Source organism: Bacteroides sp. AF25-38AC (assembly GCF_003602995.1).
In the GTDB taxonomy this organism is placed as follows: domain Bacteria; phylum Bacteroidota; class Bacteroidia; order Bacteroidales; family Bacteroidaceae; genus Bacteroides; species Bacteroides uniformis.
In genome coordinates this window covers 1-57,671 of record NZ_QTMD01000022.1, presented here as the reverse complement: position 1 = coordinate 57,671, position 57,671 = coordinate 1, and the positions used below count along the sequence as shown (strand labels likewise).

The window sequence follows — 57,671 nt, the reverse complement described above, 5'->3', positions numbered from 1 at the left end:
CTTTTTCATGGACCGGAAGGGTTCGTGGGCAAACAGACTTTCGCAGGCAATGGCTGCGTCTTCGTAGAATACCGGCATCTCTTCGGGAGTATATCCTTCTGCAAGGATGGCTACGTCGATGCATTTGGCCGTATTGCCGCTTTGCAGCAGATATTTATGTGGTGTGATGTGGGCAGTACCTTTCTGATGTATCAGGATGTCGTCGGGACTGACCGTATGTTTCATGCTTGCCCGTACATTTCTACGCGGGTCGAGAAGTGTTATTTCTATTTCTGCAGGACGGAGGGGATAGGGAAGGAGAAAGGTGTTTTCGAATCCTTTGGTCACCGCTTTGGCTTCATCCGTTTCCAGCCACTCCTGGAAGAGCGAAGAAAAGGATGTTTTGTAGATTACGCTGCCATTGGCTGCATCTCGCATAATGATTTGTCCGTTTCCTTGCAGGGGCAACTCAGATAAATGATGCTTCCTTCCTGCCCAAGAGGGGAGACAAGACAATCCGTCCAGGCATATCTCTTGTTTGGCTGCATTTCCGGTAAAGATATAGTCGACACGCAGGGTTTTATCTGCAAAATAATCGGCAAAACTTTGGGCATGCAAGGATATTGCTGCCATCAGGCATAATAGGAATAAGGAATACTTTTTCATAACGGTTCATTATTATTGCTACTACAAAGATAATATCTTTAAAGCTCATCTGCAATTTTCCGGTCATGCGAGATGGAATTTTGCATATGCACTTTGAAATGCCTGATATGCGGTATTATTCTTTTTTTTGCAAGAAAAGTTATAAACCGTATTTTTATTGGCGAAAAAATAGCTAACTTTGCATGTTGCCGTATAGATATGCGGGAGATATAGTAATTTATTAATCATTAGAATTTGAAATGGGACATCATCAATTGGATACTTTAGACGAACAGATTTTAAAACTTATAGCCGATAATGCACGCATTCCTTTTCTTGAAGTGGCCAGAGCTTGTAATGTATCGGGAGCAGCCATTCATCAGCGCATTCAAAAGCTGACAAACTTAGGTATATTGAAAGGTTCTGAATATGTGATTGATCCGGAGAAGATAGGATATGAAACATGCGCCTATATCGGTATCTATCTAAAGGATCCTGCTTCTTTTGATGCTGTAACGAGAGCATTGGAAGCTATTCCCGAGATTGTGGAATGCCATTTTACAACGGGCAAGTATGATATGTTCATAAAGCTTTATGCCCGCAACAACCATCATTTGCTGAGCATCATACATGATAAGTTGCAGCCGCTGGGACTGGCGCGTACGGAAACCTTGATTTCTTTCCACGAAGCCATCAAGCGGCAGATGCCTATAACGGTAGAAGAAGAGGAAGATTAATTTTACCGGTGGATATAATCGACGAATGCATAAGGGCAGGGATGCTTCTCATCTGCGGGATGGGACTCCCTGCTTTTTTCTTGCCATACAGTCGGAGCGACTTCGGGAAAGTAGGCGTCCACCTGAGGGGCTTCTGCATCCACTTCGGTCAGGCAGAGGGTATCTGCAAAGGGGAGTGCCTGGCGATAAACGCTTGCACCGCCGATGATGTAGACGTGTTCGTCGGGCTGGCAACTGCTTAGTGCTTCTTCCAATGAGGGAAAAACTTCTGTACCGGGACAGAGCAAATCTTTTTGAGTGGACAGAACAACGTTGCGGCGGTTGGGAAGCGCGCCTTTGGGGAGAGATTCAAAGGTCTTTCGGCCCATGATGATGGTATTTCCCGTGGTGAGGGCTTTGAAACGCTTCAAATCATTGGGAAGCCAGAATAACAACCGGTTCTGATAACCGATACCTCTCTTTCTATCTACTGCGGCGATAATACTAATCATATGTGTGTAAAATTCTTTTCTCTTTCTATCTTTTTATTGTAGGATTTATACCGACACTTTTCCTGCAATATGCGGATGCGGGTTATAGTTGACCAACTCAAAATCCTCGAACTTGAAATCGAAGATGTTTTTCACATCCGGATTGATTCTCATCTGCGGCAAATCCCGCGGTTCACGAGATAGTTGGAGCTTTACCTGCTCCAGATGGTTCAGATAGATGTGGGCGTCTCCTAAGGTATGGATGAAATCTCCGGCTTTCAGTCCGGTAACTTGCGCCATCATCTGCAGGAGCAGGGCATAGGAAGCAATGTTGAAGGGCACTCCTAAAAAAATGTCCGCACTACGCTGGTACAGTTGCAGGCTCAGCCGTCCGTTGGCGACATAGAACTGGAAGAAAGCGTGGCAGGGAGGGAGGTTCATGTTGTCCAAATCGCCTACATTCCATGCGCTGACTATAATCCGGCGTGAGTCGGGATTGTGCTTGATGGTTTCTACAGCTTCGCTGATTTGGTCGATGAATCCACCTTTATAGTTCGGCCAGGAGCGCCATTGATACCCGTAGATATGTCCCAGGTCACCGTTTTCGTCCGCCCATTCGTTCCAGATGCGTACACCGTTGTCCTGAAGATATTTCACATTGGTGTCTCCTTGGAGGAACCATAGCAGTTCGTATATGATTGATTTCAGATGCAACTTCTTGGTAGTAAGGCAGGGGAAGCCTTCATCCATGTTGAAACGCATCTGGTGGCCGAATACGCTGATGGTGCCGGTACCCGTACGGTCGCTTTTCTCTACGCCTTCGGTCAGTACGCGGTTCAGCAGGTCTAAATATTGTTTCATGATGTAGCTCTGTTTTTATCCGAACGCAAAGGTAGGGGAATTAATTAATAATTAATAATTAATAATTAAAAATTAGAGGAAGGGGGTCATCAAGTTCCCCACCCAGCCTACGAATTTCTTCCATCCGGAACGCTTTTTCCAGACTTCGGGAGTGAGCAGTGTACTGTTTTGCACGTCCCGTTCGAACATGGCATTCAGCTCATTGGTGATCTTGGGGTCGAAGATGAAAGCGTTTGTCTCGTAGTCATAGCGCAGGCTGCGGCTGTTGAGATTGGCAGTACCCACCGTGCAGAAAGTGCTGTCTACCATCATTATCTTGGAATGGTGGAAGCCGCCGTTGAAGAGATATATCTTGGCTCCTTTCTTCATCAGCTTGTGTGCTATGTAGAATGAGGCATCCGGAGTAAAGGCTATGTCCGACACGGCAGGTATCATGATTTCCACTTCAGTACCTTTTTTCAGTGCGTTCTTGATTGCCTTGCGGATTGATTTGGTCGGAACGAAATAAGGATTCACGATTCGGATGCTCTTCTGTGCGGCTTGTATGGAAGCTGCATAGGCATGGCTGATGGAGCGTGGTGTTTCGCGTGGCGTGCGGTCCACGATGGCTATTTCTTCGGCAATACTGTCGGGCAGTTGCTGAGTATCCGGGAAGTAGGCAGGTCCACCTACGTGTTGTCCCGTTTCCCGGTTCCACATGGTCAGGAAGATGCCCTGCAGATAGCGCACGGCATCTCCTTCAAGATGTATGTGCATATCGTGCCATTTACCGATTTTAGGCAATCCGTTGATGTAGTAGTCGGCAATGTTCATGCCGCCGGTATAACCTATCTTTCCGTCAATCACTACTATTTTCCGATGGTCGCGGTGTATGGCATGATTCACCCAGGGAAAAGTGATAGGATCGAACTTAACGATTTCGATGCCTTGGGCGCGGATGGATTTCAGATGGCGTTCTTTCAATGGTTGGTTGTTGGACCAGTTGCCGAAGGCATCGAACATGGCGCGGACTTCAACTCCCTCCTTGACTTTCTCTGCCAGAAGGCTGAACAAGGCATTGGCTATGGAGTCGTTGCGGAAGTTGAAGTATTCCAAATGGATATGATGCCGGGCATGGCGGATATTCTCGAAGAGATCGACGAACTTGTCATGGCCGGTCATCAGCAATTTCACTTCATTGTTATAAGTGACGGGGGCGCCCATTTCCTTCAAGTAATTCATGACAATGGAATCGCTTGTTGCTTGCGCCCCGGCATTCCCAATAGAAAAAACGAATAATATGATGAATAGAATCTTTCTCAAAACTTTCTCCTCTTAGTTAGTTTTATGAGGGGACAAAGATACGATTTATCATTGAAAAACAACTATGCCATAGATGAAATCTTGCGGTAACCGAAATAGAGCAATACCACTCCGGCAATGATTAACGACTTGGGGTCAAGCTCCGAAGCTCCGCTCCGGATGGCAGTATCGAAGGTTTCGCGCAAGGTGTCCAGTATCAGCTGCACTCCGTCGAGGGAGACGAACAGTACGAGGGCCAGAGTAAAGCAGAATGCTGTCCATATCTGCGCCAAGTGGCGGCTACGGTCGGGCAGATGTCGCAGTACGCGGCGGCTGAACCCGTTATCGGCTATTTCCTGCCGGTGTTCGGCAAAGAATGAAGTCAGGAGTTTATCATCATTTTCCATCATAACCATTTTGTTTTAAGTAGGAAGCCATTTTGTCTTTCGCCCGCGAGAGGTGGCTTTTTACCGTTCCCGCCGGACATCCGGTGATACCTGTAATCTTTTCGATGCTTTGGTCTTCCATGTAGAAGAGCGTGATGCAGGTGCGTTCCATTTCCTTCAGTGTGGCCAGGGCACGGTAAATGTCCATGTGCTGTCCCACGTCCTGCTGCAGTGTGCTGCATTGAGCGTCCACTCGGTACGTATCCAAATCGTCCGTTTCTTTCCGGCTGCGAATATAATCATAAAAAACGTTATAGGCAATACGGTAGAGCCAGGTTGAGAAGCTGGACAGATTCTTGAACGAAGCGATGTTTGTATAGGCCTTGATAAACGTATCTTGTGCCAGGTCGTCACTCAACTCGCTGTCGCCGCAGGTCTGGTGCAGGAAGAACCGCCGCACGGGCGACTGGTACTTCTTTACCAACTGGTCGAAGGCCCTGGTGTTGTGAAACACCACGACCTGTGCGACTAACGATATGTCACCCATCTGACTCATTTTTCTTCGTTCTTCTTCTGTTGGCTGTAGAAAATCACCAATTGTCCGAAGCCGGTGAACATGACGAGCAAGCCGATACATCCGAGACCGAATTCTCCGGTAATGGCCCAAAGGAAGATGAACAGGCCGATGCCGACGAATATGTTGTTGATGCCTTTGCTGCGGATATCCGTTGCTGCGGCTTCTTTGAAGAAGTTTTCAGGCAGTTGCTGTCCGCTGGCCAGGGCCTGTTCCGCCAGGCGGTACTTGGCTTTCCGGTTTTTATAGCGGAAGAAGAATACTACGAATATGATGAGTAGCGGCAGTCCGAATACAAAGACGATGGCTGTTACGGCAATCACGGTTTCCGAGGTCTTGCTCCCGAGGTCGAACCCGTTCCAGTCCATACCGCTGCTATGGTGGGTTCTCCATTTTTCCGGAGCATTGCTACTGCCGGCACCGTTTTCATAAGTCATGACACTAAGTGTGTCTGTTACGGTTTCTCCATTGATGACAGTGTCCCTCAATTCGATGACTCTTTTCTTGTTCCCCTGACCGTCGTTCTCTGTTACGGTTCTGTTTGCGCCTTGCATCAGTGTGCAGAACATCATGGCAAGCATTAATCCAAAAATGATACGTTTCATAATCTATGGTCTTTTAATTTGTTTCTTTGTTGGTTAGACGTGTCGTCACCTTTATAAAGTTGCAAAGAGAAGATATTTTTTTTAGAAAACCGGAAATAAGGCGATATTTTTCCGTGAAAATGTCTTATTGTCTTTTTTCCGGAATAACAAGAAGTAGGTATTTGCGACTGTAAATAGAGGTAAATATACAAACCGGGTTGTTTCTTATTGTAAATACTGTTATCTTTGCGCATCTGTTTTTATTGGGAAGTCTTGATGAAGTTGAGGAATATAATGAAGTGTTTCCTCCCTCTGCTGTTCATTGCCTATCTGGGAGGAATTACGCTGTTTACCCACTCGCATGTGGTGAATGGTGTTATCATTGTGCATTCCCATCCATTCAAGGGCCAGCATGAGCATACAGAGGTGCAGTTGGAAACCATTTTCTATCTAGCCTCTTTCGTCTCTTCTTCCCTTCCGTTGCTTCCGGTTGCCGCGACGGTTTTCCTTGTTTTGTTGTGTGTACTGAGCATTCTTACCACGGAATGCATCAAGTGTGTAAAGCTTCGTGGCGGTATTTGCCTGCGTGCTCCCCCTTCTTTTTTTCAAATCCGATAGATTAAGGCAATTCCGTTGTGGGATTGCGTCAACCTCATTGATTAACATATTATTTTAGAAGTACATGAAAAAATATATATTTTTTGTGGTGGGAGCAGTATGTCTGTTACTCTCATCAACCGTTTATGCCGAAGATTTGAAGAGTACCGATGCCAATATTGTCGGTCATGTAATAGAAAAAAGTACAAGGGAACATTTGCCTTATATGACAGTTTCGCTGAAAGGCACCACCATCGGGACCATGACCGATGCCACCGGTCACTATTTCCTAAAGAATCTGCCTGAAGGTGAGTTCACGTTGTCCGTCAGTGCCGTAGGTTATAAGTCGCAGGAGCGCAAAGTCGTTCTGAAACGTGGTAAGACCTTGGAAGAGAACTTTGAGTTGGAAGAAGACATGGTGGCACTGGACGGGGTGGTAGTCACAGCCAACCGCAATGAGACTGCCCGGCGCTTGGCACCCACTTTGGTCAAAGTGGTCACTCCTAAACTGTTTGAGCAGACAAACTCGCATACTTTGTCGCAAGGACTGGCCTTTCAGCCAGGTGTGCGGGTGGAGACCGATTGCCAGAATTGCGGTTATTCACAAGTGCGCATCAACGGGCTGGATGGGAAATATACCCAAATATTGATAGACTCACGTCCCATCTTTTCCTCTCTGGCCGGTGTGTATGGGTTGGAACAGATTCCCGCCAACATGATAGAGCGTGTGGAAGTGGTGCGTGGAGGTGGTTCAGCCTTGTTCGGTTCTTCGGCCATTGCCGGGACGGTGAATATCATTACGAAGGAACCGATTCGCAATTCCGGTTCTTTCTCGCATACCATTTCCAATTTCGACGGTTCCGGCTCGTTCGACAACAACACGACCCTGAATCTTTCCTTGGTTTCTTCGGACAGTAAGATGGGGGCTTATGTGTACGGCCAGAGCAGGCATCGTTCGGCATGGGACTCCAACGGAGACGGTTTTTCCGAATTACCGAAGCTGAAGAACCAGACTGTCGGTCTGAATGCTTACTACCGGACAAGTGCCTATTCCAAGCTGAGCCTTGAATACCATCATATGGAGGAATTCCGCCGTGGTGGAAGTGGCTTCAGCCTTCCCCCTCATATAGCCGAGGATGCCGGATTGAACGGTACCGGGGCGCCCGGACTGGTGGAACAGCTGAAACATTCCATCAACACGGGTGGGCTCAAGTTCACGGCTTTCTCCAAAAACCAGAAACATACGTTCAGTACCTATGCTTCGGCTCAGCACATCGTGCGCAATAGTTATTACAGCGCTTATGGAATGACTACGGACTTTACCGGTGTGCTGGGTGCCCAGTATATTTATCATTTTGACAAGTGTCTGTTTATGCCTGCCGATTTGACCGGAGGCATTGAGTTCAATCACGACAATCTGCATGACAAGGCAACGGACGTACAGAAGTATCGTGATGCTGCTTTGGCCGAAGATCCTACGGCAACGGGTGACCGCTTGCAACAACTGATTGAGAAATATACCCCCGCCCCGTTGAACCAAGTGGTGAATATAGCAAGCGTCTATGCCCAGAATGAGTGGAAGAACGAACAGTGGAGTTTCCTGATTGGCGGGCGCGTAGATAAAAACAGCATCATGGACAAGGCTGTTTTCAGTCCCCGTGCCAATATCCGTTACAATCCTACTCAGGATGTGAATATCCGTTTCAGTTATGCTGAGGGATTCCGTGCTCCACAAGCGTTTGATGAAGATCTGCATATCAGTAATGTGGGTGGAGAGTTGGTTTCCATTGTCCGCGCCAAAGGATTGAAGGAAGAGCGTTCGCGCAGCTTCAATGCTTCGGTAGATTGGTACCACTATTTCGGAGATTTCCAGGCAAACCTACTGGTGGAAGGCTTCTACACGAAACTTTCCGACCCGTTTGTCCTGACGCCTCCGGTGAAAGACCCGGATGGTAGCGCTTATCTGATACAGACCCGTATCAATGGTTCGGGAGCTAAAGTGTATGGCGGCACATTGGAAGGAAAGGTTGCCTATAAGGATAAGGTTCAGTTGCAGGCAGGGCTGACGCTTCAACGAAGTATCTATGACTCTCCCGAAGAATGGAGTGCGGATGAGGAGCACTTGTCGGAGAAAGAACGTTACAGCGACAAGATACTGCGTACTCCCGACGTCTACGGCTACTTTACAGCTACCTATATGCCGGTTAAAGCCTTCTCAATAGCTTTGAACGGCAATTATACCGGGCGGATGTACGTTCCCCATTTGCTTTCGGAGGTGAACGGTGAGGCGGATGTATTGGTAAAGAGTCCGGACTTCTTTGAGCTTGGAACAAAGATAGCTTACGACTTTGATTTTCAAGGGTTCTGTTTGCAGCTCAATGCCGGTGTACAGAATATATTCAATTCTTATCAGAAAGATTTTGATAAAGGAGCGAGCCGCGATTCCGGTTATATCTACGGACCGGGTGCACCGCGTTCCTATTTTGCAGGGGTGAAACTCAGTTTTTAAAAAGAGTATTGAACCGTGCTTTTTGTTTAGCCCCGTAGATTGGTGAAACGTATTTTGCACTATCTTTGCTGCCATAAAACAGTTCAAAGCATGAAGCTACCCTCATCTTTCACCGATTATACACGCGCCCTCTTGGGTGTGGAAGAATATGAAAAGCTGGCTGCCGCCCTGGAAGGGGAGCAGCCGGTCAGTATCCGACTGAATGAAGATAAATTACCGGAATCTTCATTCAGTCTTTTTCGTTCCTCTTTTAGGCATGTCCCTTGGTCTACTGCCGGATACTATCTGGACAAGCGGCTGACATTCACTTTTGACCCGCTGTTTCATGCAGGCTGCTACTATGTGCAGGAGGCTTCGTCTATGTTTGTGGAGCAGGCTTTGAGGCGGTATGTGGGCGAAGGACCGGTGGTGATGCTTGACCTCTGTGCGGCTCCCGGCGGGAAATCCACGCATGCCCGTAGCGTGTTGCCCGCAGGCAGTCTGCTGGTGGCCAATGAGGTAATCCGCAACCGCTCGCAGGTATTGGCGGAGAATCTTACGAAGTGGGGGCATTCCGGTGTGGTGGTCACTAATAATGACCCGGCAGATTTTTCTTCCTTGACGGACTTCTTCGACGTCATATTGACGGATGTCCCCTGCTCTGGCGAGGGGATGTTCCGTAAAGACCCCGTTGCGGTAAGTGAGTGGAGTGGGGAGAATGTGGAAATCTGCTGGCAGCGCCAGCGTCGCATCGTTACGGATATCTGGCCTTGCTTGAAGTCCGGAGGCATTCTCATCTACAGTACTTGTACCTATAATACAAAGGAAAACGAAGAGAACATCCGTTGGATACGGGATGAATTCGGGGCGGAGGTATTGCCGTTGGAAATTTCTACTGACTGGAATATTACGGGTAATCTATTGTCGGGAGAGGACTTTCCCGCCTATCGTTTCCTGCCCCATCGGACGAAGGGGGAAGGATTCTTTTTGGCAGTTCTCCGCAAACCGGGCGTGAGCGATGGGAATACCTGGGCCGGGCAGGTGAAATCCTGGGAAAAAGGAAGAAAACCTCAAGGAAAAGGAGCGAAAACTCCGGGTGTTTCCAAAGAACAGCTTTCGGCACTGCATGAGTGGTTTGCGGTTCCGGATAATTACGAATTTATCGTCAATGGCAACAACGTCAGCGCTTTCCCTAAAGCGTATCTCTCCGAACTGTCGGCTTTGCGTTCGTCACTCCGTATCGTGCAGGCTGGGGTAGATGTTGCCGAGTTGAAAGGAAAAGACTGGATGCCTGCTCATGGGCTCGCCATGAGTATAGCACTGAATCCGGATGCCTTTGCCCATGAAGAGATAGGCCGCGAGCAGGCCATCAGCTATCTGCGCAAGGAGGCTGTTGTCCTTTCGGAGACTGCTCCGCGCGGCATTGTCTTGCTCACCTACAAACAGATACCTCTAGGATTTGTCAAGAATATAGGTAACCGTGCCAATAATCTTTATCCCCAGGAATGGCGCATACGCAGCGGATATTTGCCGGAAGGGGTGCTGGAATTGGCAACAATAACCGGGTGAAATCAATCACGTTACTGCAAAGCTGCTGTATATATTTTGCAGTAGCACTGCAGAGCTGTTGCAGTGACACTGCAAATATATATGCAGCGCGACTGCAACACATATGCAGTGGTGCTGCAACACATATGCAGTGCGACTGCAAAAAATATGCAGAACTTTGCAGTATAATAATAGAGTAGGAATGTACTATTTTTTATTGTTTCTTCAATGCAGTATTTTGTTTGTTCAAGCATTTTCTATATAGATAACTGTTTTAAAACTAATACTATTTGCTTATGCTTAAAAAAACGATTACTGCCTTAAGCCTACTTTGTATCCTTGCAGCCTGCCAGAGTGACGACAACTCTTCACCACAACCCAAGCCTCGCAAAGACATTGCCTTGACCCGTGCCGAGCAGGAGATGATGGATTTAGGAACGGATTTCGCTTTCCGTTTCTTTAATCAGGTTTGTAAAACTGAGGTGGAAAAGCCCAATCTGTTCATCTCTCCTTTGAGCGCTTCGCTCTGTCTGTCTATGATTGCCAATGGAGCGTTGGGAAACACACTATCTGAGATGACAGATGTCCTGGGCTTTTCGGGCTATTCGTTGGAAGAAATGAACAACTATAATAAGAAGCTGGTGGAGGCGTTGCTCGATTTGGACAATACCACACAGTTGGGAATTGCCAATTCCATCTGGATAAAGAAAGGGTTCGGTGTTCATGACGACTTTGTAAGCGTAAACAAAAAGATGTATGACGCGCAAGTGCAGGAGCTGGATTTTGCCTCTCCCAAGGCTCCGGACATTATAAACGGCTGGTGTGCCGGGAAAACGAATAATTGCATCCCCAAAGTCTTGAATGAGATTCCGGAGACGGCGCGTCTTTATCTGTTGAATGCGCTTTATTTCAAGGGGATTTGGAAGAATCAATTCAAAAAATCGGATACGGCAGAAGAGGCTTTTACGAATGCTGACGGAAGCAAATCGACTGTACACATGATGAATCTTCGTGACGAGAGATTCAACTATGCCGAGAATGAGTATTTCTCAATGGCAGAGTTGCCTTACGGCAATGAGGCTTTCAGTATGGTGGTGCTCTTGCCGGCAGAGGGAAAATCGTTGGATGAGTGCCTGCCGCAGCTGAATGACGAGCGCTGGGGGGAATGGAACAGTAGTTTATCAAGCTCTGCCTTGAACCTTAAGTTACCCCGGTTTGAAATGGAATATGATAAAGAACTCATTGACGATATGATGGTAATGGGAATGCAAGAGGCTTTTACTCCATCGGCCGATTTTTCCGGAATGGCGGATGAGGATTTGTTTATCAGTTTGCTGCAACAGTTCACTTATGTGAAAGTGAATGAAGAGGGGACGGAAGCTGCGGCTGTAACTGTCGGAGGAATGGACGTGGCCGCTCCCGGACCAAGTATGGTAATTCCGTTCTATGTGGACCGTCCTTTCATCTTCCTGATAAAGGAGAAGAGTACGGGAGTTATTCTGTTTATGGGTAAAGTCACAAAACTATAACTACAATATATTGAAATAGAAAGAGCTGTCTGCCAACCGCAGACAGCTCTTTCTATTTATAACCGGCTCTTGTATATCTGTGCCATTGCCTTCTGATACTGGTTTTCCAGTTGCAGGAGGTTTGTCTTGCTTTGATAGACAACCGATATTTCAACGAAGTATTCAATCATACTGATTTGTCCTCCCATAAGTGCTTGTTTCAGTAAAGAAAGGTCTTGCTGTTGATGGAAGGTGCGCTCGTATTCCTCCATGGAAGCGTGCAGGTTCTTGGCCTCTTCATAGAGTTGCCACAAGGCGGAGCTGGCTTGCAGTGCGGCGTTCTCCTTTTGGTAGTCAATGTTGAGCGCTTGTGTCTTGGCTATCTTGACCTTATTGCGGTTTTCGAAAAGCGGGAAAGAGAAGCCTACTACTACACCGTTCAGCGGATGCCCCGATTCGGTATTTCTACGGTAACCCAGTTCCAGTTTGGGTAGCCAGCCTTGCTTGCTTGCCGAAATCTGTTTCCGGGCGGCAGAACTTTCACCCTGCAAGGATTGCAGGGTGGGGTCTGAAGCCAGCAGTTCGTCGGCCAGCGGGTGGAAGTCGGCCGGCAACGGCACTGCCGGGTATTCTGTCAATCCGAGTGTTTGGGCGTCGGGTGTGGTACCGGGTCTGGGACGTCCCGGTGTGAGCGGCTGGTTTCCGTTGAGGACAAGCAGCTCTTTCAGTTTGTTGTTAAGTGCCGTCTGGTTCATGCGGGCTTCCGTGCGTACATTCAGCAACTCCAGATTAATCTTGTTGGTTTCCAGTGCATTGGCATCTCCCGTTTCCAAACGTCGGGTGTACATGGCCGACAGTTCCTCCGCATTCTTCAACCGTTCGTCGAGCAGGGCTTGCTGGCGTTGCAGCATGATGATGTCCAAGCATACTTCCTTCGCTTGCAGCAATATCTGCTGGCGGAAGGCGGTGGCTTGTGCATCCAGTGCATTTGTCTTGAGTCGGTTCATCTTCCCTCGGGTGGCGTAAAGCGTGGGGAAGTCGAAGCTTTGCGAGATGACCATTTCGCCGACTGTCTCGTCACTGTTCTTGGAGTCCCAAAGGTGGGCGTATGACAGTGTAGGGTCGGGGAGGTTGTTGTTTGTCTTGTTCTCCAGTTTTTGTGAGGAAATGAGGTGGGAGTTAGCCTGCAATTCCTTGTTGTTGGCCTCTATCTGCTGGAGCACGGCATCAATGCCGGACGTTTGTGCGCTCATCCCCGCAAAAGCGAGGATGGCGGCGCTGAATATGAAAAATCTTTTATTCATTGTCTGACGTTTTAGGTTGTTGGTTATGGTGCATCATCAGGTAAACAATCGGAATGATGAAACCGTTCAGGAACGTGGATGTTAAAAGGCCGCCCAAGATAACCTTTGCCATCGGGCTTTGTATCTCGTTGCCCGGCAGGTCGCCACTGAGAGCCAGCGGGATAAGTGCCAGTGCACTGGATAGGGCGGTCATCAGGATTGGATTCAGACGGTCGAGCGAACCGCGGATAACGCTGTCGTAGACGCCATAGCCTTCTTCCTGCTGCAAGTGGTTGTAATGGCTGATGAGCAGCATTCCGTTTCGGGTGGCGATACCGAACAGTGAGATGAAACCGATGATGGCGGGGATACTCACTTCTCCCGTTGTGATGAGCAGGGCGAATACACCACCTATCAATGCCAGCGGCAGATTGATAAGGATGATGGCACTCTCTTTCACACTGCGGAATTCATGGTAGAGGAGCAGGAATATCACCACGATGGACATGAACGAAGTAAGTGCCAGCGTGCGGCTTGCTGCCTGTTCACTTTCGAATTGTCCGCCGTATTCGATGTGGTATCCTTCCGGCAGTTTGATTTGTGCGTCTACCTGGGCTTGTATATCGTTGACTACACTTCGCAGGTCGCGGTCGGCCACGTTGGCGGAGATGACGATCTTACGCTTTACATTCTCGCGGCTGATGGTGTTCGGACCCATGGCCGAGCGGATTTCCGCTACATAGTTCAGTGGAATTTTCTGTCCGTCGCCCGTATCAATCATCAAGTTGCGTATTTTTTCCATTTCGTCGCGTAGGTTGTCTTTCACGCGTACGGTCAGGTCGAAGCTCTTTCCCTTTTCGTAAACTTGGGAAACGGCTTCACCGGCCAGGCAGACATTGACAAACTCCGAAAATTCGGGCAGTGAAATGCCGTATTTGGCAAGCATTTCCCGTTTGGGTGAAATGACAAGTTGCGGACGCTCAATCTGCTGTTCCACGTTCAGGTCGGCAATACCGGGAATCCCCTGGATGGCACTCTTGATTTCATTGCCCAGAGTGAACATGCGGTTCAGGTCGTCGCCGAACAGTTTGATGGCGATGTTCGCCTTTGTACCGGATAGCATGGCGTCTATACGGTGGCTGATAGGCTGGCCTATTTCCACGTTTGCCCCTACAATGGTACCCAGTTTTTCGCGGACTTCTGCCACGAGCTCGCTGCGCGAGCGGTCTTTCAACTCAAACGGTGCCTCGATCTCAGAGATGTTTACTCCCAGAGCGTGTTCGTCCAGCTCTGCACGTCCCGTTTTACGGGCCACGGTCTGTATTTCGGGGATGGAAAGCAGCAGCTCCTCGGCACGGTGCCCCATCTTGTCGCTTTCTTCCAGGGAAATGCCTGGAAGCGAGGAGATATTGATGGTGAACGAACCTTCATTGAAAGGCGGCAGGAACGAGCGGCCCAGGGTGAAGAAACAGCCGAGCGCTACTACAAATAGTCCGATAGTACCTCCCAGTACCCCTTTCTTATGCCCCAATACGAAAGTCAGTGCAGAACCATACCATTGCTTCATCTTGCGTGCTACGGCAGAATCGCTGTTTTCGTTGTTTTGTTTTTTCGTTTTCTCTTTTCCCAATAGATAGGAGCAAAGTACCGGCGTTACGGTCAGTGCCACAACAGTTGAAGCCGCCAATGCCACAATGAACGCAATACCCAGTGGTACCAACATCCTACCTTCCATACCACTAAGGAAGAACAGTGGTACGAAGCTGACAATGATAATCAGCGTTGAATTGAGGATAGGCATACGCACTTCTTTCGAAGCATTGAACACCACTTCCAGAATAGGAAGTTGCTCGCCGGCAGGTTTCAGTCGGTTTTCGTGCAAACGCTTGTAGACATTCTCCACGTCCACGATGGCATCATCCACCAGCGAACCGATGGCGATAGCCATACCTCCCAGGCTCATGGTATTTATCGTAAAGCCCATATAGTGCAGGGCAAGGATGGAGGCAATCAGTGACAACGGCAGTGTCACCAGCGAGATGACTGTGGTACGTATGTTGGCAAGGAACAGGAAAAGCACGATGACAACGAAAATACCTCCCTCCAACAACGACTTCTGAACGTTTCCGATGGAACTTTCGATGAAACGGCTTTGACGGAAGATGTCTGTGGAAACCTTTACGTCCGCCGGTAGATTCTTCTGCAGGTCTTGCAGGGAAGCTTCCAGTTTGTCTGTAAGCTCCAGCGTGCTTGTGGCGGGTTGCTTGGTGACTGTCAGCAGTACGGCATGCTTACCGCGTTCCGAGGCGGTACCCAGTTTAGGAAGTTTGGCTCCGACTTGAACGTCGGCAATATCTTCCAGCAGGATAGGGGCGCCGGAGACTCCGTTGCTCCGCACCACGGCCTTGGCTATCTGGTCTACCTTGTCGGTAGAAAGTACGCCGCGTACGATATATTCATTGCCATATTCATAGAGCACTCCACCATTGGCATTCAGGTTCATTTCGCGGGTGATGTTCATCACTTCGCTCAATGTTACGCCGTAATGGCGCATCCGTTCCGAGTCCAGCTGCACTTGATATTCCTTGATGTCGCCACCCAGTACGGCAACTTGTGCCACACCGCCCGTAGAGAGCAGGCGGGGACGTATGGTCCAGTCGGCAATGGTACGCAAATCCAGCATAGAGGTCGAATCTGCTGTCAGACCTACAATCAGCATCTCGCCCAAAATGGACGATTGTGGGCCTAGTGTCGGCTTGCCTACGTTGGCCGGTAAGGATTCGCTGACGACTGCCAGCTTCTCACTGACAATCTGCCGGGCAAGATAGATATCTGTATCCCAGTCGAATTCTACCCAGACTACAGAAAAACCGTTCGTTGAGGAAGAGCGTACACGGCGCACACCCGTTGCACCGTTTACAGCCGTTTCTACGGGAAAAGTGACCAGCTGTTCCACTTCCTCTGCTGCCATACCATTTGCTTCGGTCATGATGACCACGGTCGGCGCATTGAGGTCAGGGAACACATCCACTTCCGTATGCATGGCGGTATAAGTACCGCCAATCAGCAACAGCACCGATGCTACCAGCACCAGGATGCGGTTCTGAAGAGAAAAACCAATTATTTTGTTTAACATCTTTTTATTTACTATTTACAATGTACAATTGGGCTGCGCAATGTCAGCCGCACTTGCTGTTTTATCTAATATTTCTTGTTTATCTGACTTTACACTCCCCATTCGTCACGTAGCCCTTATACTGCATAGCGAAATGGTACTTTGTAAATTGTCAAATTGTACATGAGATTAGTGTTCATGGCTATGTGCCGGAATAGCATTCGTTGCCGATGCCAGCTTCACTTGATAGGCTCCTTGGGTTACGACGCGATCGCCTGCTTTTATGCCGGAAAGGATTTGTACACTTTCGCCATTGTCGGCACCCAGGGTGACAAGCTGTTTTTTGTAGCCCTCTTCATCCAGTTGCAGGTAGACAAAGAAGCTGCCTTGTTCCTCGGTCAGCGCACTGTGAGGAAGAGACAACACGTTCTCCATTGGTGAGGATAATAGGAATACTTCTACAAACGAGCCGGGAATAACGTCTCCCTTATTGTCGAATTCAAAAGTTACGGGTACATAATATCCGTTCTCACCCGAAGCCTTTCCATAAGAAAGCATGCGCCCGCCCAGTTCTTTCAATGTATATACCTTATTATTATAAGGAGTACAGAAGTTGGCAGAACCGATGCTGTTTAGGTAAGGATAGTACTTTTCGGATACATCCGCACGCAGGAAAAGCTTGCGGTTCTGGGTGACGCTTACCAACGGCTGGCCGACGCTGACGTAGTCCCCTTCTTTCACCAACAGATTCTTCACATAACCGCTGATGGGAGAAACAACAGCCTGGCCGCTTGCCGAATGGTTCTTTGCGACTGCCTCGTAACTGATACGGGCATTTTCGTAAATCTGTTCGGCTTGCGCGAATTCCTTTTCAGATACGATTTTGTTGCCTACAAGCGCTTTCATACGCTCGTATTCTTTTTTGGAAACCTCGTAGGCTATCCGGGCTTTCTGCACCGGGTCTCCGTCGGCCATGTTTTTGGATGACAATACCACCAAAGGAGTACCTTTGCTGACACTCATTCCTTCGATAACTTTTCCCTTGAAGGAAACCACGCCTGCTACTGTAGCTACGGCTACGCTCTCGTCTCCCTGGGCTGCCATCACCTGGCCGCTGGTCTTGATGACTTGATGGAAACTACCCGGTTCAACAGTGCTGACTGCTACGCCGGCAGCTTGCGCCTTTGCTGGTGGCAGGATGATTTCATCGCTTCCTCCGGCATGGTTTTCCTGCTCTTCGTGCTCATGGTTGTGTTCCTCATGTTCGTGGTCATGTCCCTCGTGGTCATGTCCGTCATGATTGTGCTCTTCTGTTTCGTGATTATGTCCTTCGTGGCTGTCTCCGGACTTGCTGTTACAGGAGCCTAAAAGGAATAATCCCAAGACTCCCATGAAAATAACTTTTTTCATGATGATATTTGTTCTTACTTTTTGATTTTGAATACAAAGTTAGGGCATAGGGCGTGCAACCAAATTGCATTGTTCCTTATGCCGGATAGAAATCTGTCCCGGTGATGTTCCGGTAACAGTTAAGCAAGAAGAGACGGAGGGGCACGAAGTCCCGTAGCACATATGATAAATGTGCTATGAAGAGATTCCAGATAGATACACTCCTGCCTGCTTATGTCAAACTCGGGTAGGATGAGTAACTTGGAAAAAGGTTCAATGAGTAGGGTAACTGCCCACAAGGCATCCGGATGTGAACACACATCATTGGAAGAGCTGGGCGTCTGTTGTACAAAGTGGGTTGTCATGCATCCCGTGTCGCAACAGCAGTGCTCGTTGCCCGGGCTATGACGGTGTCCGCAGCAATCGGCGGTGATATCATTCTTCATGCATATCATTCCGTCGGCATGATGATGGTGGGGAATGACGGGTATCACCAGCATTATCAAGCTGATGAAAAAAAGAATATAGGTTATGTACTGTTTCTTTTTCATTCCTCTATCTTTGGACGGATGCAAAGATAGAGGTTAAGGACTTAATTACCAAATAGAAAATGCTAAAAAGGTTTGAATAACATATTCAATCCCTCATTCATGCTGGGGTGGGTGAAAATGAAGTCCCGCAGGAAATGGTAACGCTGTCCCGTTTTCATGATTGATGCTACGGTATTGATTACTTCTGGTGCATCGGCACAAAGTAGGGTACAACCCAGAATCCGTCCGGTATGGATGTCTACAATAGCTTTGAGCATACCGTCTATGCTGTGTAGCGTACGGGCACGTGGAATCATGGCAGCAGGGATACGTGCCACATGTATGGAATAACCGTTCTTCATCGCTTCCTCTTCCGTCAGTCCTATATGTGCCAGCGGTGGGTCGGTGAAAATGGCAAAGGGGATTGGATACCGGTCTTTTGTACTCCTTTTTTTGTTTTCAAAGAGTTGATTACGGATGATACGGAAATCATCGATGGACAAGTAGTCGAACTGTTCGTCTCCTTTTACGTCCCCCAGGGCCCATACGTGTGGGGCTGTAGTCCGTAATTGGTTGTCGACAACGATGGCTCCCCGCTTGTCTGTTTGTATACCCGCTTTTTCCAGATTCAGCTCTGCAGTCATAGGCTTGCGGCTGATGGCTACCAGCAAGGCATCTCCTTTCAGGTAGTAGGGAGTGCCGTTTGCACTGTCCGTATAGGTCAGAGTTATTCCTTCGGCTGTGTCGTACACGGATTGGACACGGGCGTTCAACCGGACATTGATACGCTTTCGGTTCAATGCTTCCAGCATGGAGGCGGCAATGTCGCGGTCCACTTTAGGCAGAAAGCGGTTTCCCGCTTCCAGCAGTGTGACATGGCTTCCAAAGCCTGCATACATAGTGGCAAACTCCAATCCGACAGCACCGCCGCCGATGACGAGCAGGTGTGCGGGCAGTTTGTTCGATTGCAGCAAGGTCTCACTGGTATATACGTACTTGCTCTCCTTGAGTCCGTCGATGGCAGGCAGGATAGGGGTGGACCCGGTGTTGATGAATATCTCTTTTCCCTCAAGAATCGTTTCGTCCTTGCCGGAGACTATACGGATTGTATTTTCGGACAAGAAAGAAGCAGTTCCGTCATAGAGGGTTATATTAGGCTTGTTTTTTACATTTTCATAATTTTTCTCACGCAGGAAGGATACAAGCTTGTCTTTCCGCGCCACGGCAAGTGCATACAGTTTGGACTGGTTCTTATAATCGTCATAGTATCTTTTTTCCGCATATTCCGATTCGTGAATCAGAGTTTTGGTAGGGATACATCCTACGTTTACACATGTTCCTCCGTACATCTGAGGGGAACGTTCCACGATGGCTACTTTCCAATTCCGTTCGGCCAGTTCGGCGGCCAATAACTTGCCGCCCTTGCCGAATCCTATTATGATGGCATCATATTGTTTCATTTTAATATCTCTTAGTTAAGTGTTTAGTAAAATGAAAACAATATGTATCGGCCATTTGTTCGGACGCCGGGTTTAGCAGATGCTTATCGTTCCAGTTCGCGGAGGGAGTCCATTTTCTTCTTTTCAAGGAATTCGTAGATGCCGCTCAAGTGCTCTTTCACTTGTTTGTTGCCGAATTCATATACCTTGCTTACCAGTCCGTCCAGGAAGTCACGGTCGTGGCTGACGAGGATAAGGGTACCGTCAAAATCCAGTAACGCTTGCTTCAGGATATCTTTGGTTTTCATGTCCAGATGGTTGGTCGGTTCGTCCAGTATCAGCAGATTCACCGGTTCGAGCAAAAGCTTTATCATGGCGAGGCGTGTGCGCTCTCCACCGGAAAGCACCTTGACCTTCTTCATGGACTCTTCGGGGCCACCGAACATGAAGGCACCCAGCAGGTCGCGTATCTTGTTGCGGATTTCCCCTTTTGCCACATCGTCGATGGTCTGGAATACGGTCAGGTTCTCATCCAACAATGAGGCCTGGTTTTGTGCGAAATATCCAATCTGCACGTTGTGTCCTATCGTGAGGGTGCCTTCATGTTCTATTTCCTTCATGATGCACTTCACTAACGTTGACTTTCCTTCCCCGTTCTTACCAACGAAAGCAACCTTGTCTCCCCGTTCTATGGTGAGGTTGGCATTCTTGAAGACCACATGGTCACCGTAACTTTTCCCTACTCCCTCCATGATGACGGGATAATTGCCTGAGCGGGGAGAAGGAGGGAATTTGAGGCGTAACGCTGAAGTGTCTTCTTCATCCACTTCCAGCAGTTCCAGCTTCTCCAGCATTTTTACGCGGCTTTGCACTTGCAGGGTTTTGGAGTAGGTGCCTTTGAACCGTTCGATGAATTCCTTGGTTTCGGCAATGAACTTCTGCTGGTCGTCGTAGGCTTTCTGTTGCTGTTCGCGGCGTTCCTTGCGGAGTTCCAGGTATTTGGAGTAGTTTACTTTGTAATCGTATATCCGTCCCATGGTCACTTCAATGGTACGGGTGGTGATGTTGTCTACGAATTTACGGTCGTGGCTGATGACGATGACAGCCTTTCCATTGCTGATAAGGAAATCTTCCAGCCATTGTATGGATTCTATGTCCAGATGGTTGGTAGGCTCGTCTAGCAACAGCACGTCAGGCTTTTGCAGCAACAGCTTGGCAAGCTCGATGCGCATGCGCCATCCGCCGCTGAAGTCACTGGTCTGGCGGTTGAAGTCTTCGCGTACAAAGCCCAGCCCGAGCAGTGCTTTTTCTACATCCTCCTCGTAATTGGTGGAGTCGATGGCATAGAACTTTTCGCTTAAGGCGGAGACATTCTCGATAAGTTCCATGTAGCTGTCGCTTTCGTAGTCGGTACGCGTTTCCAGTTCCTTGTTGAGGCGCTCTATTTCAGCTTCCATTTCATGCAGGTGGGCAAAGGCTTGCGCCGCTTCCTGGAATACGGTACGTCCGTCTTCCGTCATAAGGTGCTGTGGAAGGTAAGCTATGACACTGTCTTTGGGGGCTGAGATTTTTCCACGGGTAGGTTGTCTTACACCTGCCAGGATTTTCAACAATGTACTTTTCCCCGCTCCATTTTTACCCATCAGGGCGATACGGTCTTTTTCGTTGATAACGAAAGATATGTCACTGAATAAAGTAGTTCCGCCGAATTCTACGGCCAGTCCGTCTATAGAAATCATTATATATTTTTTTAATGAGCTGCAAAGATAGTGCAAATCTATTATTTTTTATATCTTTGCCCCTATATAAACAAAACGCATAGGTCATGGAAATAGAAAAAGTGTCAGGAGATTACCGTCCGCTTATTCTGGTTGCGGAAGATGATGATAGTAACTTTAAACTGATAAAGGCTATTATCGGCAAGAAATGCGAGATACTATGGGCAAAGAATGGTGAGGATATTGTAAATTTGTTCGAAGAGAATCGCGACAAGGCGGAAGCTATTCTGATGGATATAAAAATGCCTATTATGAACGGGCTGGATGCTACGGTGATTATTCGCAAGAAGGATAAGGAACTTCCCATCATCATGCAGACCGCTTACGCCTTTACTGCCGACCGCGAAAAAGCCTTGGAGTGCGGAGCCTCGGAAGTGTTGGTAAAACCCATCACTCTGTCTGCTTTGCGTACATGTCTGAGCCGTTATTTACCCAAATTGGTTTGGTAAGGCTTTACTGATAATAAAAAGGGAACCGGATGACTAAGTAATGAATATATCATCCGGTTTCCTTCTTTTTATTCTTGTGCATTGTCTTTTCTCTCTTCCATCTTCTTTTTTACAAATTCGATTTTGAGATTGGCTTCTTCCATATTCTTCTTTATTTCCGTCATGGATGACAGCAGTTGTGCCAGTTCGTAGACGCTGGCAAGGGCCTGGCGGTCGGCGGCAGTCATGGTGATGGAATAGGGACGTTCCCCTTGATAGTTGACTTTGATATTCTTGTCCTTGTTCAGATAAAGGAACCCCATGACGTTTCCGTCTTCTCCCAGTTTGAAGTCTGCCTTTTCAATCTTTTCACCGAGGTCAGTGGTTTCGTAGCTGTCTTTGGCGGCGGGTGTTTCGGCAAAGCTACCATCGGGAGCAGTGACTTTGACGGCCACATGGTGGATATTATGGGCTCCGCAATAAATGGAAGTCATGCTCATGACTCCGTTTTCGTCTACCTGGAAGCGAAGGAAAGAGCGATGCAGATTTTTTTCTATCACTTGGGAAGGATGAAGGTAATTGCCGATATTCTGGTATTCGGCATCTTTTTCAAAGGTGTATTTCCCTTTGATTGCATCGAAATCCTTTTGCTTGGCTTGAAGCATACTGTCCAGATAGACCAGGCTCTTTTCCTGCTCTTTCAGTTCCACTTCCTGCATCAGGCCGATGCCTGCACGGCGAGTTTCAAACGCTTTGGGATAGAGCATCTTGATGCTGTCAATCAGAATCTTCGCTTCATTGTAGTTGCCGAGTTCAAACGCTTCGCGGGCAGCTTGTAGTTTTTCACCGGCCTTCTTCTCCACATCTTCGCAAGAGAAGAGTGTACAGCATAGGCATGCAAGGAGTATTACTTTTTTCATATTTGTTGTTCTTGGAGTTAGAGTCCACAAAAATAGAAATAATATCTTTATCTTTGCAGCATTTTAATGTGCAAATGTGCTAATAGACCATTAACACATTTGCGTATTCATTACATTAGCGCATTATTTATGATAGATTTGACGGCAGAAGAACTGAAGCAATATTTTAGTGATGATATATTCAAGCGGATATCCGAAACGGCTGATGAATTGGGATTGGAATGTTACGTAGTCGGTGGATATGTACGTGATATTTTCCTGCAACGTCCTTCCAAGGATATTGATGTGGTGGTGGTAGGCAGTGGCATTGCCATGGCCGAGGCGCTGGGTAAGCGTCTGGGGCGTGGGGCGCATGTTTCCGTCTTCAAGAATTTCGGTACGGCACAATTGAAGTACTATGGTACGGAAGTTGAGTTTGTGGGTGCAAGAAAAGAATCGTATACACACGATTCCCGCAAGCCTATTGTAGAGGACGGTACATTGGAGGATGACCAGAACCGCCGTGATTTTACCATCAATGCACTGGCTGTTTGCCTGAACCGGGTGCGTTATGGCGAGTTGGTCGACCCCTTTGGCGGTATTGGAGACTTGAAGGAAAAGACCATCCGGACTCCCCTCGACCCTGATATAACTTTCAGTGATGACCCTTTGCGCATGATGCGCTGTGTCCGTTTTGCCACCCAGCTGGGATTCTATATTGACGATGAGACATTCGATTCTCTGGAGCGTAATCGCGAACGCATCTCCATCATCTCCAAAGAACGCATTGCAGACGAACTGAACAAAATCATCTTGTCACCTATTCCGTCTAAGGGATTCATTGAGCTGGACCGCTGTGGTCTGCTGGAACTGATATTCCCGGAACTTGTTAGGCTGCAAGGCGTGGAGACGCGCAATGGACGCGCCCATAAGGACAATTTCTACCATACGCTCGAAGTACTCGACAACATCAGCAAGAAGACCGACAACCTTTGGCTACGCTGGGCAGCTCTTCTGCATGATATAGCCAAGCCTGCCACCAAGCGTTGGGAACCCCGTGCGGGCTGGACGTTCCATAACCATAATTTCATTGGCGAGAAGATGATACCCGATATTTTCCGCAAGATGAAGCTCCCTATGAATGAGAAGATGAAATATGTGCAGAAAATGGTGAGCCTGCACATGCGTCCCATTGTGATAGCGGATGATGTAGTGACCGACTCGGCAGTGCGTCGTCTCTTGTTTGAGGCAGGTGATGATATAGACGACCTGATGACACTGTGCGAAGCCGACATTACTTCCAAGAATATGGAGCGTAAGAAACGCTTCCTTAATAATTTTCAGTTGGTACGCCAGAAGCTGAAGGATTTGGAGGAACGCGACCGTATCCGTAATTTCCAGCCTCCGGTCAGTGGTGAAGAAATCATGAAGACTTTCGGCCTTTCTCCTTGCCAGCAGGTAGGTGCCTTGAAGAGTGCCATTAAGGATGCCATTTTGGACGGCATCATTCCCAATGAATACGAAGCCGCCCGTGCATTTATGTTGCAACGGGCGGAGAAGATGGGGCTTAAGGAGTTATGAGTTATAAGTTGCATGTTATGTACCATGCGTTATAACTCATAACTTATAACTCTTCTTTTTCTACTTGGAACTTGCGGCTTACTTTCATCAGGTTGATGGTGTAGGTCACTACGTTCTGGGCTTCTTGTATCATAGTCAGGTATACCATGCTGACTTTGATGCTGCCGCTCTGGCTTTGGATGCGTTGCAGCTCTTCGCGTTTCAGGTGAGACAACTGTCCGTTGAGGTCGTTGGCTTTGCGAATCTCTGTTTCCAGTTCATCATAATTGTTCGTTTCCAGCTTGTGGCGGCATACTTGTAACAGATAGCAGATGTCTTCGGCTACGTCTGTAAATTCTCCTTTCTGAATGGCATCCAGCGGATTGAAGTTATTGTCTATGTGCTCTAAGCAAGGTTCGCAAAGACGGCCTACGCTGTACACCAGTTCGCTGGCAAAGTCGTTGCCTTGATAGTAATAGAGTCCTTTTTCCAGTACGGTATTGTTGTCGAGACGGCACATGGCAAGTGTTCCGGTACGCTTCATCTGCTTGATGAGTTGTTTTTCGAATTTTACTGAGCCCATGGCACGACGCAGTCCGCGTAGATTCTCGTGTAGGAAGGAAGTGACGGTACGTTCAAAATTCTCTTCTGTGAATTCCATAATCTTCACCAGTTCTTCACGGGTATGCTTGCGGAGCAATTCGATGACTTCATTGTTGTCCGTACTCTTCATCAACTGTTTCAGGGTCTCGTTGCCTTTTTCTTTCTCCTTGCGCTTTTTGTACATCACTTGGCTACGAATCAGCATGAAGACTGCCAGACCAATCAGTGCCAGGATGGCAACCGTACCGCCGAAATGGATAATCAGTGCTACGAAGAAACAGATGGTGAACGCTGCTCCGGCAGTGATGAACCAACCGCCGATAACGCTGAGCACACCCGTAATGCGGAATACCGCCGAATCACGTCCCCAGGCACGGTCGGCAAGCGATGTACCCATGGCTACCATAAAGGTGACGTAAGTGGTGGAAAGGGGAAGTTTCAAGGAAGTTCCCAAGGCGATGAGCAGACCAGCCAATACGAGATTGACGGAGGCGCGAACCAAGTCAAAAGCGGCGCCGTCGGCTATGATGGCTTCATCCTTCTGGAAGCGTGTGTTCATCCACCGCTTGCTGCTTTCGGGCATCGTTTTGGATATTCCGTTAGCCAGAGTCATGCTGAAGCGTACCAGCGTACGGGCTATCGGGGTACTTCCGAAGTTCTCTTCACCGTCATCCTGGCGGGCAAGGTCCACGGAAGTCTTGATAACGTTGTGGGCTTTCTTGGATGTGCAGAGTGCATAAACCATAATGGCGCCTGCACCGATAAGGAAATACCACGGGGTTTTGGCTGCACCGAGGAGTGAGGACATCAGGAATCCGTCGGGGCCGGCGGCCGTACCATTGGCTGTATAGTCAATAAATGAGGAATATCCTGCGAGGGGGACACCGATAAAGTTCACCAAGTCATTGCCGGCAAAGGCAAGAGCGAGGGCGAAAGTACCCATCAGAACCACTACTTTGAAGACATTTATCTTGCACCAATGCAGTATCTGCATCAGTATGGTGAAGAATACAAAGAAACCGGTTATCAGCAATGCGGTATTGTCGTGTATCCATTGCTTGTTTTCAGGGGTCATGAATGAGCTGTCTTTCAGCCCCTTTATCAGCATGAAGTAGATGATGCTGGTGGCAGCTATACCACCGAACAGCGCGATGCTGTATTTCATGTTCTTCTTGTAGTTGAAGGTGAACACGATACGTGCCAGCCACTGTACCAGCATACCGAAGAAGAAGGCAATGGCTACGGATACAAAAATGGCCATGATGACAGACAGTGCCTTGTCTGTATTGATGAGGTCGCCCAGTCCCAATGTATCGCTGTTATAGACCTTGATGAGCGCCAGTGCGAACGTACCTCCCAACAGTTCGAACACCATGGATACAGTGGTGGAGGTAGGCATTCCCATAGTGTTGAAGACATCTAATAGCACGACGTCCGTCAACATGACGGCAAGCAGAATGCACATGATTTCGGCAAAGTAGAAGTGCTCCGGTTGATAGATGCCGTGTCGTGCAATGTCCATCATGCCATTGCTGAGTGCCGCACCGATGAAGACGCCAATGCCTGCAATGAACAGTATGGTTTTGAAAGATGCTGCCTTTGCTCCGACAGCCGACTGAAGAAAATTGACCGCATCATTACTGACACCTACCACGAGGTCGAAAATCGCGAGTACGAACAGAAAGATGACGATACCCAGATAAATTGTTTCCATAGACATGTATTTTATTTCCGGCTGCAAAGGAAAGAGTTTGGTGTTGCAGGGAAATGTCATACATGTTACAGAAGTGTTACAAATGTTTCTGAGATGGCTTGTAAGTGACCATATTAGACTGAAATACTCTATTTAACCAGAAAAAGTAATCATTAATTCTAATCATAAAGTTTAATAATAAAGGGTATGGATGAGCAGATATTTTTAGATTTTAAGTTGAATTTTAATTTGTGTAGCTCAAAGCTAGATAGACCAACTCTTGTTTATGCAGTTGTTTATTTTAGGGGTAAACAATATAAGATTAGTACTGGTGTGAAAGTATATCCAAATCAATGGAACAAACGAAAGCAGATTGCAATGGTTAGTACTGGTTTTACAAAGTTGGATAATCGTAATAATAGCATTGTGAATAGTAAACTTCAAGAGATTTTATATCGTTTTGAGCAAAGTAAATTATACCTTTGTGACAATGTAGAACAGATTGGCTGTTTATATTATATATTGAAACGGTATATTAATCCTAATATGAAAGATAGAAGTGTTAAAATGAAAATAGAAGAAGTTGGTACTGTTATACTTTCTAGATATGCTGAAAAAAAAGGGCGAGGGTATGATGGAGCAGTTAGTAATTTGAAGAAGTATCTAAAAGAGAAAGAAAGAAGTGATACTTTGGAGAATATAAATAAAAAATTATTAGAAGATTACCAAGAATATTTGTGTAGTACTCCAACTAAAGGGAATGTGGTAAGAACGTATAATACAATAAAGGATACGTTGATGAAGCTAAGAACTTTGCTTAAAATGGCACATGAGGATACTAATATTACGTTTGACTATTATAAAAATGAGATTGATAAATTTAAGATTATACAAAGTGAATTGAGTAGGAAAGAAAAGAAGAGCAAACAAGTACCGTTAACGGAAGAGCAAGTAGAGATTTTGTATAAATTAAAGTTATCTGGCATAGAAGAAGAGGTTAGAGATGTGTTTGTGTGTCAATGCTTATTGGGGCAACGCATTGGTGATATGCCTAGATTATTTAGGGGGGATTATACTATAATTGACAATAATACAGTTACTATTCCAGTACAGAAAACCAATGAGGATGCTACTATTTATTTATTCCCAATAGCAAAAGAATTATTGAGTAAATATCGTGAAAGGGGCTTTAGACATTTACAAATTCCAGCAACAGAGGAAGAATGCAAAAAAAGTAGAATGGTAGATGTCCTAAATAGTATAATAAAGAAGATTTGTAAAGATGCAGGCTTTGATAGTGGTGTCACTTATAAAGAGCAAAGGGGAACTGAGAAACTAACTTTGACAAAGAAATTGTATGAATTAATTCATACCCATATTGCAAGGCATACTTTTATAACAATAATGTGTAATATGGGCATTCCTAAAGAGACTGTTATTATTGCAACAGCCCACGAAGACACCAAAATGATAGATGAGGTTTATTTACATCAATCTGCCCAAGACAATGCGATGAAATTAGCTGCTGCCATTGAGGAAAAAGCCAGAGGTAGTATTTTTAATACTGGTGAAACATTTCCAATCAATAAAGTAGAGCATACTATGAATGTTCCAATAGGAATTACTTTTGAAACCTTGCTGGACACTCAATTTTTTGCATCCAGCATCAATAAGGCTGTTGAACTACAATCACAAGTAGGTCACTTGAAGGATGGGAAACTATGTAGCTATGACAATGAAATTGCGTCCCTTATAAGCGAGATAGAAAAGTTCTCCCAATCTTCCACTTCTGATTCTGATGTGGCAAAACAATATGTGAAACAGTTATCTGTTGGGAAGCTGTCAGACCTGCATGAGTGTTTTAGGGAAATGATTATCAAGTGCATTAAGATTGGTATCAGTAAGGATGCAATTATGCAGTTTATCAATAAGGCTTTGGAAATAGGCTTGTTGGATAATGAAAGATTCATCAATATAAAAGAAATTACTACAGCCTTATTGGATAAAAGAAATCAAGACTGACAAGTTTTTTATGAAATTAGGATTTCTGGTAAGGCTGAACAGCATATTCTCCCCGAACAGCTACGGTTCTGGGGAGAATTTTTGCTTTAGCCCCCTCAACCCAAATATTCCACAATTTCTACTTGTCGTTTGGTGATGTAGTCGGGACTTTATACCTTTGCACTGTGATTGAAAGTCAGAAATGACCGAGTTCCTCGTCACCCAGATTCACCACTACAAACCTAAATCCACTTCAAATGAAAGAACTGACCTACGCTGACATTCGTAAAATGGCACTGGAGCACGGTATCAAGGACACAAGGCTGCACATTGGGCTTTGGGCTTCTGACCGATACATCAAGAAACGAAAAATGATTCAAGGCAAGATGTACATGGTTTACCTGCCGTATCACAAACCGGAGCAGGAATAGTTTTCAAGTTCCAAACTTACTTCCAAGCTATCAGAAGAGGACATACCCTCACTCCATGAAGCTCCCTACACGAAGTTTTAAGAAAGTTGTCAAAGTGTTTTGGCACCTCACCAAAGTGCAGTATCTTTGCAACATCAACATGAGATAAGGGCGGTATCACTGAAACCACTGAATTACCGACTTGAGGCACATCTGAAATTGAATTGTCTGAATTTACCTGCCATTTCAATCCACCTTATCTTGCCAGATTATCTATTTAATAATTATTTATGGGACTAAGAATGAATGGAGAAACAGAACTTACATTCAAGCAACTACGTGAGCTTGCACTAGCCCACCAGGTAAAGGACAGCAAGACTGTTATTGGAATATGGGCTAAGCTGAACGGCTATTCCAAGAGACGCAAGCAGAAAGATAACAAGGTTTACACCGTTTACATCAAGATGAGCAATGATAAATCCAATAAAACTAACAACTATGAGAACGCATAGACTACCACAATTAATCAAGTACATTGACGTTAGAGGCGTTAACAAATCAATGATTGAATTTAAGGCAAATCTAGACAAACTGAACGACTTCTTTAGTATATTTCCCAAGTGGGGAATTTCTGTAACAATTAAACTGCTTAAAGAGTTAAGGAATGATTCTGAAGCCATGTGTAACAAATATTTCAGTATCATATCAGAAAGAATCTTGAATGAACTTTCTGCACGACCAGACGGTCTGGATGTTGAGAGCTACAAGAAAGAGGCTAGCCAATTAAAGGTGCATTTCAATCGCATTAAACTGTGCATGCGAAATACAGATTTCAGATTCTTCATTCATGAAGGATTGAACGAGGACATGTTTTATGTCTCAAATAATAAAGTTTATGGAAACCTAAACACAATGTACTTCTATATCAACGAAAATTCACGCTATGCAGAATGTGGAGATGAATCTTTTATTTTAAACAAATTGCAGGACATCTGTCACGAACTGAACGAACTCAGACAGTATGACATTTTGAATGCGTTACCAAAATTGATAAAGGATAGTCCCAACGAGGGATATGTAGTTGACTCAAACGCTTTCGACGAATGTATGGATAAGGTATTGTATAAGAGATGACAATAAAATGTATAAGGGAGGACTGTGCAAACGGTTCTCCCTTTTCGTGTTCATACCCACCAGACATATATCCCCAACTGTATATGTAACCAAGTCCAATACCCTGCCGCCATGCGAGCCAAGAACAGAAGTGATAAATACAGATGTACATCTAGTCTGGAATTTACCTATTCCCTATTTTGAGACTCCAATAAGTATTCCCGATTTTAATACCGGTACACTCCCTAAAATGATACCCTAGTAACATACCTATTATATAACATACCTTATATATGAAAAATGAAGTTCCTGCGGAACTACAATTTTCTGGAACGGGAGTTACAGATAATTCCATTAATCAGATGAATGACAACCAATCAATTCTAACGCTAAAGCAGTATGATATGGTATAAACCAGACAACATTATTTTTAAGAACAGGAAGGAAGCCAAGAAGTATTTTGGAACTAATAAATATTACAAGATTGAACGGGAGAAGAAAGATATAATATTTATAGACGACCACAAATCCATAGCTACTGATGGGGGCAATCAGACAGACATTGATAAGTAAGGATATTATCAGTTTCAAGAAGACACTGAACGCTTATATCTACTCCATTATAAAAATGAACAGCAATTATTATAACGGGGTGTCAGAAATCACCTATCCTAAAATAGCTGGACTGTCAGATATATCAGAGGGCATTATAAAGGCACATCTAAGTGAGAAGGATGAGAAGGGGAAGTTTGTTTTTAAGGACAATCCACTATTTCTAGGCTGGGAATATTTCTATGTTAACGGTAAAACCCATATCAGATATAAAATGAATACCAAGCCAGAGAACTATTTCATATTGAGGAATGACTTTATTCTGGATAAGAATCTAACCCCTAAAGAAAAAGACTTCTTGCTAAAGTTCATGGCTATTTGTACTAATAACACACATTACTTAAAAGCAAGCAAACAAGACATTAAAGATAAAATAGGAGTAGGTAAAAACAGCACTGTAATTGACAGCCTCATCAATAAAGGGTATATAGTTCTTATTAATGGATATTATATTGCCAGATGCAAAGACATGCCATTATCCAGAGACTTGGAAAGAGCCAATATCTACCAGATAATAGAGGACTTCTGTATAGGACACGGAGTTATACCACCAGCCTATGACAGAAAGAAAATAAATCTTATTCTTACTAAATACACTACTGTTGGCAAAAGCAACCGTCAAGACTTCAAACAGACACTAATTAAGAAATGCAAGCATATAGAGCAAGGGAATTATCAGTATTTATTAACTGCACTAGGTCTATATAAGAAGGAGATTAAACCATATCCCCAACCAGAAAAATTTGAAATCATATTATAGGGGAAAGCTCCAGACTGGCAGATAAGGTCTGGGGCTTTTTTTGTGTCATTCCCTTAACCTTATTTGGGTGTCAATAAAGTACAAGTTCCCGTCAATGCCATAGAGCACATTGTTTGGGACTGCATCAAACACTTCATAGAGTGCGTTATGGTACTCGTCGTAATAGTCCATCTCAAATCCCAATGCCTGCATACATTCAGCTATCTCAATCTTTCGTGGTTTCCTTTTCTATCTTTAATAGATATATAATATAGCTATTGTGATTACTGCTGAAAGTATATCTGATTTTATGTCTCTATTCATATAATTGTTTGTTATTCGTTTGTATGTTTTAACTTTTTAACAAACAGCTGTCGTCGTAACGCTGAGTTATTAACTCTATACATCATGTTTTTTCATCCATATAGGAACTACGATTTCTTTCATAAGTCTTACAGTTATATAAGAAACTAGCACTCTCAATGTATTGGGAATTTATTGAGCTTTTTATAGTTCTTTTACTCATCATCTAATCTCATAGTGAGGTATAGAATGTGAAATACATTAAAGACAAGATAAAAGATTAAACCATTGATTCCTCCTATAATGTAATAACAAAATAGAACAGATAAAATGTTCAATAGTCCGTGTATTAATGAATACATAGGTAAAATTATTATATTGTTAATAAATGTTTGTTTACAAAATAAACAAAACCTACATGATATTGGCGATGTTTGTCATTCATAGCTGTTTATGATGTTGAATTATTTTAATGACATCAGCTGCATTTTTGCATAAAATGTAGGAATCTAATTCATTCCTCGTTCAAAAGGGCGTTTATAAAGAGCATCAGTGCTACCATCATTTTTAGTACATGTGAAATTAATATTCTTATATATTTACCCTTATCTAGTTATCTGACGGACAAGGTGTGACAAGTCAATCCATAGACCGTTGTCATTGGCAAATTTTATCAGTTCTTCCGTTTGCCTTCCCTTATAGCCCTCTGTTGGTTCAGTTTCTCCTGCTGCCTCCTTACATCTTCCAATGATGCAGGCTGCCTGCTCCAAGAGGCTATTGATTGGCGTGTTCGCTCTATCCATTGCTTGTGAAATTCATTGATATAGTCCATAACCGCATAATCATGAGTTTATGCAAATGTAGTCAATTCATCTGGAATTGGCAAGCCAAATGCCCAACTCAAAAATATAGGTACTTAAAATCACACCCCTCCCCCTTTAGTTCTGGGAAGTGTTTCCATATAAGGTACAGAGCTATATAGGGTGGAATTACTGGCAGTAGAAAAATGGCTGGCATGTATATCCGTATCTGGTGTATGTCTCAAGCGCTTCTTTACTGTTACTCCTAACTACCCTCACCGTATCTTTAGGGGAAATGAACACCAGATGCGAAATCACCTTCCAACCCCAAACGCTTGAAATTCTGTAACAGCCATTACGGGCAGATACAGATTTATTACAGAAATACACATGCGTACAAGGCTGGAAGGCTTTTTGTTTCTGGTTATCATTCCCTTTTAATTCACTCATTACTAATCATAAATTATCGCTTATGGAAGATTTAAAGGCAATTCTGACGGTTGGTGCAATACTCGTTGTACCGTTCATTGCAGCCCCAAAGGTAATGTTTGCCATAGTGCTGTACATTATCATTTATATGGCATTCAGATGGAGAAATTTCTAATTATCAACTTAATAATTTACAGATTATGGAAGCATTACAGATTATGCCAGCCATGGCACAGAGAAGTAACAGCAATTTAGGAGAATTTGCAGAGGATGCAACGGTAGTTGTGGAAGAAACAGCAAAACCAAGTATTACTTTCTTGGAAGCCAATACAGATTCTATTACACTGGAAGAACTTGCAAACAAATGTGTTGTGCCTACTTGGGCAAACCAGGAATTAACCGTTGCACACCAAGACTTTGTTTCTTGTGTGCATGAGGCTGCAAGCTCATTCTATGCAGGTGAAAAGGTGAACTTTCCAGAAATAAGAGTTTCACATATAGTACGTGGCAGAATACCGTCCGCACTAGGCAAGAAAGCAAGTGAACTGTTAGAATGTGAAAAGACACAATTCTATCAAAGACTTGCTTTTGCCTTTACCGTTCCAACCATTTTTGAAACGATAAGAGGGCAAAGGCTTGAACTGTGTATAGGTGGGGTAAGGAATTACAGTGATTTGAATTTGTACCGTTCTTCCAAAGGCTTGGAAAAGTTCTCTGTCTTTATTGGCTGGAGAATGAAAATCTGTTCCAATCAGATTCTTACTGGTGAAGGTGTGAGGTTCAACATGGAAGTAACCAATATCAGTGAGCTTTACAGAAATGTACTGGAATTGTTTAACAGCTTCAATGCTGCCAAAGAAATACATTTGATGCAGACATTATCAGATATTTATCTGTCTGAAACACAATTTGCACAAGTGATAGGCAGAATGCGAATGTACCAAGCGCTTTCACCAGCGAGACAGAAAGCAATACCAAGACTTTTAATCACTGACAGCCAGATAAACAGTGTTTGTCGCGAGTATTACACGAATGAAGTGTTTGGAGTGAAGGATAATGCTATATCAATGTTCGATTTCCATAACCTTTTGACACAAGCAAACAAAATGAGTTATGTGGACGCTTATCTGCAACGGGCTGTTAATGCTACAGAACTGGCAACGGGCATTGCATCCGCTCTGCATGGTGATGAAAAATACAGCTGGTTTCTTTCTTAGCTGTATCTGGAATTATATCCTATTACTGGTTTCTCAAAACTGGAGATTATGCTACGGAATTTATTCTACGTGTTACTGGCTACTTTGGTATTCTTCATTGCAATGGCATTATTCCCACTTATAGCGGTGGGATATATCCTGCTGCTGGGCTACGCCATTGTTAAAGGATAGCTTGGTATGGAGGACATCTATATAATAAGGTATAGGTGTCCTTTTTATTTATAAACCTCTTAAATATTAAATGATATGGTAATAGAAGACAGTCGCGAATACAAGGCAGCGCAAGAACTTGAAAGAGCCTTGAACGATTATAGTTGGAATCCTAAAAGGTTTGCAGAGAGTACAAGATATTATCACCGTACACTACAGCAAGAACTTATGAGAACCATTGTGGCAATCATTCAAATGGTTGGTGATGAAAGCTATGGTACAGACCTTAGAAATCAAGCCTCACATGAACTTTGTAAAAAGATTATTGAGAGCGGTGCATTGGATGAAGCCTATTTGCCGTTCATATAGGCTTGAACGTAACAAAGGACATCATTAACTTGGTGTCCTTTTTTATTATATTCACTTCTTTACAAAGTGAATGTTTCTTTGATTATCAATAAGTTGGATATTCCAACTTAAAAATGACATTCACTTTTATTCATTTACATACAAAACTGAACATTATGAGTTTAAAATATTCAAGCACCACAGCAGATTATCTGCAATGGAGCGAAGCAATGAACTTGATAAGAAAACTGGCTAAAGATGGAAATTACAGAATTTCCCTTCTTGTAGCTCTGGGCTGTTTTACTGGCTTAAGAATATCTGACATTCTGGCTTTACACTGGAAGCAGATACTAAATACCAGTGAATTTACAGTGATAGAGAAAAAGACAAATAAGGTAAGAACTATTAGGATAAACACCCAACTTGGGCAGCACATTAAAGAGTGCTATGAACAGATAAAGCCTATAGGGATTAACGCACCTATTTTAGTGAGCCAGAAAGGGACTGTTTTCACTATCCAAAGAATCAATGTGATACTAAAAGAGGTGAAAAAGAAGTATAAATTAAAGGTTAAGAACTTTAGTTGTCATTCACTTAGAAAGACTTTTGGCAGGCAAGTTTATAATATGAACAGTGATAATTCAGAGCTTGCCCTAGTAAAACTCATGGAGCTGTTCAATCATAGTTCTGTAACCATTACTAAAAGATACTTAGGTTTGAGGCAGGAAGAACTACTAAATACTTATGACTGCCTTAGTTTTTAATAATTAAGATTTGAGACAGAACTTTTCTATAAATGCTCTGAATAGTTCTATTTCAAATCATTCAAATAAGTAGGAATAGCTGCCAATTATTAACAAGCAATAATTCTTGATATTCAACTATAAATTTGTATTTTTGTAAAAGCGTTGTTATGACTATTCTTTATATGTATAATCTTTAATACTAATAATATGAATTTAAAAGATATACAAGTAAATAAAACTCATGTTTGTGTTTTGCGAAGGGAAAAGAATCAGCAGGAGTTACGTGTAGATTTTGTAGAATTGTTATTTCCATATAGCAAGCAGTTGAATGAGTTAAAACGAATGTCAGAAAATAGGAATAGAAATGTATTAGAACTAATCGATTTTGTTGAAAACTCAAAATTGAACGTTTTGATGCAATCTTTTAACTTTTGTGAGTACTTATCTGAACCTTGGCAGTCATGCCCCAATATTACTAAAGTTAAAAGTGAAGATTATATGAAATTTATAGATGAATATAATCAAAAAATAAAGGAAGCCAAAGACGACAAAGAAATTGCTGAACAATTTAGAAAGAAACAAGACTTTATAAAGTCTCAAAAGAACAAATTTTATGAAGATATAAGTAAACATGTAATACCATATCTTCTAGAATGTATATATAAAAAACTAGAGGATGATAAGTCGGTGCTTGCTTTTTCTCATAGACGTATTGGTTGGTCTAAACCTGAATTTTATCTAAATGATGACTTAACGGTTATTTATAAAACCAATTTTGGATATGGTGCTTCTAGTTATTTCTATACTCATATAAGATATAAAGGAATTGATATATTACCTTATTCAGATTGGATTCGATACTATATAGCAAATAAGAACGAAATTATACGTTATACTCGCAAGCATTTATTGAAAAATGAGGAGTGGATAAAGACCATGCACTTTACAGCAGAACTATACAATTCAATGATTTTAGAGCCAAATACATTTATTGAAAATTGGATTATAAATGAAGTGGATGAAATGGTAAAAGGTCTTGAAGATTTATTAAATAGAAATGATAGTTATGAAATTATCCATAGTTATTTTCATCAAGAAAACGACTTGGTATTAGTTGGTCGTGATTTAATACATTTTAAAGGTGAAAGAATCGCAGGAGCGCTAAATTTTATGGATAAATTAAAAGAACTAAAATCTATATATTCTAATATAGAATTTTATATAGAACGCATAATGCAATGTAATTTGATGATTTTCCCCCAATTAAAGAATGAAATTAATTTAATTGGGAATGAACTAGGAAGTTTAGAAAGGGAGCTATTTCAAATAACTCCACAATGGAAGAACCTTAAACAAGAAAAAGAGAAATATGATACAATTAAACAAGAAATTATTGAAGAATTAAAAAATCTTCTTTTGGATTCAGCTGATTGTAATAATAAAATGTATTATTTTCCTGAATATAAAGCCCTCCCTGAATGGATATTTGAGGAAATGAAAGTACGCTTTAATAATTGCTGTCCTGAATATGAAGAATTTTTAAAAAAATATAATTATGTTAATGAAAAATATGACAACCTGAAGAATGAAATACAAAAGTTAGAAACCTTAGAAACGGATTTAAAAAATTATAGAGATACTATTTATAAGTATTTTACAGATATACATCGCTCTAATGAATTAATAGCTTAAAGCATTGATTTAAAATAGGGATTTTATATAAAAAACAAAGTTTAACCAACTAGTATTAAATAGAGGCAACATTTGAAGTAATACTCACTTGCTGCCTTTTTAGTTCATTTCCTTCTCTTCTTAACTAATTTATGCTTCTTCTTATTTGCAGCCTCTCTAAAAAACTGTTCCAGTCTCTCTCTGGTAATAGGCAGGTAACTGACCTCTGTAACCATAGTTTCTTTAATCTCTTGTGGTAGGTAGTAAATAGTGTAACTCTTAGGGGAGTTCTTCTTAGTAAGTCTCATAATTGTATTAATTTGATAATTGATAACTGAACTAATCTGATACGAAGTTACCTATAAGAAATAAAAAAATCTAATACAATATGCTCATTTTGAAACATAGAAGAATAAGTGCATATTTCTTTAAAATAGTTACAGTAAAGTCATAGCATTTAGAAATTCCACTCATAAAGAAACCAATGAGCTTTTTACCATAGGACTGTATTTGGGCTATGATTAGAGATGTCTATTTTTCCCCATACTTCCATTTATCATCATAGGTATTATGGTGGAATTTCCAAGCTGTATATGGAAAGGCTTTAAGAAGTTCTACAATCTGGGATATGATAAGGAACGGAGAATATAAAAATGTTTTTCTCATGTTAGACTGATAAATAGGTAAATCAATGAGATATATGAGAAAGAAACTAATTATTGAATATCTTTTTGTTTTGTTAAATAATTTCGTAAATTTGTAATAATGCAGTAAGATTACTATATTTGCCAAAAAGATAAGATGCAAGTGTATGGTTAGAATGTCGTCAAAAGAAGATTTAAATGTTCCTACCTATCTGATTGAGCATTTATTGGCTATCATTAAGATTACTAATGAATCCCCAAATTTATTGCAAACGCAAGCGGACTATTCAACCATTTTTGAGACGATTGAAGATGTGAGAGCATATATTTGTAAATGTGCTCAAGAATATGAAATCATAGAAGAGTTTACTTCTAAAAAATTTGAGGACTTAATTAATTGTTTTGATTTCCTTATTTGTGACCATAAACTAATTCGTCTCTGTAATTTATTGTTGTTATTTAAAAAGGCACAAGAGATTAAACTCGTATCTGATACCAATGAGCGTAAAACCTTAGAAGCTGACGAGCAGAAAATTATAGAAACAGCTATACAGAACGAATTATTTGAGCACTTGAAGATAAGCCATAAGTTGGAAGAATATGCCCCATTAATAGTCTGGAACCGTTCCAATCCTCCCACCAGTTTTGTTTATGAGAAAAAGGAGGGTATATACACCTATGCTGCTAGTAATCCACGACCTATTTCTATTGACAAAAGTGCTCTTAAGCAAATGAAGAATAAAGAGGCTGAAATTTTAAAATCGCAAACTTACATTACTAACCACTTATATAAAAGATTGATACAAAAAGGATTTGTTCTTCCTTCTCCATCACGTACAAAACTAAAGACTAAACCTGCATGTTTCATTTATGATACTTTGATGTTTTTGGGGTATTTCTCTAATGATTATTCCATTATGAATAACAAATATCGAATCAATAAGGCTAAGAGAGACCGTATAAAAGAGATTATAATATTCACAAAATGAAGGTTATCCAATCCATTTAAAATTGGGGGAATCATTAACACAACATCTCATGTTATCCCCCCCTAGGACAAATTCTTATGTCCCGTTTTTTATCGACCTTTGCCACCAGAAAGGAACGAGAGTAGAAATGTTTCTACTGGGATGTCCTATTTTTATTATGAACAAAAAAAATGAGCTAGCACTTCAAGTTTTAACACTAGCAGTGCTAGCCAGTAAAGGATTCAAGATAGCTAGGCTGTCAGGTAATCGTAACTTTGACGAAAAGGTGGTTAAAGCCAAAATGAAGTCCATGAAGGCAAATGGAATGTTAGTTCCTGCTATCATACTGGATGCAATGAAGGTTATAGAAGCCGGATTGGAAATTGTGGATTTTGAAACGGGGGAAATCATTAGCGCAGCTGATGCAGCCCGGTACGTTGTGTTAGCGGATGCAAACCACCGTTACAAAGCTCATCTAAATCTTCTGGAAGCTAACAAGGACTTAAAAGACGAAGAAAAGTACAAAGGTGAGTTCTATCTTATCTATGCTTTGAATGAAGAAATTACAGTCTCGAGAATGTTTTCAGAAATTAACATTTGTACAAATCCTTGGAAGGGAGGCGACTTTCCTAAGGGGGCTAAAATGGCGTGCAAAGAGGAACTTCCGCTACTTGATTTTATCGTGAAGCTTACTGAACAAGGTTATCCATTACCAACTGCCTCAAAATGGGGAACGTTTAAAGCGAGTATTACTAAAGAGATAATGGCAGATGCAATGGCAGGTAAGATAAGTGATAAATTACGGAAAACTAATGGATTGGAAAGAGGTGAGAATTTATTAAAAGCAGCAGCAAAACACCTCTCTAAAGAGGTTCTCAAAAGTCGAACTCTCGTTGATTGGGTTATCAATAAATACGATGAAGCAGACGATGAACAAAAAGTTAGTGTGATTGGCAATCTGGTTGACTTCTTTTCAAGTTTGAGCAAAGAGAAAGCAGAGCAGATAGAGAAAGCCAAAGGACAACGAGGTGGCGATACCAAAGAGACCATTATAAATCGTCTTCTTAACAAATTCTACGAGCAGTTCAAACAATCTTAAAGAACTTCTACTGATGAGTAAAATTAAAAGCCGGTTATCGAGATGATAGCTGGCTTTTTTGTTTATTGTACTTATAACTTTTTCTATCCCTAATAGTAGTTTATTCAATTTTATAAGTTATTTTTGTACAATTCTAGATGGGGTGTTTTAAGCCAAATATTTAATAATATCTCTGTAATTGCTTGTAAAACAGTATATGTTAGAAATGTCATACATGTTACAGAAATGTTACAAATGTTTTGGAATAGAATGGTATTGTGCTAAGAGCGATTGCTCTTATTCTCCCAATAATCATTAATGTTAAGCATTTAAGAGTAACAATATAAGTATAATAGAAGAGTGGATGCTTTTGTGTTTCGTATTTGGTTATTTCTATGTTAAGCAGCCAAATTACTAGTTAATTGTTTGCAGATGTCGAGAATTCTTGCGAATATTGCATACAAGTTGTGTGTAGAATTGATTGTAATTAGAACTTTGATATTAAAAATCAAAGATGTATGTAACTTTTTTAATTCATTTATTAAATAAATGAATTCTACCAACGAGTATAGAAATATGAAAAACCATTTTTGTTTAAACCTATTCTTCTTACTATATTTGTTTTTTTGTGCTGGATGCAAGCAGCATATCTCAGATAGTGCTGCTAAGGCAAATGAGGCATTGTTTACTCAATTAGATAGTCTGATAGATAATTCTGATAAACTTATTTTGCAGAAAGAGGAGCGAATAGAGGCGTTGAAGCATTCACTAAGACAATCTAAGGCATTTGAGAAACAGTATGAACTTAATCAGGCTATTTATCAAGAATATCGCGTGTATGATGCAGATTCGGCTATGAAGTATACTACACAAAGCCTTGATTTAGCACGACAATATCATGATAAGAATCGTGAGATTGAATCTTTATTAGGTATTGGTTTTGTTTATACGGCTAATGGCTTGCTTAGTCAAGCCTCTGAAGTAATGCATTCACTCTGTTCTTCCAGTATGCCTCGCTACTTACGTTCGCGTTATTATGGTCAGATGCGTACTCTCTGCTCGCGGTTGCAACTCTATTCATTAGGTGATGATGCATTACATGAGCATTATGGTCAACTTTATGCGTTATATTCAGATTCAGTATTGCAGACGGCCACTCCTGACGAGCCACGCTACCTTTATAGCCGTGTGTGGAAATATCAAGATGTTCCCGGTGCACAACGTATTGCCATTAGGGATGAGTTGGAAAAGGAAAAACAACGTCTTCTACCTAATAGTCGTAATTATTCTATTTTAGCTTATAACTTGGCTCTACTTTATGAAAAAGAACACAACCATACCAAGTGGCTGGAAAATATGATTCTCTCAGGTATTGCTGATGTATATGCTGTGAATCGTGATATTGGTTCGTTGTATGCATTGGCTTCCTATTTATATGAACAAGGTCAGTTGGACCGAGCCTATCGTTATAGTACTTATTGTTCTGATATCGGTATAACTTTTAAGAGCCGTGTACGACTGCTTCATCAGCAGAAGTTGCAGAGAAGGATACATCAAAGCTACATTGAACGTGATCATATGCAACAGAAGCAGCTAAAGCTATTCCTTTTATTTATTAGTTTTCTCACTATTGTATTGCTGATAGCTCTTTTCTTTTTGAGAAGGCAAACAAGAAGACGTAGGAAAGCTTTGGTTGAGCTACATGTGGCCAATGGTAGATTGAAGAGTCTTAATAGTGAACTGCAAAAGCTCAATTTGGTTCTACGTGACACAAATTATATTAAGGAGGAGTATATTGGTCAGGTATTCAAACTTTGTTCATCCTATATTTGCCGTATGGAGGAGTATCGTAAAAAGTTAAACCGTAAATTAAAGGCTGGGCAACTTGAAGATTTAAAGAAGATGATTAGTTCTACTTCTACCATGAGCGATGAAATGAAGGATTTTTATGAGAAATTTGATTCCATTATTCTACATTTATACCCTGATTTTGTAGAGCACTTCAATAGTTTGCTACGTCCCGAAGAACATATTGAAGTGAAGTCTGGGCGGCTTAATACAGAACTTCGTATTCATGCTTTGATACGAATGGGGGTAACGGATAGTGAGAAGATTGCAGAATTTTTGCACTGTTCACTGCAAACCGTATATAATAATCGTTCTATAACTTTAAATAAATCTTCGCTCAGTAAGGAGGAATTTCTTCGAGCTGTGAAAGAGGTTTGTAAAAAGTAATTTGAAGACTGAGCGTTTCTCTCATTTTTTACCCACATGTATATAGATAATTGCCATTCAATAGCTTAATACTATCGAATGGCAATTATCTATATACATGTTTTTGATTACCGATTTAATTTAAATCACTACTGAAAATCTATTGAGTCTGTCTGTAATTGAAAGATAATCAGTAATATATAACTTTGTGAATTTACCAAATCCTCTACCAGTGAATATAATCGGTTGTTACATTGTCTAATTTTGCTCTCGAGATTTTTTACACACAAGTTCCTATTAACTTAAAAATGTAATTTATGAAAACCAGACAAAAATCGAGAGACGCAAGTGGTATTTTGCTTGTCTGTCTTATGTGGATGCTGTCACTTTCAAGCTCACTTCATGCACAGACATGGAATATTAACGGAAATGTGACAGATGAACAAGGAGAACCGATAATCGGTGCCAATGTAGTGATACAAGGTACGGGTACGGGCACCATTACCGATGTAGAAGGAAACTTTAAACTCGCTTCAGTGACTAAGGGGGCGGTAATGGAGATAAGTTTCATTGGGTATATATCCAAGACATTGCAGGTGAAAGACGCATCATCGTTAAAGATTGTACTGAAAGAAGATAACCAGGCACTGGATGAGGTGGTAGTAGTAGGTTATGGTGTACAGCGCAAAAGTGATCTTACAGGTTCGGTTGCTTCAGTTAACTCGGATGTACTTGAAAGTCGCCCACAAGCTAATTTGATTCAATCTTTGCAAGGAGCAGTTCCAGGATTGAATATTAGTGTGACGGGTAGTAATGCTGAAGGTTCGTCTACTACTACACGTATTCGTGGTAACAACTCCATTACGGCCGATAATAAACCTCTTGTTATTCTTGATGGAATACCTTTTGATGGTCCATGGTCGGAAATCAATCCCAATGATGTAGAGAGTATAGAAGTATTGAAGGATGCCTCTTCAGCAGCCATTTATGGTGCTCGCGGTTCTAACGGTGTAATCCTTATTACTTCTAAGCGCGGTAAGAAAGACAGATTGACGGTATCATACGATACTTATGTTACTATTGACCAGCCTATCAATTTACCTCGTATGATGAATGGCAAAGAATTCTATAAGTATAAATCTGAAGCTTTCAAGGCTACCAATACTACTCCTCCTACAGAAGAGAATCCTGAACCTTGGTTAGATAACTTTACTCCTACTGAATTAGCTATGTATGCTGCCGGTCAGAGTACTGATTGGATGAAGTTGGCAACACAGACCGGTATAAAACAACAGCATAACCTTTCTTTCCGTGGTGGAGCTAACAAAACCAGCTATTTCATTTCATTGAACTATACGGATGTGAAAGGAACTGCGGTAGGCAATGAGTTCAAGCGTTATAATGTACGTTTCAATCTTGATCAGGAGTTTAATAGTTGGTTGAAATTTTCTACTACTACACAGTTAGGTCGCTACGATCGTAGTGGTAGCAGTGCTTCTTTTTGGCGGGCTATAAAACAAGTTCCGTTGGGACGTGCTTATAACGAGGATGGTTCACTTACACTTTCTGCTACTGAGGACTCCTCTTCAGCTTTCAGCATTAATCCGTTGGGATCTCTTAATAATAAGACAAAAGATATTCGTGCAAAGGTTATCACTAATAATGTGCTTGAGGTAAAGTTTCCCTTTATTAAAGGGCTGAGCTATAAATTGAATACAGGCTTCACTTACCAAAACAGCTCCTATAAGAATTATCAAGGTTTGGATACCTACGAAGGAGCTAGTGCTAATGGCGTATTGAATACTGATGACTGGCATTCAGAAGAATGGATTTTGGAGAATATTATTTCTTATCAACGTGAATTTGGCAAACATCGTATATTTTTCACAGGATTATATTCTGCTCAAAGCAAGGAATATGAACAGAATACAATGGAAGGTAAGAATTTTCCCAATGATGTGATGTATTATTACCAGATTTCTAAAGCTGCCACAATGTCTGGTAATTCCAATTATTATAAAGAAAATCATATTTCACAAATGGGGCGTTTGAATTATACTTATGATGATCGTTACTTGTTAACTCTTACTGCTCGTCGTGATGGTTACTCCGCTTTTGGTGAAAGTTCTAAATTCGGCGTTTTTCCTTCAGCCGCTATTGGATGGAATATTTCCAATGAATCTTTTTTTAAAGACAAGCCTATAAGTGAAACCATTAGCAATCTGAAATATCGCTTGTCATGGGGTAAAAATGGCAATGAGGCTATCAGTGCTTATAGTACACTACCTAATCTTTCAACTTACAATTATCTGAATGATGATCATACTGCACAGTTTGGTTTCTATCCGTCGAAGTTAGCTTCGCCCGGTTTAGGTTGGGAAACTACTACATCTATTAATACTGGCTTTGATATTGCACTTTGGAATGGACGTATTCAGAGTTCATTTGATATTTATTGGTCTAAAACCAAAGATTTGCTGCTTTCCCGTTCTATTCCTACCATTAATGGTACTGGCTCTATTACTGAGAATCGTGGACAGACCCGTAATCGTGGTTTTGAATTCCAGATAACTTCTAATAACATTACACATAAGAGTTTTAGCTGGAGCACCTCTTTCAACCTCTCACACTATCGTTCGGAGATTGTAGATGTTGGTTTGTATGATGCTAATGGAAAGCCGGTTGATGATGTGGCTTCCAAGTGGTTTATTGGTGAACCTATCAATGTGAACTATGATTATAAAATTATCGGTGTATGGCAGATTGCTGATCCGTCTAACCCGACAGGGCAGCAAGATCCTAACTATCGTAATTCGTATCCTGGATATGTGAAATACCTTGATGTAGATGGTAACGATATTACAACGGCTGATAAGACTATTATAGGGTCGGCTATTCCTAAAGTAAATATGAGTTTGATGAACACTTTTGAGTACAAAAACTTCACTCTGAGTGTGTTCTTAACGGCTCAGTTAGGACAAACCCATCTGAATGCCTTGTATGATACAAGCCATAATTCATATCGCCAGAACCGCTTTTTGGTGGATTTTTGGACTCCAGAGAATCCTACGAATAGCTATCCGAAAAATAGTTTGAATAGTGATGTGAATCCAGAGGGAGCCAGTTTCTATGAAAAGACAGATTTCTTACGTATTTCCGACGTTACATTGGGTTATAATTTCCCACAACAATGGTTGCGTCGTACTTTCATCAAACGGCTCAATCTTTACATGAACATTAAGAATTTGGCTACAATAACTGGCTGGACAGGTATGGATCCGGAATTTCTCAATGATCAATTGGCTGCTCCTCCAGTACGTTCGTTCACTTTTGGACTAAAGTTAGATATTTGATGAGAGTAATATATCATAAAAAGCTAAAATGAAATTGCACATATGAAAAAAATAACATATTTCAATGTCTTAGTGTTTACAGTATTATTGCTCACTATGGGCGGCTGTAATGAGGATAAGTTTCTTAAGGAAGATCCTCGTGATGCACTTTATCCTGAAAATTTACTTGTAGATTACAATGGATTTAAATCGATGATAACGCCTCTTTATGGTCTTATGCGTGCAGAGTATCGCCGTGCTGATGCAATGGGAGGAAGTATTGCGCTCTGTCTGCATTCTGCCTGGGGTGGAGGGGTAGATAATTCATGGGCCAATAATAGTCATGCGGAAATGAAGTTCCTCTACAATCCCAAAGAGATAACTTACACTGATCTTGCTATTTGGAATAATATTTTCCAGTGGGGATATCGTATCATCAACACTGCCAATATGGTTATCTCAAGAGCTGACAATGATGGCATTAACTGGGGAAGTGGTGCTGATGCTGAAAATCGTAAAAATGAGGTGTTGGCCGAAGCTCGCTTTTTCCGTGCTTGGGCTTACCGTCACCTTACCTATTCATTTGGTGCAGTGCCCCTTTCAACACAAGAAATTACAGGATTGAATTATCGTGATGATTGGGACCGTGCTTCCTTGAGTAGTATTCGCGAAGTGATGGCAGAAGATTTCCAGTTTGCAGTCGATAACCTTCCTTTGCGTACTTCTAATAATAGTAAAGTCTCTGGTGCTGTGGCACGTCACTATTTGGGTGAACTTTATTTGGCAGAAGGTAATGCTGAAAAAGCAGTTTCAGTACTGAAACCATTAGTGGAAAGTGGAGAATATTCCCTTATAAATCAACGCTTTGGTAGTAATGCTTCCAATGATGGATGTCCTTTTATTGACGTATTTTATACTCCTATGTATGCTGATGGAAATACGGAGGTGTTACTGGCTTTCATTAACACAGAAGAGGAGAATAGTGCCTATGGTACTGCAAATGTCTATATGACTACAACTTATAAGAACTATTATGCTAATGATGGCGATTGTAAAAAGACAAACCAGCATAATCCGGACTATATCAATAACGGTGGTGAAGGTTCATTTGCACAAGTCTTTTGGCAAGCTAATGGTGGTAAGGGAGCCGGACGTGTAGTTCCTTCCAGAGGAGCACTTCGTTTGTACAATTATAAAGGAATGGGAGAACAAGATGACCGTGTATCTGCCAATGCTATCGTATGGAGTATTAATGATGTAGATGCTGCCGGCAATGTAACCAAGGTATTTGATTTAGGTGGTACTGCACTTATTGATACTACGGTTAATGCAGCCATGCTAACTTCTACTTCCATTAAAAAATATGATTGGCCTACTACTCGTAAATGGGATTATACTCCACCTATTTTGGCTAATGCAGCTAATGATGGACACTATGCGGACATTGTTTATTTACGTTTGGCAGATACATATTTACTTTATGCAGAGGCTCTTTACAAGAGTAATCAAGTAGGCGAGGCCATTAAATGGATAAATAAAGTACGTAATCGTTCCAATGCTGTAAGTATTACTGAAGATGATCTTAGAATCGGTGGTATGGATTTCATTCTTGATGAACGCAGCCGTGAACTGCTTACGGAGGAAGAACGTCGTCATACATTGGTACGTGTTTGCCAAGAAAATGGTGGTGACGAACGTGATACCAATAACTATTTCAAACGTCGCATGCGTGAACTCAATGAGATAGCTGGTATTGCAGGACGTGGTATGGATGAATATGAAACTCCTGTCCTTTTCCCGCTGCCGCAATCATTCATTGATGCCAATACTGGTAATCCTTTGGAAAATAATCCGGGGTATTGATAGATAATAGTCAGATATAAATACCGCATATAAACGGCTTTGTATATATCGGTGTTTATATCTGATTTAGATTCATATATTCAAAAGAAAACAAAAACTTAATATCTTGATACATCATGTCCGAATTGGCTTTCATTTTTAGTCTTCTTATGGTAGGGATTACAGCGGTAGGTCTTTATCGTAAGCTCAATCCTCAAGGTCTTTTGATGCTTTCCGGTTTATTAATGCTTACAGCTGCTTTTTTCATGCAAGTGCATTCGGTAGTACCTAGTAAAGCTACGGGAATGGTGGTGTTTGATTTGGTAAGGATGATAGAGGAAGTTTTTCTTTCTAATTTGGCGCGTGCAGGGTTTATGATAATGACAATTGGCGGTTATGTAGCTTTCATGAATAACATAAAGGCTACTAATGCATTGGTCTATATTTCCATGAAGCCATTAGGTCTTTTTCGACGTTATCCTTATTTGGCGGCTACTATAGTTATTCCTATTGGACAATTACTTTTTATTACTACTCCTTCAGCTGCCGGATTAGGATTGTTGCTTGTGGCTTCGGTTTATCCTGTTTTAATTAGTTTGGGAGTAAGTCAACTTACAGCATTGTCAGTCATTGCCGCTGCTACTCTATTTGATCAGGGACCGGGGTCGGCAAATACTGCTATGGCTGCCGAATTGATAGGACAATCCAATGTGGAATATTTCATCACTCATCAACTTCCTTTAGTAATTCCTACTTCCTTGGTTGTAATGGTACTCTTCTATTTCAATAACCGTTATTTTGATAAAAAAGATGCAAAGAAACAGCAGGATGGCATATTGCAGGTGTCAAATGTGACTGCAACCTCATTAGTAGAAAAACCGGATGTTCCATTGGCTTTTGCGCTACTCCCGGTATTACCTTTGGCTCTTCTCATTTTCTTTTCACCTTTTGTGGGACTGTTTCAGCCTACTGTAACATTGGGTACCACTACTGCTATGCTTTTTTCTCTGTTCTTATCATTGGTATTTGTGTTGTTTCATACTCGTAGTGTGCGTACTACTTTTAACGTTTTTGCAAGTTTTTGGAAAGGCATGGGAAATGTGTTTACTTCAGTTGTAACATTGATTGTAGCTTCAGAAGTTTTCTCTAAAGGACTGATTGGTTTGGGATTTATTGATTCATTGGTGGGTTATTCCTCTCATATCGGACTTTCGGGATTAGCTATTGCCGCAATCTTTACTCTCATTATTTTTGGAGCTGCCATGCTGATGGGAAGTGGCAATGCAGCCTTTTTTTCATTTGGTCCTTTATTGCCGGGTATAGCCACTCAGCTTGGTTTGCCGGTTTTTTCATTGATACTTCCTTTGCAGTTGGCGGCAAGCATGGGACGTGCCGCATCTCCTATTGCCGGAGTCATTGTTGCCATTGCCGGGGTAGCCGGTGTGTCATCAGTGGAGTTGGCAAGGCGTAATACATTTCCTTTAATAGGAGGAATTGTTTTCTTGATACTTTATCATCTTATCACTTTCTAAAATTAATCGACAGCTATGTTTACATTGATAAAGAATGCAAATTTATATGCTCCTGCCTATCTTGGTAAAACAGACATTTTGCTATGCGGAGAAAAGATTGCGCATATTTCAAAGACAATTGAACTGAATGAATCATTTTGCCATACTATTGACGTGCAAGGTAAAATTGTTACTCCGGGATTTATAGATCAGCATGTACATATTACTGGTGGAGGAGGGCAACAAGGTTATGCCTCATTAGTCCCCGAGGTGACTATGAGCGAACTGGTGGCATGTGGTACTACTACTGTATTGGGTATGCTTGGTACTGATGGATTTGCCAAAGAACTTACTACGCTTTATGCCAAGGCCAAAGCTATTGACGATGACGGATTGTCGGCTTATATGCTGACAAGTTATTACGGATTGCCTACCAAAACATTGATGAATAGTGTGGCTGACGATCTTATCTTCATAGATAAAGTTATTGGCTGTAAGCTGGCGATGAGTGATGACCGTAGTCCGTTTCCGACAGAGCAAGAGATATTACGTATTATACATCAGGTACGTTTAGGGGGATTTACATCTGGTAAAGGAGGAATTCTCCACATTCATTTGGGAGCACTTCCGGAAGGTATTGAGCCCTTACTCAATATTGCTCGTCACTATCCTACACTGATATCTTATCTGTCTCCTACTCATCTGATACGTACTGAAGCTCTTTTTATGCAGGCTGTAGAATTTGGTAAATTAGGTGGAATGATTGATTTTTCGACTGGTGGCTCAAAGTTTGATACTCCCCATCGTTGTGTGATACGTGCATTGCGAGCTGGTGTCCCCCTTGATCGCATTACTTTTTCTAGTGATGGCCATGGTGGCGTACGCAGAGTGAATCCTGAAACTGGAGAAATAACTTATCGTCCTGCTCCTTTGAATTTAAATTTCAAGGAGGTAGTTGCATTAGTCAATGAGGAGGGGGTACCATTGGAACAGGCGATTACATTGATAACATCCAATCCGGCTCGTAATCTGAAATTACGAGCTAAAGGTATTGTGGCACAAGGAGCAGATGCAGACTTGTGTTTTTTGGCGGAAGATTTGCAGCTTACAGATGTCATTGCCCGTGGTAAATTTGTAATGCAAGATGGTACAATAGTAAAGAAGGGAAGGTACGAATTATGAAGAAGCTGATTATATTTTATATTGGATTCCTCTGTATTTGTTTATCTGCAATAGCGAAACAGACTTTGGAAAGGCCAAGAGGTGAACATTTCTTCACTTATAGTCAATACCCTCCTTTTGCCGATCGCCCGGTAGATGTACATTATTATATACCTTCCCAGGGGGATATTAAACAAATGCCTATTGTATTTGTCTTTGAAGGAGGAGACCGCGGCTATCGTTATCTTTTGGACGGTTGGAAAGAAGAAGCGGAGAGAAAGGGTTTTATGCTTTTTATACCTCACTTTGATTTGAAATCTTATCCTTTGGCAGACTATCAGGAGGTGGGGGTGATGAATGCTGCCCATACAGTAGCTAATGCTCCCGAAAAAATTACACCAGTGTTGGTTGATAAACTATTTGAATATGTGCGTCAATTTACGGGAAGCATGCGCAAAGGATATATGATTTATGGTCATTCTGCTGGTGGGCAATTCGTACAGCGTTTCATGCTTTTTCACGATAGTCCTTATGTGGAAAAAGCTATTATAAGTTCTCCCGGTTGGTATACTTTTCCTGATTTGGCCCAGACATATCCTTATGGTACGGCTGGTATCCCCTATATTTCATCTGAACAGATAAAAAAATACTTGTCAAAACCTATCATACTACAGCTGGCTTTGGGAGATACGATACGTGAGTCTTTTCTACGCAAGACTCCTGAAGCTGAACGACAAGGACGAAACCGTATGGAGCGTGGGCGTAGTTTCTGGCTTTATATTCACCAGTTGGCTGCATCCCGTGGTTGGGAATGCCATTGGCGCAAGATAGAAGAGTGCGGCATCGGGCATGAGGCTGTCCCTATGGGGAAACAAGCTGTGCCATTATTGACGACAGATTCTTTACGGGTACTTTTTATAGGTAACAGCTATACTTTTTTTAATCGTTTGCCATGGCAAGTCCAATCGTTAGCATCCTCATGTGGAAAAAAAATATCAGTGCGCCAGGTTGCTAACCCTGGTTGGTACTTGAGACAGCATGCAGCCAATACGCAAACATTAGAGGCGATTCGTGAAGGAGGATGGGATTATATGGTGATGCAGGAACAGAGCAAGGCACCTACTCGTGAAAAGGAATGGGTAAAGAAGAATGTATTCCATCCTGCGGCGCAGTTAGATAGTTTACGCCGTCTTTATGCCCCAAAAGGAAAAAGTGTCTGTTATATGACATGGGGGCGTAATAATGATACTTATGAAGGAATGCAGCAGCAACTTACGGAAAACTATTTGGAAATGGCTGATGTCCTTGATGCTTATTGTGCTCCTGTGGGTGAGGCATGGAGACGTGTACGTAGAGAGTGTCCAAGTTTGCAGTTGTATAATTCTGATGGCAGCCATCCTAGTCCTGCAGGCAGTTATTTGGCGGCTTGTGTCTTTTATGCAATTTTTTTTGGTGAGCCTTTTAGCAGCGATTATTATGCAGGTCTACCGTCTGAAACGGCTCTTTATTTACAGAGGATAGCACAAGAAGTGGTATTAGCTAATCTTGTGTTATGGAATAGAAATCAGTCGAAGCAACCTGCCGGAGTAACTGCAAGTTTCTATCCTGACCCCAAATTTGACCGTGAGACACCTACTCTAAGTAAACCTTACGGTAGCGGATTGGCATCGGTTGATGAGATAAAGGACTATTTACAACAATTGGTTGTACGTTCTCCGGGTTTGGCATATATGGAGAATATTGGTGTTACCAAACAAGGACGTACCATTCCGGTACTTTATTTGGGTACTCCCGACAAGAAGAAGGTAAGGGTATGGATTCAAGCGGCACTGCATGGTAACGAGCCGGCAGGTGCTGAGGCTGTATGCATGCTTGTCCGTTACTTACTTTGTGAAAAAGAAGGACGTGAATTGCTGAATCATATAGCTGTGGCTTTGGTTCCTATAGCCAATGTTGATGGTTATGCCATTCAGCAACGTCGTTCGGCCGATGGTTACGATTTGAATCGCGATCAGAGCAAATTAGAGGATGCTGTCACTTTGCTGTTGAAGCAGTCCTATCAGCAATGGAATCCGGACGTAGCTCTTGATATTCATGAATATACACCTTTACGTCGTGAGTTTAACTTATTACGTGGAGTGCCGACAGCAAATGCTGCTGATGTACTTTTTTTACCTACAGGACATCTTAATGCGCCTTTAGCTTTACGTACGCTGTCTGAAGAACTTTTTCGTCGTGAGGCAGAGGTCGTTTTAAATAGTGCCGGTTATGCTTCCGGTTTCTACTTTACTCCTCGTGTGGCAGATGGTTCCCTTGTTCTTGTAAAAGGTGCCAAAAGTCCGCAGTCCAGTTCTACTTTTCAAGCATTGACGGGAGCTGTATCGCTTTTTGTCGAAATAAGAGGTATTGGATTGGGACCGGAGTGTTTTGCACGTCGTAGTGAGTGCGGTTTCTTGGTGGCACGGCAAACGTTGGTTACTGCTGCGCAACATCGTGCTTCAATTAAACGTAAGATAGAACAAGCCAGGAAGCGCACCTTGAAAGCTACTGAACCGATATATGTTACTTTCACTTCGGATACTGTACGTCATGTAGTCTCTTTTATCGATTATAAGGCCAATGAACTGTTTAAGACTGAACTGCCAACCCTTGATGCCATGCAGGCAACACCTCAATTGATGCGTACTCGCCCTAAGGCTTATCTGCTCGATGCTCCCTGTACAGAAGCAGTATGTAAGCTTCGAGCGTTGGGTGTACACATTGAGCAAGTTACCCGTGTACAAAAAGCAAAAGTTGAGCGTTACAAAGTAACCCGTCTGTATCGTGCAGAGAAGGAATGGGAGGGGATTCATCCGGTAAATGTAGAAACGGATGTCTATGAAGATAATGTAGAACTTCCAATAGGTAGTTGGTTGGTACCTTTGGCACAACCTTTAGGAAATTTGGTTGCCACGTTGCTTGAACCGGAGTCTGTCTGTGGTTTCGTAAACTTCTGTGTTATTCCGGCTGAGGAAGGAAAGGGACTGTTTGTCAGTAGACTTATAAAATAAGAATTGGATATATAAAATTAAATTCGGTAATGACTATGAAACTAAAAAAAACGCTACAGATTATACTTGCTTTATGTTTAGGCCTATGGATGATTTCATGCCAGCAGGAACATATCAAGTTGACCTCTCCAAATGGAAAACTTTCTTTAGAGTTTACACTTGATGAAGAAGGTGCTCCCCGATATTGTTTAAGACATGCGGGGAAGAATATTTTACTTCCTTCACGTCTGGGATTGGTTTTGAAGGATGCGCCAGATCTTTTGACTGGTTTCGTTCTAAAAGAGGTTAAGCATGATTCGCATAATGATGTGTGGCAACCAGTATGGGGGGAAGAGGCTGAAATTGTAAATCATTATAATGAATTGAGGGTATGCCTCAAGGAAGAAACATCGTTGGAGCGGGAACTGAATATTATTTTTCGTCTTTTTGATGATGGGATGGGATTCCGGTATGAGTTCCCGCGCCAGCAACAGCTACAAGAGTTTCTTATTGATGACGAAGTGACTGAATTCGTTTTTCCTGCAGATTATGATGCTTGGAGTATTCCAGTGAAAGGAGTTCGTTTTTACGAGGCCTTATTTGAGAAAAAAACTCTTAGTAAGATGGGATGGGTAAGCACTCCGGTGACGATTGAGACAACAGATAGCCTTTATTTGGCTATTCATGAAGCAAATCTTACAGATTATGCTGCCATGAACTTGAAGCCGGTTGAACAACTTGAAGATAATAAAACGGTTACATTACGTGCGGCTCTTACACCTTGGAGTACAGGTGAGAAAGTACGTGTTACCGATACCCGTGTATCTCCTTGGCGTACAATGATAGTGGCTGAATCTGCCGGTGATTTGCTTCTTTCCCGTCTCATGTTAAATCTTAATGAACCTTGTCGTATAACCGATACTTCCTGGATACAACCTATGCGCTATATTGGAATTTGGTGGACTTATCACATGAAGCATAACACCTGGCATGCCGGTCCCCATCATGGGGCCACAACAGAGAATACAATGCGTCACATCGATTTTGCTGCTGCCAATAACCTGGGAGGTGTACTGGTGGAAGGGTGGAATGAAGACTGGGCTACTTGGAAGTTTAGTTTCACAAAACCTTATACCGATTTTGATATACAACGTATTACTGATTATGGGCGTAGCAAAGGAGTAGCTTTGATAGGACATCATGAAACTGGCGGTAATGTTTCCAATTATGAAAATCAGATGGAAGATGGTTTCAAGTTCTATGAGAAATATGGTGTGCATCAAGTAAAAACGGGTTATGTGGGCAATTTGCTTGATGGGAAAGAATATCATAGCAGTCAGTTTGGTGTACTTCATTATCGCAAGGTAATAGAGGCTGCTGCCCGTCACCGTATCTGTATTGATAATCATGAACCGGTGATTCCTACAGGTTTGCAGCGTACTTTTCCTAATCTGATGACACAAGAGGGAGTACGTGGACAAGAATGGGACGCTTGGGATGTAGATGGTGGAAATCCTCCCTCTCATACCGTAATATTGCCTTTCACTCGTGGGTTGGCAGGCCCGATGGACTTTACACCGGTGACGTTTCGGTTTGTTAACGATGTAATGCCACAGACACGTGTACATACCACACTGGCCAAACAATTGGCGCTGTTTGTGGTGCTCTATTCACCGTTACAAATGGCTTCGGATGAAATAGAGAATTACGAGGCTAATCCGGAACCTTTTAATTTTATAGTATCTTGTCCTACAGATTGGAGCAGAACAGTGGTGCCGGAAGCATGCATTGGCAGTTATGTTACTATTGCCCGTTGTGATAAAGGAGAGGGATGCTGGTATATAGGCAGTATCACGGGAGATGAGGAACGAACGGCTAATATCAGTCTGTCTTTTCTCGATACAGATAAAAGCTATCTGGCTACTATTTATCGTGATGCTCCTGAGTCCGATTATGAGACATGTCCTGCTGCTATACTTATAGAAGAGCGCGAAGTGACTTATAGTGATACCCTCACCATTCGGCAAGCACGTAGTGGAGGAACTGCCGTACGTCTGTGTCCTATAAAAGACTGTTGAGCCGGAGGTATATTGGGGCAGAGTTGTTTATATTTTCTCTCTCAAGTATTCGTAAAAGCTATATTGCGACCGTACCTTCTCCTTTTGCGGTCGCGACGACTTCCAGCGGTTTCGCAACCGGTCGTCCACAAAGCAGGCTTTCCGTTTGTCCGACAGTTGTATGGATAGCATATCGATGAGCTCTTGCTTCAAGTCCGGGTCCAGAATGGGGGTGACGGCTTCGATACGGCGGTACAAGTTACGCCGCATCCAGTCCGGCGAGCCGAGGAAGAGCTTGGGTGCGCCGCCGTTGCCGAAGTACCACACACGGGCATGTTCCAGAAAGGTATCCACGATGCGTGTCACGCGGATGTTGTGGCTGTACTCCTGCCCGGGGATGAGGCAGCAGATGCCGCGGACAATGAGGTCTATCTCTACACCGGCTTGCGAGGCTTCGTAGAGGCGGTCTATCATGGCAGGGTCTTGCAGGGCATTCATTTTTAGGATAATCCGTCCTTGCTTGCCTTGCCGAGCCAGTTCTATTTCGTGATTGATGAGGCGGTTCAGTTCAGGAATCAGGTTGAAGCGGGCCACAAGCAGGCGGTGGAACACTGGATTTTCCTTTCCCTGCAGAGTACGGAACAAGTTGTGCAGGTCGTTTACAATCACCGGGTTGCAGGTGAATAGTCCGCTGTCCGCATAGAGGGTGGCGGTCTTTTCGTTGAAGTTGCCGGTGCTGATGTAGGCGTAGCTTGTCAGTTTGCGCCCTTCCTTGTCGCGGCGTAGCACGAGGGCTACTTTGGCATGTACCTTTAGTCCTGGTATGCTGAAAATGATGTTGATGCCGGCGGCTTTCATCATCTCGGCGGTGGCGAGGTTGTTTTCTTCGTCGAAGCGGGCTTTCAGTTCCACAAAGACGGTGACTTTCTTTCCGTTCTGTGCGGCGGCTATCAGGGTGTTGATGACGGTGGAGTTCTCTGCCACGCGATACTGGGTCACCATGATTTCACGCACGGTGGGCTCGTGGACGGCTTCATATAGAAAATGGATGAAGTGGTCGAAGGAGTGGTAGGGATAATGCAGCAGCAGGTCCTTCTTCTCCACATAGCGGAAGATGGATTCGCGTTCGTCCAGGCAGGTCAGCTTCATGGGCTGGGGTTTCTTGATGGGACGTACGCTTTGGTTGGGATTAGGCAGATGCCGCAAATCCTCCATGTTGAGGTGCTTGTCTCCCGGCACCAGCTCCCGGCGGTCTATGCGGTAGGCATCTACCAGAAAGTCGAGGAAGTCCTGGGGCATGGCGCGGTCGTATACAAAACGGCACACGGCGCCTATCTTGCGTTTCTTTACCTTCTTCTTCACCTGCTCGATGATTTCGGAGGTATTGGCGGCATCGTCTATCAGAATATCCGCATCGCGTGAAATCTTGATGCAATAACTGCTGTCCACTTCATAACCGGGGAAGATGGTATCCAGATTGGCCTTGATGATGTCTTCAATGAACATTAGATAATAGTCTTTCCCCACCTTGGGCAGCTGGATGAAGCGCGGCACTTTGCTGTACGGCAGTTTCATCACGAAATACTGGATACGGTTTGGAGAACTGGCGGGAGCTCCTTTCAGATGAAGCCGTACGGCCAGATAGAGACGGTTGTCGCGCAGGAATGAAATCACCTTGTCCTTGCTTACGGGCACCGGGGCCAGATAAGGGAATATCTCTTCGCGGAAGAAGCTGCGCACAAAGTCGCGGTGAAACGGTTCTACGTTGCGGCTTTGATAAAATATGATGTGATGTTTCCGCAGGGCGGGCAGTATCTTCTGTTCGTAGATGCGGATACGTTCCTCCAGTTGGCGATTGACTTCTTGGTTGATTTCATCTACCAGTTCGGCGGCAGACTGCATAGTCTCTTCATCGCTTTGCGAGGCTCCGGTGGCTATGGCCTTATGGTCGGCTACGCGTATCTTGTAGAATTCTTCCAGATTGGAAGAGTATATAGAAATAAAGTTGATGCGTTCGTATAGCGGCAATGTCTCGTCTTCCGCTTCCAGCAGTACGCGGTAGTTGAAGGAAAGCCAGCTGATGTCACGTTTGAAATATCTGTTGTCCATGGTGTTAAGGTGTTAATGTGGCATATTAGCACATTACCACATTGTATTCTTCCCAAATATAATTACCTTTGTCTTAATAAACAAAGGAAAGATGACAAAAGTTGGTTTATTATCGGATACGCATGGCTACTGGGATGAAAAGTACCTGCAATATTTTGAGGGCTGTGACGAAATATGGCATGCCGGTGACATCGGTTCGCTGGAAGTGGCACAGAAGCTGGCGGCTTTCCGTCCCTTCCGTGCCGTGTATGGCAATATTGACGGGCAGGAGATACGGCAGCTCTATCCGCAGATTCTCCGTTTCACGGTGGATGGGGCGGAGGTGCTGATGAAGCATATCGGCGGTTATCCCGGCAACTACGACCCTTCCATCAAGGGCAGCATTCTGGTGCGTCCCCCAAAGCTGTTCATCAGCGGGCACTCGCATATACTGAAGGTGAAGTATGACAAGACGTTGGATGTACTCCACATCAATCCGGGCGCTGCGGGCATTCAAGGTTTCCATAAGGTGCGTACGATGGTACGCTTTGCGGTTGATGGGGGAACGTTTAAAGATTTGGAGGTGATAGAACTTGCTGACCGATGATGTAGTTTGTTTATTTACAATGGATTGTATTTACCGATTGTTTACGCTATAGTGTAAAAGCCGTTACATGCTAATGTAAAGGTCGTTACGCTATTGGGTAAAGGTCGTTACACTATTTGGTAAAGGTCGTTACACGCTGAGGTAAAGACCGTTTCATCAAGGGGGTGTGTCTTTTCCTGATTTAGCTAGACGCTTTTTCTTTTTATAACCGATATCAGTAGACGGT

The 57,671-nt window shown here is 42.9% G+C and carries 44 protein-coding genes (1 of these 44 running past the window's edge); 27 read left to right on the top strand and 17 right to left on the bottom strand.

Annotation, left to right across the window (positions count from 1 at the left end; genetic code table 11):
- On the bottom strand, positions 1-645 hold the 5' portion of the coding sequence (locus tag DWY55_RS14970; protein ID WP_005833095.1) for an IgA Peptidase M64. It extends 633 nt beyond the left edge of the window; the window shows 645 of its 1,278 coding nt (coding positions 1-645); it begins with the start codon at positions 643-645; the stop codon falls past the left edge of the window.
- Positions 646-884: 239 nt separating this feature from the next.
- Here DWY55_RS14970 and DWY55_RS14965 point away from each other — a divergent pair, with 239 nt between their 5' ends.
- Positions 885-1,361 (top strand): Lrp/AsnC family transcriptional regulator, encoded by a 477-nt coding sequence (locus DWY55_RS14965; RefSeq protein WP_005827104.1) that lies wholly within the window; start codon positions 885-887, stop codon positions 1,359-1,361.
- A gap of 2 nt (positions 1,362-1,363) precedes the next feature.
- Here the strand turns inward: DWY55_RS14965 and DWY55_RS14960 are convergent, their stop codons facing one another.
- From DWY55_RS14960 to DWY55_RS14935, 6 genes are all read right to left on the bottom strand, one after another.
- A complete protein-coding gene (locus DWY55_RS14960) occupies positions 1,364-1,852 on the bottom strand; it encodes a dihydrofolate reductase (RefSeq protein WP_117878678.1) in 489 nt (162 codons plus the stop codon).
- Between the two features lie 45 nt (positions 1,853-1,897).
- Complete coding sequence (locus DWY55_RS14955) at positions 1,898-2,692, bottom strand: thymidylate synthase (RefSeq protein ID WP_005827101.1); 795 nt, start codon at positions 2,690-2,692, stop codon at positions 1,898-1,900.
- 72 nt (positions 2,693-2,764) lie between these two features.
- Positions 2,765-3,994 (bottom strand): cardiolipin synthase, encoded by a 1,230-nt coding sequence (gene cls / locus DWY55_RS14950; protein WP_005833088.1) that lies wholly within the window; start codon positions 3,992-3,994, stop codon positions 2,765-2,767.
- A 62-nt stretch (positions 3,995-4,056) separates the two neighbouring features.
- Positions 4,057-4,383, bottom strand: a complete 327-nt coding sequence (locus DWY55_RS14945) for a DUF5056 domain-containing protein (protein ID WP_005827095.1) — start codon at positions 4,381-4,383, stop codon at positions 4,057-4,059.
- Complete coding sequence (locus DWY55_RS14940) at positions 4,370-4,915, bottom strand: RNA polymerase sigma factor (protein ID WP_005827094.1); 546 nt, start codon at positions 4,913-4,915, stop codon at positions 4,370-4,372. The genes DWY55_RS14945 and DWY55_RS14940 overlap by 14 nt, the downstream gene beginning before the upstream one ends.
- Positions 4,912-5,538: a DUF6249 domain-containing protein gene (locus DWY55_RS14935; protein WP_016272986.1), complete on the bottom strand. Its 627-nt coding sequence runs from the start codon at positions 5,536-5,538 to the stop codon at positions 4,912-4,914. Before DWY55_RS14935 ends, DWY55_RS14940 begins: the two co-directional genes overlap by 4 nt.
- Positions 5,539-5,793: 255 nt before the next feature.
- Here DWY55_RS14935 and DWY55_RS14925 point away from each other — a divergent pair, with 255 nt between their 5' ends.
- From DWY55_RS14925 to DWY55_RS14910, 4 genes are all read left to right on the top strand, one after another.
- Positions 5,794-6,135 (top strand): hypothetical protein, encoded by a 342-nt coding sequence (locus DWY55_RS14925; RefSeq protein ID WP_008664012.1) that lies wholly within the window; start codon positions 5,794-5,796, stop codon positions 6,133-6,135.
- Positions 6,136-6,199: 64 nt separating this feature from the next.
- On the top strand, positions 6,200-8,623 hold the full coding sequence (locus DWY55_RS14920) for a TonB-dependent receptor (protein WP_005827082.1): 2,424 nt from the start codon (positions 6,200-6,202) through the stop codon (positions 8,621-8,623).
- A 90-nt stretch (positions 8,624-8,713) separates the two neighbouring features.
- The gene (locus DWY55_RS14915; protein WP_005827081.1) at positions 8,714-10,171 is read left to right on the top strand and encodes a methyltransferase RsmF C-terminal domain-like protein; all 1,458 of its coding nucleotides are present in this window, start codon (positions 8,714-8,716) and stop codon (positions 10,169-10,171) included.
- Positions 10,172-10,446: 275 nt separating this feature from the next.
- The gene (locus tag DWY55_RS14910; protein ID WP_009037974.1) at positions 10,447-11,679 is read left to right on the top strand and encodes a serpin family protein; all 1,233 of its coding nucleotides are present in this window, start codon (positions 10,447-10,449) and stop codon (positions 11,677-11,679) included.
- Between the two features lie 56 nt (positions 11,680-11,735).
- Here the strand turns inward: DWY55_RS14910 and DWY55_RS14905 are convergent, their stop codons facing one another.
- The 6 genes from DWY55_RS14905 to DWY55_RS14880 form a co-directional block, all read right to left on the bottom strand.
- The gene (locus tag DWY55_RS14905; RefSeq protein ID WP_057255759.1) at positions 11,736-12,962 is read right to left on the bottom strand and encodes a TolC family protein; all 1,227 of its coding nucleotides are present in this window, start codon (positions 12,960-12,962) and stop codon (positions 11,736-11,738) included.
- Entirely contained in the window at positions 12,955-16,077 is a 3,123-nt protein-coding gene (locus tag DWY55_RS14900; protein ID WP_120178127.1) for an efflux RND transporter permease subunit, read from the bottom strand. Before DWY55_RS14900 ends, DWY55_RS14905 begins: the two co-directional genes overlap by 8 nt.
- A 168-nt stretch (positions 16,078-16,245) precedes the next feature.
- Positions 16,246-17,466, bottom strand: coding sequence for an efflux RND transporter periplasmic adaptor subunit (locus DWY55_RS14895; RefSeq protein WP_005827070.1), 1,221 nt, complete (start codon positions 17,464-17,466; stop codon positions 16,246-16,248).
- A 119-nt stretch (positions 17,467-17,585) separates the two neighbouring features.
- On the bottom strand, positions 17,586-17,996 hold the full coding sequence (locus tag DWY55_RS14890) for a DUF6769 family protein (RefSeq protein ID WP_005827068.1): 411 nt from the start codon (positions 17,994-17,996) through the stop codon (positions 17,586-17,588).
- 62 nt (positions 17,997-18,058) lie between these two features.
- Positions 18,059-19,435, bottom strand: a complete 1,377-nt coding sequence (locus DWY55_RS14885) for an FAD-dependent oxidoreductase (RefSeq protein ID WP_120178126.1) — start codon at positions 19,433-19,435, stop codon at positions 18,059-18,061.
- An 83-nt stretch (positions 19,436-19,518) separates the two neighbouring features.
- Positions 19,519-21,153, bottom strand: coding sequence for an ABC-F family ATP-binding cassette domain-containing protein (locus DWY55_RS14880; RefSeq protein ID WP_005827062.1), 1,635 nt, complete (start codon positions 21,151-21,153; stop codon positions 19,519-19,521).
- An 86-nt stretch (positions 21,154-21,239) separates the two neighbouring features.
- On the opposite strand from DWY55_RS14880, the gene DWY55_RS14875 reads away from it, so the two are divergent.
- Positions 21,240-21,641: a response regulator gene (locus DWY55_RS14875; RefSeq protein WP_005827060.1), complete on the top strand. Its 402-nt coding sequence runs from the start codon at positions 21,240-21,242 to the stop codon at positions 21,639-21,641.
- Positions 21,642-21,709: 68 nt separating this feature from the next.
- Here the strand turns inward: DWY55_RS14875 and DWY55_RS14870 are convergent, their stop codons facing one another.
- Positions 21,710-22,540: a hypothetical protein gene (locus tag DWY55_RS14870; protein ID WP_005827058.1), complete on the bottom strand. Its 831-nt coding sequence runs from the start codon at positions 22,538-22,540 to the stop codon at positions 21,710-21,712.
- Between the two features lie 129 nt (positions 22,541-22,669).
- Between DWY55_RS14870 and DWY55_RS14865 the strand changes: the two genes are divergently transcribed.
- Entirely contained in the window at positions 22,670-24,100 is a 1,431-nt protein-coding gene (locus tag DWY55_RS14865; RefSeq protein WP_008664002.1) for a CCA tRNA nucleotidyltransferase, read from the top strand.
- Between the two features lie 43 nt (positions 24,101-24,143).
- Here the strand turns inward: DWY55_RS14865 and DWY55_RS14860 are convergent, their stop codons facing one another.
- The gene (locus DWY55_RS14860; RefSeq protein WP_034522753.1) at positions 24,144-26,396 is read right to left on the bottom strand and encodes an inorganic phosphate transporter; all 2,253 of its coding nucleotides are present in this window, start codon (positions 26,394-26,396) and stop codon (positions 24,144-24,146) included.
- 186 nt (positions 26,397-26,582) lie between these two features.
- Here DWY55_RS14860 and DWY55_RS14855 point away from each other — a divergent pair, with 186 nt between their 5' ends.
- The 5 genes from DWY55_RS14855 to DWY55_RS14840 all read left to right on the top strand — a co-directional run bounded on the left by DWY55_RS14855 (position 26,583) and on the right by DWY55_RS14840 (position 31,271).
- Positions 26,583-28,397 carry a tyrosine-type recombinase/integrase gene (locus DWY55_RS14855; RefSeq protein ID WP_120151775.1) on the top strand — a complete coding sequence of 605 codons (1,815 nt, stop codon included), beginning with the start codon at positions 26,583-26,585 and terminating at the stop codon, positions 28,395-28,397.
- A 236-nt stretch (positions 28,398-28,633) separates the two neighbouring features.
- Positions 28,634-28,807, top strand: coding sequence for a hypothetical protein (locus tag DWY55_RS22015; protein WP_165853583.1), 174 nt, complete (start codon positions 28,634-28,636; stop codon positions 28,805-28,807).
- Positions 28,808-29,076: 269 nt separating this feature from the next.
- A complete protein-coding gene (locus DWY55_RS14850; RefSeq protein ID WP_120178125.1) occupies positions 29,077-29,298 on the top strand; it encodes a hypothetical protein in 222 nt (73 codons plus the stop codon).
- Positions 29,285-29,920 (top strand): hypothetical protein, encoded by a 636-nt coding sequence (locus DWY55_RS14845; protein WP_133303487.1) that lies wholly within the window; start codon positions 29,285-29,287, stop codon positions 29,918-29,920. Before DWY55_RS14850 ends, DWY55_RS14845 begins: the two co-directional genes overlap by 14 nt.
- Positions 29,921-30,440: 520 nt before the next feature.
- Positions 30,441-31,271, top strand: a complete 831-nt coding sequence (locus tag DWY55_RS14840) for a hypothetical protein (RefSeq protein ID WP_120178123.1) — start codon at positions 30,441-30,443, stop codon at positions 31,269-31,271.
- A gap of 887 nt (positions 31,272-32,158) precedes the next feature.
- On the opposite strand, the gene DWY55_RS14830 is transcribed toward DWY55_RS14840, so the two are convergent.
- The gene (locus tag DWY55_RS14830; protein WP_120178122.1) at positions 32,159-32,356 is read right to left on the bottom strand and encodes a hypothetical protein; all 198 of its coding nucleotides are present in this window, start codon (positions 32,354-32,356) and stop codon (positions 32,159-32,161) included.
- Positions 32,357-32,982: 626 nt separating this feature from the next.
- Here DWY55_RS14830 and DWY55_RS14825 point away from each other — a divergent pair.
- The 14 genes from DWY55_RS14825 (at position 32,983) to DWY55_RS14755 (ending at position 54,771) form a co-directional block, all read left to right on the top strand.
- Positions 32,983-33,999 (top strand): DUF3871 family protein, encoded by a 1,017-nt coding sequence (locus tag DWY55_RS14825; RefSeq protein WP_117878658.1) that lies wholly within the window; start codon positions 32,983-32,985, stop codon positions 33,997-33,999.
- 48 nt (positions 34,000-34,047) lie between these two features.
- Positions 34,048-34,170, top strand: coding sequence for a hypothetical protein (locus DWY55_RS22535; protein ID WP_255421214.1), 123 nt, complete (start codon positions 34,048-34,050; stop codon positions 34,168-34,170).
- 75 nt (positions 34,171-34,245) lie between these two features.
- Positions 34,246-34,518, top strand: a complete 273-nt coding sequence (locus DWY55_RS14820) for a hypothetical protein (protein WP_009037602.1) — start codon at positions 34,246-34,248, stop codon at positions 34,516-34,518.
- 155 nt (positions 34,519-34,673) lie between these two features.
- Positions 34,674-35,261 (top strand): tyrosine-type recombinase/integrase, encoded by a 588-nt coding sequence (locus DWY55_RS14815; protein ID WP_120178130.1) that lies wholly within the window; start codon positions 34,674-34,676, stop codon positions 35,259-35,261.
- Between the two features lie 189 nt (positions 35,262-35,450).
- Positions 35,451-36,935 carry a hypothetical protein gene (locus DWY55_RS14810; RefSeq protein WP_165859518.1) on the top strand — a complete coding sequence of 495 codons (1,485 nt, stop codon included), beginning with the start codon at positions 35,451-35,453 and terminating at the stop codon, positions 36,933-36,935.
- A 790-nt stretch (positions 36,936-37,725) separates the two neighbouring features.
- Entirely contained in the window at positions 37,726-38,547 is an 822-nt protein-coding gene (locus DWY55_RS14795; RefSeq protein WP_120178118.1) for a hypothetical protein, read from the top strand.
- A 157-nt stretch (positions 38,548-38,704) separates the two neighbouring features.
- Positions 38,705-39,625 (top strand): hypothetical protein, encoded by a 921-nt coding sequence (locus tag DWY55_RS14790; protein ID WP_120178129.1) that lies wholly within the window; start codon positions 38,705-38,707, stop codon positions 39,623-39,625.
- 555 nt (positions 39,626-40,180) lie between these two features.
- The gene (locus DWY55_RS14785) at positions 40,181-41,839 is read left to right on the top strand and encodes a DUF6377 domain-containing protein (protein WP_035449344.1); all 1,659 of its coding nucleotides are present in this window, start codon (positions 40,181-40,183) and stop codon (positions 41,837-41,839) included.
- A 296-nt stretch (positions 41,840-42,135) separates the two neighbouring features.
- Positions 42,136-45,171: a SusC/RagA family TonB-linked outer membrane protein gene (locus DWY55_RS14780; RefSeq protein WP_009037981.1), complete on the top strand. Its 3,036-nt coding sequence runs from the start codon at positions 42,136-42,138 to the stop codon at positions 45,169-45,171.
- 42 nt (positions 45,172-45,213) lie between these two features.
- Positions 45,214-47,013 carry a RagB/SusD family nutrient uptake outer membrane protein gene (locus DWY55_RS14775; protein WP_022401142.1) on the top strand — a complete coding sequence of 600 codons (1,800 nt, stop codon included), beginning with the start codon at positions 45,214-45,216 and terminating at the stop codon, positions 47,011-47,013.
- 116 nt (positions 47,014-47,129) lie between these two features.
- Positions 47,130-48,524: a C4-dicarboxylate transporter DcuC gene (gene dcuC, locus DWY55_RS14770; RefSeq protein WP_034529524.1), complete on the top strand. Its 1,395-nt coding sequence runs from the start codon at positions 47,130-47,132 to the stop codon at positions 48,522-48,524.
- 15 nt (positions 48,525-48,539) lie between these two features.
- Positions 48,540-49,685: a beta-aspartyl-peptidase gene (iadA, locus tag DWY55_RS14765; protein ID WP_009037984.1), complete on the top strand. Its 1,146-nt coding sequence runs from the start codon at positions 48,540-48,542 to the stop codon at positions 49,683-49,685.
- A 65-nt stretch (positions 49,686-49,750) separates the two neighbouring features.
- The gene (locus DWY55_RS14760; RefSeq protein ID WP_243633667.1) at positions 49,751-52,714 is read left to right on the top strand and encodes a M14 family zinc carboxypeptidase; all 2,964 of its coding nucleotides are present in this window, start codon (positions 49,751-49,753) and stop codon (positions 52,712-52,714) included.
- Positions 52,715-52,743: 29 nt separating this feature from the next.
- A complete protein-coding gene (locus DWY55_RS14755) occupies positions 52,744-54,771 on the top strand; it encodes a glycoside hydrolase family 97 protein (RefSeq protein ID WP_009037986.1) in 2,028 nt (675 codons plus the stop codon).
- 27 nt (positions 54,772-54,798) lie between these two features.
- Here DWY55_RS14755 and DWY55_RS14750 read toward each other — a convergent pair whose 3' ends face one another.
- Positions 54,799-56,859 carry an RNA degradosome polyphosphate kinase gene (locus DWY55_RS14750; protein ID WP_009037987.1) on the bottom strand — a complete coding sequence of 687 codons (2,061 nt, stop codon included), beginning with the start codon at positions 56,857-56,859 and terminating at the stop codon, positions 54,799-54,801.
- Between the two features lie 91 nt (positions 56,860-56,950).
- Here DWY55_RS14750 and DWY55_RS14745 point away from each other — a divergent pair, with 91 nt between their 5' ends.
- Positions 56,951-57,445 carry a metallophosphoesterase family protein gene (locus tag DWY55_RS14745; RefSeq protein WP_005827049.1) on the top strand — a complete coding sequence of 165 codons (495 nt, stop codon included), beginning with the start codon at positions 56,951-56,953 and terminating at the stop codon, positions 57,443-57,445.
- Positions 57,446-57,671 lie beyond the last annotated feature (226 nt).

Coding starts and splice junctions, on each gene's coding strand:
- DWY55_RS14905 (WP_057255759.1), bottom strand. CDS start 12,962: ATGAATAAAAGATTTTTCATATTCAGCGCCGCCATCCTCGCTTTTGCG.
- DWY55_RS14955 (WP_005827101.1), bottom strand. CDS start 2,692: ATGAAACAATATTTAGACCTGCTGAACCGCGTACTGACCGAAGGCGTA.
- DWY55_RS14910 (WP_009037974.1), top strand. CDS start 10,447: ATGCTTAAAAAAACGATTACTGCCTTAAGCCTACTTTGTATCCTTGCA.
- DWY55_RS14935 (WP_016272986.1), bottom strand. CDS start 5,538: ATGAAACGTATCATTTTTGGATTAATGCTTGCCATGATGTTCTGCACA.
- DWY55_RS14850 (WP_120178125.1), top strand. CDS start 29,077: ATGGGACTAAGAATGAATGGAGAAACAGAACTTACATTCAAGCAACTA.
- iadA (WP_009037984.1), top strand. CDS start 48,540: ATGTTTACATTGATAAAGAATGCAAATTTATATGCTCCTGCCTATCTT.
- DWY55_RS14780 (WP_009037981.1), top strand. CDS start 42,136: ATGAAAACCAGACAAAAATCGAGAGACGCAAGTGGTATTTTGCTTGTC.
- DWY55_RS14790 (WP_120178129.1), top strand. CDS start 38,705: ATGAACAAAAAAAATGAGCTAGCACTTCAAGTTTTAACACTAGCAGTG.
- DWY55_RS22015 (WP_165853583.1), top strand. CDS start 28,634: ATGAAAGAACTGACCTACGCTGACATTCGTAAAATGGCACTGGAGCAC.
- DWY55_RS14815 (WP_120178130.1), top strand. CDS start 34,674: ATGAGTTTAAAATATTCAAGCACCACAGCAGATTATCTGCAATGGAGC.
- DWY55_RS14775 (WP_022401142.1), top strand. CDS start 45,214: ATGAAAAAAATAACATATTTCAATGTCTTAGTGTTTACAGTATTATTG.
- DWY55_RS14845 (WP_133303487.1), top strand. CDS start 29,285: ATGAGAACGCATAGACTACCACAATTAATCAAGTACATTGACGTTAGA.
- DWY55_RS22535 (WP_255421214.1), top strand. CDS start 34,048: ATGCTACGGAATTTATTCTACGTGTTACTGGCTACTTTGGTATTCTTC.
- DWY55_RS14895 (WP_005827070.1), bottom strand. CDS start 17,466: ATGAAAAAAGTTATTTTCATGGGAGTCTTGGGATTATTCCTTTTAGGC.
- DWY55_RS14960 (WP_117878678.1), bottom strand. CDS start 1,852: ATGATTAGTATTATCGCCGCAGTAGATAGAAAGAGAGGTATCGGTTAT.
- DWY55_RS14875 (WP_005827060.1), top strand. CDS start 21,240: ATGGAAATAGAAAAAGTGTCAGGAGATTACCGTCCGCTTATTCTGGTT.
- DWY55_RS14940 (WP_005827094.1), bottom strand. CDS start 4,915: ATGAGTCAGATGGGTGACATATCGTTAGTCGCACAGGTCGTGGTGTTT.
- DWY55_RS14820 (WP_009037602.1), top strand. CDS start 34,246: ATGGTAATAGAAGACAGTCGCGAATACAAGGCAGCGCAAGAACTTGAA.
- DWY55_RS14865 (WP_008664002.1), top strand. CDS start 22,670: ATGATAGATTTGACGGCAGAAGAACTGAAGCAATATTTTAGTGATGAT.
- DWY55_RS14965 (WP_005827104.1), top strand. CDS start 885: ATGGGACATCATCAATTGGATACTTTAGACGAACAGATTTTAAAACTT.
- DWY55_RS14860 (WP_034522753.1), bottom strand. CDS start 26,396: ATGGAAACAATTTATCTGGGTATCGTCATCTTTCTGTTCGTACTCGCG.
- DWY55_RS14920 (WP_005827082.1), top strand. CDS start 6,200: ATGAAAAAATATATATTTTTTGTGGTGGGAGCAGTATGTCTGTTACTC.
- DWY55_RS14825 (WP_117878658.1), top strand. CDS start 32,983: ATGGAAGCATTACAGATTATGCCAGCCATGGCACAGAGAAGTAACAGC.
- DWY55_RS14795 (WP_120178118.1), top strand. CDS start 37,726: ATGGTTAGAATGTCGTCAAAAGAAGATTTAAATGTTCCTACCTATCTG.
- DWY55_RS14885 (WP_120178126.1), bottom strand. CDS start 19,435: ATGAAACAATATGATGCCATCATAATAGGATTCGGCAAGGGCGGCAAG.
- DWY55_RS14810 (WP_165859518.1), top strand. CDS start 35,451: ATGAATTTAAAAGATATACAAGTAAATAAAACTCATGTTTGTGTTTTG.
- DWY55_RS14870 (WP_005827058.1), bottom strand. CDS start 22,540: ATGAAAAAAGTAATACTCCTTGCATGCCTATGCTGTACACTCTTCTCT.
- DWY55_RS14855 (WP_120151775.1), top strand. CDS start 26,583: ATGGATGAGCAGATATTTTTAGATTTTAAGTTGAATTTTAATTTGTGT.
- DWY55_RS14750 (WP_009037987.1), bottom strand. CDS start 56,859: ATGGACAACAGATATTTCAAACGTGACATCAGCTGGCTTTCCTTCAAC.
- DWY55_RS14880 (WP_005827062.1), bottom strand. CDS start 21,153: ATGATTTCTATAGACGGACTGGCCGTAGAATTCGGCGGAACTACTTTA.
- DWY55_RS14890 (WP_005827068.1), bottom strand. CDS start 17,996: ATGAAAAAGAAACAGTACATAACCTATATTCTTTTTTTCATCAGCTTG.
- DWY55_RS14830 (WP_120178122.1), bottom strand. CDS start 32,356: ATGGATAGAGCGAACACGCCAATCAATAGCCTCTTGGAGCAGGCAGCC.
- DWY55_RS14945 (WP_005827095.1), bottom strand. CDS start 4,383: ATGATGGAAAATGATGATAAACTCCTGACTTCATTCTTTGCCGAACAC.
- DWY55_RS14915 (WP_005827081.1), top strand. CDS start 8,714: ATGAAGCTACCCTCATCTTTCACCGATTATACACGCGCCCTCTTGGGT.
- DWY55_RS14840 (WP_120178123.1), top strand. CDS start 30,441: ATGGGGGCAATCAGACAGACATTGATAAGTAAGGATATTATCAGTTTC.
- DWY55_RS14745 (WP_005827049.1), top strand. CDS start 56,951: ATGACAAAAGTTGGTTTATTATCGGATACGCATGGCTACTGGGATGAA.
- DWY55_RS14925 (WP_008664012.1), top strand. CDS start 5,794: ATGAAGTTGAGGAATATAATGAAGTGTTTCCTCCCTCTGCTGTTCATT.
- dcuC (WP_034529524.1), top strand. CDS start 47,130: ATGTCCGAATTGGCTTTCATTTTTAGTCTTCTTATGGTAGGGATTACA.
- DWY55_RS14785 (WP_035449344.1), top strand. CDS start 40,181: ATGAAAAACCATTTTTGTTTAAACCTATTCTTCTTACTATATTTGTTT.
- DWY55_RS14900 (WP_120178127.1), bottom strand. CDS start 16,077: ATGTTAAACAAAATAATTGGTTTTTCTCTTCAGAACCGCATCCTGGTG.
- DWY55_RS14755 (WP_009037986.1), top strand. CDS start 52,744: ATGACTATGAAACTAAAAAAAACGCTACAGATTATACTTGCTTTATGT.